The 57671-nt window shown below is 26.8% G+C and carries 61 protein-coding genes, 3 tRNA genes and 2 pseudogenes (2 of these 66 cut by a window edge); 30 read left to right on the forward strand and 36 right to left on the reverse strand.

What is annotated here, in order from left to right:
• A protein-coding gene (locus tag NY022_RS01715; protein WP_239803086.1) for a substrate-binding periplasmic protein crosses the window boundary here: on the reverse strand, window positions 1-549 show its 5' portion. Its footprint begins 159 nt before the window's first position; only the first 549 of its 708 coding nucleotides appear in the window; its start codon is at window positions 547-549; its stop codon lies off the left edge, out of view.
• Window positions 550-782: 233 nt separating this feature from the next.
• Between NY022_RS01715 and argF the strand changes: the two genes are divergently transcribed.
• The 11 genes from argF to NY022_RS01770 all read left to right on the forward strand — a co-directional run bounded on the left by argF (window position 783) and on the right by NY022_RS01770 (window position 11568).
• On the forward strand, window positions 783-1718 hold the full coding sequence (argF, locus tag NY022_RS01720) for an ornithine carbamoyltransferase (RefSeq protein ID WP_214117790.1): 936 nt from the start codon (window positions 783-785) through the stop codon (window positions 1716-1718).
• Between the two features lie 74 nt (window positions 1719-1792).
• Window positions 1793-3124 carry a signal recognition particle protein gene (locus NY022_RS01725; protein ID WP_214117791.1) on the forward strand — a complete coding sequence of 444 codons (1332 nt, stop codon included), beginning with the start codon at window positions 1793-1795 and terminating at the stop codon, window positions 3122-3124.
• A 92-nt stretch (window positions 3125-3216) separates the two neighbouring features.
• A complete protein-coding gene (gene rpsP, locus NY022_RS01730) occupies window positions 3217-3441 on the forward strand; it encodes a 30S ribosomal protein S16 (protein WP_214117792.1) in 225 nt (74 codons plus the stop codon).
• Entirely contained in the window at window positions 3441-3686 is a 246-nt protein-coding gene (locus NY022_RS01735) for a KH domain-containing protein (protein ID WP_214117793.1), read from the forward strand. Before rpsP ends, NY022_RS01735 begins: the two co-directional genes overlap by 1 nt.
• A complete protein-coding gene (gene rimM, locus NY022_RS01740; RefSeq protein ID WP_267523288.1) occupies window positions 3679-4197 on the forward strand; it encodes a ribosome maturation factor RimM in 519 nt (172 codons plus the stop codon). Before NY022_RS01735 ends, rimM begins: the two co-directional genes overlap by 8 nt.
• Complete coding sequence (gene trmD, locus NY022_RS01745; protein ID WP_214119529.1) at window positions 4197-4913, forward strand: tRNA (guanosine(37)-N1)-methyltransferase TrmD; 717 nt, start codon at window positions 4197-4199, stop codon at window positions 4911-4913. Before rimM ends, trmD begins: the two co-directional genes overlap by 1 nt.
• On the forward strand, window positions 4903-5259 hold the full coding sequence (rplS, locus tag NY022_RS01750; protein ID WP_214117796.1) for a 50S ribosomal protein L19: 357 nt from the start codon (window positions 4903-4905) through the stop codon (window positions 5257-5259). Before trmD ends, rplS begins: the two co-directional genes overlap by 11 nt.
• A gap of 43 nt (window positions 5260-5302) precedes the next feature.
• Window positions 5303-5779 (forward strand): GNAT family N-acetyltransferase, encoded by a 477-nt coding sequence (locus NY022_RS01755; RefSeq protein ID WP_267523289.1) that lies wholly within the window; start codon window positions 5303-5305, stop codon window positions 5777-5779.
• Between the two features lie 371 nt (window positions 5780-6150).
• On the forward strand, window positions 6151-9600 hold the full coding sequence (locus NY022_RS01760) for an acyl-[ACP]--phospholipid O-acyltransferase (protein WP_267523290.1): 3450 nt from the start codon (window positions 6151-6153) through the stop codon (window positions 9598-9600).
• 17 nt (window positions 9601-9617) lie between these two features.
• A complete protein-coding gene (locus NY022_RS01765) occupies window positions 9618-10166 on the forward strand; it encodes a hypothetical protein (RefSeq protein ID WP_267523291.1) in 549 nt (182 codons plus the stop codon).
• A 346-nt stretch (window positions 10167-10512) separates the two neighbouring features.
• Window positions 10513-11568 (forward strand): SLC13 family permease, encoded by a 1056-nt coding sequence (locus NY022_RS01770; protein ID WP_267523292.1) that lies wholly within the window; start codon window positions 10513-10515, stop codon window positions 11566-11568.
• A gap of 62 nt (window positions 11569-11630) precedes the next feature.
• Here the strand turns inward: NY022_RS01770 and NY022_RS01775 are convergent, their stop codons facing one another.
• From NY022_RS01775 to NY022_RS01790, 4 genes are all read right to left on the reverse strand, one after another.
• Window positions 11631-12044, reverse strand: a complete 414-nt coding sequence (locus NY022_RS01775) for a MarR family winged helix-turn-helix transcriptional regulator (protein ID WP_267523293.1) — start codon at window positions 12042-12044, stop codon at window positions 11631-11633.
• A 30-nt stretch (window positions 12045-12074) separates the two neighbouring features.
• Window positions 12075-12932 carry an MBL fold metallo-hydrolase gene (locus NY022_RS01780; protein ID WP_267523294.1) on the reverse strand — a complete coding sequence of 286 codons (858 nt, stop codon included), beginning with the start codon at window positions 12930-12932 and terminating at the stop codon, window positions 12075-12077.
• A 157-nt stretch (window positions 12933-13089) separates the two neighbouring features.
• Window positions 13090-13446 carry a cupin domain-containing protein gene (locus tag NY022_RS01785; RefSeq protein ID WP_267523295.1) on the reverse strand — a complete coding sequence of 119 codons (357 nt, stop codon included), beginning with the start codon at window positions 13444-13446 and terminating at the stop codon, window positions 13090-13092.
• A 58-nt stretch (window positions 13447-13504) separates the two neighbouring features.
• On the reverse strand, window positions 13505-13927 hold the full coding sequence (locus NY022_RS01790; protein WP_267523296.1) for a MarR family winged helix-turn-helix transcriptional regulator: 423 nt from the start codon (window positions 13925-13927) through the stop codon (window positions 13505-13507).
• 389 nt (window positions 13928-14316) lie between these two features.
• On the opposite strand from NY022_RS01790, the gene NY022_RS01795 reads away from it, so the two are divergent.
• Window positions 14317-14907, forward strand: a complete 591-nt coding sequence (locus NY022_RS01795) for a DedA family protein (RefSeq protein ID WP_267523297.1) — start codon at window positions 14317-14319, stop codon at window positions 14905-14907.
• A gap of 30 nt (window positions 14908-14937) precedes the next feature.
• On the opposite strand, the gene NY022_RS01800 is transcribed toward NY022_RS01795, so the two are convergent.
• A complete protein-coding gene (locus NY022_RS01800) occupies window positions 14938-15798 on the reverse strand; it encodes a LysR family transcriptional regulator (RefSeq protein WP_267523298.1) in 861 nt (286 codons plus the stop codon).
• 111 nt (window positions 15799-15909) lie between these two features.
• Between NY022_RS01800 and NY022_RS01805 the strand changes: the two genes are divergently transcribed.
• The 3 genes from NY022_RS01805 (at window position 15910) to NY022_RS01815 (ending at window position 18515) form a co-directional block, all read left to right on the forward strand.
• Window positions 15910-17073, forward strand: a complete 1164-nt coding sequence (locus NY022_RS01805; protein WP_267523299.1) for an iron-containing alcohol dehydrogenase — start codon at window positions 15910-15912, stop codon at window positions 17071-17073.
• Entirely contained in the window at window positions 17039-17485 is a 447-nt protein-coding gene (locus NY022_RS01810) for a cyclophilin-like fold protein (RefSeq protein ID WP_214150203.1), read from the forward strand. Before NY022_RS01805 ends, NY022_RS01810 begins: the two co-directional genes overlap by 35 nt.
• Before the next feature lie 394 nt (window positions 17486-17879).
• Complete coding sequence (locus NY022_RS01815) at window positions 17880-18515, forward strand: hypothetical protein (protein WP_267523300.1); 636 nt, start codon at window positions 17880-17882, stop codon at window positions 18513-18515.
• A gap of 89 nt (window positions 18516-18604) precedes the next feature.
• On the opposite strand, the gene NY022_RS01820 is transcribed toward NY022_RS01815, so the two are convergent.
• The 24 genes from NY022_RS01820 to NY022_RS01935 form a co-directional block, all read right to left on the reverse strand.
• Window positions 18605-18982, reverse strand: a complete 378-nt coding sequence (locus NY022_RS01820) for a hypothetical protein (protein WP_267523301.1) — start codon at window positions 18980-18982, stop codon at window positions 18605-18607.
• 6 nt (window positions 18983-18988) lie between these two features.
• Window positions 18989-19348: a hypothetical protein gene (locus NY022_RS01825; protein WP_267523302.1), complete on the reverse strand. Its 360-nt coding sequence runs from the start codon at window positions 19346-19348 to the stop codon at window positions 18989-18991.
• Window positions 19349-20119, reverse strand: a complete 771-nt coding sequence (locus NY022_RS01830; protein ID WP_267523303.1) for a hypothetical protein — start codon at window positions 20117-20119, stop codon at window positions 19349-19351.
• Between the two features lie 18 nt (window positions 20120-20137).
• Window positions 20138-20608, reverse strand: a complete 471-nt coding sequence (locus NY022_RS01835) for a hypothetical protein (RefSeq protein WP_267523304.1) — start codon at window positions 20606-20608, stop codon at window positions 20138-20140.
• Between the two features lie 65 nt (window positions 20609-20673).
• Entirely contained in the window at window positions 20674-21141 is a 468-nt protein-coding gene (locus NY022_RS01840; RefSeq protein ID WP_267523305.1) for a hypothetical protein, read from the reverse strand.
• Between the two features lie 114 nt (window positions 21142-21255).
• Window positions 21256-21861 carry an orotate phosphoribosyltransferase gene (gene pyrE / locus NY022_RS01845; protein WP_214116805.1) on the reverse strand — a complete coding sequence of 202 codons (606 nt, stop codon included), beginning with the start codon at window positions 21859-21861 and terminating at the stop codon, window positions 21256-21258.
• Window positions 21854-22579, reverse strand: a complete 726-nt coding sequence (pyrF, locus tag NY022_RS01850; protein WP_267523306.1) for an orotidine-5'-phosphate decarboxylase — start codon at window positions 22577-22579, stop codon at window positions 21854-21856. The genes pyrE and pyrF overlap by 8 nt, the downstream gene beginning before the upstream one ends.
• Window positions 22576-23769, reverse strand: a complete 1194-nt coding sequence (locus tag NY022_RS01855; protein ID WP_267523307.1) for an MFS transporter — start codon at window positions 23767-23769, stop codon at window positions 22576-22578. Before NY022_RS01855 ends, pyrF begins: the two co-directional genes overlap by 4 nt.
• Before the next feature lie 111 nt (window positions 23770-23880).
• Window positions 23881-23957 (reverse strand) — tRNA-Arg (locus NY022_RS01860).
• A 22-nt stretch (window positions 23958-23979) separates the two neighbouring features.
• Window positions 23980-24070, reverse strand: a tRNA-Ser gene (locus NY022_RS01865).
• Window positions 24071-24129: 59 nt separating this feature from the next.
• Window positions 24130-25446 (reverse strand): NADH-quinone oxidoreductase subunit N, encoded by a 1317-nt coding sequence (locus NY022_RS01870; RefSeq protein WP_267523308.1) that lies wholly within the window; start codon window positions 25444-25446, stop codon window positions 24130-24132.
• Window positions 25447-25455: 9 nt separating this feature from the next.
• A complete protein-coding gene (locus NY022_RS01875; protein ID WP_214117474.1) occupies window positions 25456-26832 on the reverse strand; it encodes a complex I subunit 4 family protein in 1377 nt (458 codons plus the stop codon).
• The gene (gene nuoL / locus NY022_RS01880) at window positions 26825-28630 is read right to left on the reverse strand and encodes an NADH-quinone oxidoreductase subunit L (protein ID WP_420707972.1); all 1806 of its coding nucleotides are present in this window, start codon (window positions 28628-28630) and stop codon (window positions 26825-26827) included. Before nuoL ends, NY022_RS01875 begins: the two co-directional genes overlap by 8 nt.
• The gene (gene nuoK / locus NY022_RS01885) at window positions 28621-28899 is read right to left on the reverse strand and encodes an NADH-quinone oxidoreductase subunit NuoK (protein ID WP_267523310.1); all 279 of its coding nucleotides are present in this window, start codon (window positions 28897-28899) and stop codon (window positions 28621-28623) included. The genes nuoL and nuoK overlap by 10 nt, the downstream gene beginning before the upstream one ends.
• A gap of 1 nt (window position 28900) precedes the next feature.
• Window positions 28901-29401, reverse strand: a complete 501-nt coding sequence (locus NY022_RS01890; RefSeq protein WP_267523311.1) for an NADH-quinone oxidoreductase subunit J — start codon at window positions 29399-29401, stop codon at window positions 28901-28903.
• On the reverse strand, window positions 29394-30017 hold the full coding sequence (gene nuoI, locus NY022_RS01895) for an NADH-quinone oxidoreductase subunit NuoI (RefSeq protein ID WP_267523312.1): 624 nt from the start codon (window positions 30015-30017) through the stop codon (window positions 29394-29396). Before nuoI ends, NY022_RS01890 begins: the two co-directional genes overlap by 8 nt.
• Before the next feature lie 8 nt (window positions 30018-30025).
• Window positions 30026-31018, reverse strand: a complete 993-nt coding sequence (nuoH, locus tag NY022_RS01900) for an NADH-quinone oxidoreductase subunit NuoH (protein ID WP_267523313.1) — start codon at window positions 31016-31018, stop codon at window positions 30026-30028.
• Window positions 31011-33416, reverse strand: coding sequence for an NADH-quinone oxidoreductase subunit G (locus NY022_RS01905; protein ID WP_214117480.1), 2406 nt, complete (start codon window positions 33414-33416; stop codon window positions 31011-31013). The genes nuoH and NY022_RS01905 overlap by 8 nt, the downstream gene beginning before the upstream one ends.
• The gene (locus NY022_RS01910) at window positions 33406-34053 is read right to left on the reverse strand and encodes a hypothetical protein (protein ID WP_267523314.1); all 648 of its coding nucleotides are present in this window, start codon (window positions 34051-34053) and stop codon (window positions 33406-33408) included. The genes NY022_RS01905 and NY022_RS01910 overlap by 11 nt, the downstream gene beginning before the upstream one ends.
• On the reverse strand, window positions 34050-34277 hold the full coding sequence (locus NY022_RS01915; RefSeq protein ID WP_267523315.1) for an NADH-ubiquinone oxidoreductase subunit E family protein: 228 nt from the start codon (window positions 34275-34277) through the stop codon (window positions 34050-34052). Before NY022_RS01915 ends, NY022_RS01910 begins: the two co-directional genes overlap by 4 nt.
• Window positions 34274-35500, reverse strand: coding sequence for an NADH dehydrogenase (quinone) subunit D (gene nuoD / locus NY022_RS01920; protein ID WP_267523316.1), 1227 nt, complete (start codon window positions 35498-35500; stop codon window positions 34274-34276). Before nuoD ends, NY022_RS01915 begins: the two co-directional genes overlap by 4 nt.
• A complete protein-coding gene (locus tag NY022_RS01925; RefSeq protein ID WP_267523317.1) occupies window positions 35500-36291 on the reverse strand; it encodes an NADH-quinone oxidoreductase subunit C in 792 nt (263 codons plus the stop codon). Before NY022_RS01925 ends, nuoD begins: the two co-directional genes overlap by 1 nt.
• Window positions 36291-36791, reverse strand: coding sequence for a NuoB/complex I 20 kDa subunit family protein (locus NY022_RS01930; RefSeq protein ID WP_267523318.1), 501 nt, complete (start codon window positions 36789-36791; stop codon window positions 36291-36293). The genes NY022_RS01925 and NY022_RS01930 overlap by 1 nt, the downstream gene beginning before the upstream one ends.
• On the reverse strand, window positions 36773-37162 hold the full coding sequence (locus NY022_RS01935) for an NAD(P)H-quinone oxidoreductase subunit 3 (RefSeq protein ID WP_267523319.1): 390 nt from the start codon (window positions 37160-37162) through the stop codon (window positions 36773-36775). The genes NY022_RS01930 and NY022_RS01935 overlap by 19 nt, the downstream gene beginning before the upstream one ends.
• Before the next feature lie 172 nt (window positions 37163-37334).
• Between NY022_RS01935 and rpsL the strand changes: the two genes are divergently transcribed.
• The 10 genes from rpsL to NY022_RS01985 all read left to right on the forward strand — a co-directional run bounded on the left by rpsL (window position 37335) and on the right by NY022_RS01985 (window position 47054).
• Complete coding sequence (gene rpsL, locus NY022_RS01940) at window positions 37335-37742, forward strand: 30S ribosomal protein S12 (protein ID WP_214117487.1); 408 nt, start codon at window positions 37335-37337, stop codon at window positions 37740-37742.
• A gap of 78 nt (window positions 37743-37820) precedes the next feature.
• The gene (rpsG, locus tag NY022_RS01945; protein WP_214119742.1) at window positions 37821-38291 is read left to right on the forward strand and encodes a 30S ribosomal protein S7; all 471 of its coding nucleotides are present in this window, start codon (window positions 37821-37823) and stop codon (window positions 38289-38291) included.
• Window positions 38292-38303: 12 nt separating this feature from the next.
• Window positions 38304-40379: an elongation factor G gene (fusA, locus tag NY022_RS01950; RefSeq protein ID WP_267523320.1), complete on the forward strand. Its 2076-nt coding sequence runs from the start codon at window positions 38304-38306 to the stop codon at window positions 40377-40379.
• A 45-nt stretch (window positions 40380-40424) separates the two neighbouring features.
• Window positions 40425-40501 (forward strand) — tRNA-Arg (locus NY022_RS01955).
• A 749-nt stretch (window positions 40502-41250) separates the two neighbouring features.
• Window positions 41251-42399, forward strand: coding sequence for an MFS transporter (locus NY022_RS01960; RefSeq protein ID WP_267523321.1), 1149 nt, complete (start codon window positions 41251-41253; stop codon window positions 42397-42399).
• 438 nt (window positions 42400-42837) lie between these two features.
• A complete protein-coding gene (locus NY022_RS01965; protein WP_267523322.1) occupies window positions 42838-43983 on the forward strand; it encodes an MFS transporter in 1146 nt (381 codons plus the stop codon).
• A gap of 286 nt (window positions 43984-44269) precedes the next feature.
• The gene (locus NY022_RS01970; protein WP_267523323.1) at window positions 44270-45610 is read left to right on the forward strand and encodes a phosphoethanolamine transferase; all 1341 of its coding nucleotides are present in this window, start codon (window positions 44270-44272) and stop codon (window positions 45608-45610) included.
• A 68-nt stretch (window positions 45611-45678) separates the two neighbouring features.
• Window positions 45679-45873 carry a 50S ribosomal protein L35 gene (gene rpmI, locus NY022_RS01975; protein WP_267523324.1) on the forward strand — a complete coding sequence of 65 codons (195 nt, stop codon included), beginning with the start codon at window positions 45679-45681 and terminating at the stop codon, window positions 45871-45873.
• A gap of 78 nt (window positions 45874-45951) precedes the next feature.
• Window positions 45952-46305: a 50S ribosomal protein L20 gene (gene rplT, locus NY022_RS01980; protein ID WP_267523325.1), complete on the forward strand. Its 354-nt coding sequence runs from the start codon at window positions 45952-45954 to the stop codon at window positions 46303-46305.
• A 116-nt stretch (window positions 46306-46421) separates the two neighbouring features.
• Window positions 46422-47054: a tetratricopeptide repeat protein gene (locus tag NY022_RS01985; protein ID WP_267523326.1), complete on the forward strand. Its 633-nt coding sequence runs from the start codon at window positions 46422-46424 to the stop codon at window positions 47052-47054.
• 35 nt (window positions 47055-47089) lie between these two features.
• Here the strand turns inward: NY022_RS01985 and NY022_RS01990 are convergent.
• The 6 genes and pseudogenes from NY022_RS01990 to NY022_RS02015 all read right to left on the reverse strand — a co-directional run.
• Window positions 47090-48340, reverse strand: a pseudogene (locus NY022_RS01990) (hydroxylamine reductase); the annotation flags it as partial.
• Between the two features lie 149 nt (window positions 48341-48489).
• Window positions 48490-48720 carry a tautomerase family protein gene (locus NY022_RS01995; RefSeq protein WP_267523327.1) on the reverse strand — a complete coding sequence of 77 codons (231 nt, stop codon included), beginning with the start codon at window positions 48718-48720 and terminating at the stop codon, window positions 48490-48492.
• Entirely contained in the window at window positions 48721-49902 is a 1182-nt protein-coding gene (aroC, locus tag NY022_RS02000; protein ID WP_267523328.1) for a chorismate synthase, read from the reverse strand.
• Window positions 49895-50563, reverse strand: coding sequence for a ribonuclease III (gene rnc / locus NY022_RS02005; RefSeq protein WP_267523473.1), 669 nt, complete (start codon window positions 50561-50563; stop codon window positions 49895-49897). Before rnc ends, aroC begins: the two co-directional genes overlap by 8 nt.
• A 54-nt stretch (window positions 50564-50617) precedes the next feature.
• Window positions 50618-51010, reverse strand: a pseudogene (rnhA, locus tag NY022_RS02010) (ribonuclease HI); the annotation flags it as partial.
• Window positions 51007-51714: a tetratricopeptide repeat protein gene (locus NY022_RS02015; protein WP_267523329.1), complete on the reverse strand. Its 708-nt coding sequence runs from the start codon at window positions 51712-51714 to the stop codon at window positions 51007-51009. The gene NY022_RS02015 and the pseudogene rnhA, both read right to left, overlap by 4 nt.
• Window positions 51715-51763: 49 nt before the next feature.
• Between NY022_RS02015 and dnaG the strand changes: the two genes are divergently transcribed.
• From dnaG to NY022_RS02040, 5 genes are all read left to right on the forward strand, one after another.
• Window positions 51764-53485 (forward strand): DNA primase, encoded by a 1722-nt coding sequence (gene dnaG / locus NY022_RS02020; protein WP_267523330.1) that lies wholly within the window; start codon window positions 51764-51766, stop codon window positions 53483-53485.
• A complete protein-coding gene (locus NY022_RS02025; protein WP_267523331.1) occupies window positions 53486-54457 on the forward strand; it encodes an ATP-binding protein in 972 nt (323 codons plus the stop codon).
• Between the two features lie 77 nt (window positions 54458-54534).
• Entirely contained in the window at window positions 54535-55704 is a 1170-nt protein-coding gene (locus tag NY022_RS02030) for a glutathionylspermidine synthase family protein (RefSeq protein ID WP_267523332.1), read from the forward strand.
• Between the two features lie 2 nt (window positions 55705-55706).
• Entirely contained in the window at window positions 55707-56771 is a 1065-nt protein-coding gene (locus NY022_RS02035; protein WP_267523333.1) for an iron-containing alcohol dehydrogenase, read from the forward strand.
• 1 nt (window position 56772) lies between these two features.
• A protein-coding gene (locus NY022_RS02040; protein WP_267523334.1) for a D-2-hydroxyacid dehydrogenase crosses the window boundary here: on the forward strand, window positions 56773-57671 show its 5' portion. The gene runs 34 nt beyond the window's last position; 899 of the gene's 933 nt are visible here — the first part of the coding sequence; the start codon lies at window positions 56773-56775; the stop codon falls past the right edge of the window.

Here is a 57671-nt window from a genome sequence, read left to right on the forward strand (position 1 = left end):
ATACTTTTTCATATAACTTTTAGCGACTGGTTCTTCCATTACAAAACCATCAATTTTACCATTTAAAGTAGAATTAATAAGCACTATATATTCTTCGTTTAAATACGGCTTAACACCTTTTAAATTAGTTATTTCGTCAGCTTGAAGAGTGCCTATTTTTGCCCCAATTATTGCACCATTTGATAAATCATCTAAAGAATTTATTTTATCATTTCCTTTTAACTTCAAATAATAATTTTTGCTATCAAATATGCTTTTTGTAAATTCAGCATTTTTAGCTCTTTGTGAAGTATAACTCATACCTGCTGAAATAATATCAATTTTACCCACTTTTAAAGCCGCAATAAGCCCATCAAATGGCATTGTAACAGGCTCAACCTGAATACCCAACTCCTTTGCTACTGCTCTTACTAAATCAATCTCAAATCCTACAATTTCACCATTTTCTATATAATCAAATGGTGGATAATCATATCCTGTGCCAACCTTATAAATCTCTTGTGCAAAAAGCCCTAAAGCTAGCAATGTAGCTATAAAAATTTGTTTCATAATAATCTCCTAAAAATTAATAAAAATAAAAAATGTAAAAAATAAAAAAAATAGAATAAAAGAAGTGATAAGTTTTAACGCAGATTTAATTTATTTATTTGTAATTTTTCCATTTGTCCTCCTTAAAAAAATTGATAGGATTATACTTAAAAAATCAATTATTTAATATAATATATTTTAAAAATTTAAAATCATTTAAAAAATAGTATAAAAATGTAACAAAAGGAGAAAAAATGAAACTAACAAACAGAGATTTTCTGACTTTAAAAGATTTTAGTAAAGATGAAATCCTAGCACTTATTAAATTTGCAAAAGAGCTAAAAGAAAAGAAAAAGCAAGGTATAACAGGCAATCATTTGCAAGGAAAAAATATAGCTTTAATATTTGAAAAACCATCAACTAGAACAAGATGTGCATTTGTAGTAGCTTGTAACGATGAAAAAGCTTATCCTGAATATTTAGGTGCTAACGATATACAATTAGGCAAAAAAGAAAGCATACAAGATACCGCTAGGGTATTAAGTAGAATGTTTGATGGCATTGAGTTTCGCGGCTTTAATCAAAGTGATTTAGAAACCTTAGCAAAATATAGTGATGTTCCTGTTTGGAATGGTTTAACAAACGAATTTCATCCAACTCAAATTCTAGCCGATATGCTAACTATTTACGAGCATTTTAACAAACTAGAAGGGCTTAATTTTGCATATATTGGAGATGGTAGAAACAATATGGCAAATTCTCTTATGATAGGTTGTGCTAAATTAGGATTAAATTATATAAATATTAGCCCTAAAGAACTTCATCCTGATAATGAATTAATAAATCTTTGCAAAAGTTTTGCGAATAACTCAAGTATAAAAATCAGCGATAATATTGAAGATATTAAGGGTGCTGATATTATATATACTGATGTTTGGTGCTCTATGGGAGAAGAAGAAAAAGCAAAAGATAGAATAAATATTTTAAAACCTTATCAAGTAAATGATGAATTGCTTTTAAAAACTGGAAAAAATACAATAATAATGCACTGCTTACCTGCAGTAAAAGGTAATGAAATTACAGAAAATGTATTTGAGAATAATGCTGATATAATTTTTAATCAAGCAGAAAATAGAATGCACACTATAAAAGCTGTTATGATTGCTACTATTTGTGATATAGATATATAATTTATTAAACAAATATAAAGCATTTGGGGTTATAATTACCCCTTTTTTAAAATTTAAATTAAAGGATATTTTTAATGTTTGAGTTGATTAGTGATTCTTTTAAGCAAGCGGTAAATAAATTAAAAACAATAGATGATGAAAAAGCGTTAAAAAACGCTATGGAAACTCTTAAAAAGTCTTTATTAAAGGCTGATGTTCATTTTAAGGTAACGAAAGAATTATTAGTTAATGTAGAAAATGAAGTAAAAGCAAAAGGAATCGGTCAAAAGCATTTTTTAGATGCAATTAAAAATAACCTTACAAACATACTAACACCAGAAAATAAAATAAGCGAATTTAGATTTTCTCCAAGTGGTTTAACATCTGTAATGATGATAGGCTTACAAGGTGGTGGAAAGACAACTAGCACGATAAAATTAGCAAATTATTTAAAACTTAGAAAGAAAAAAGTTCTAGTAGCAGCGTGTGATTTACAAAGACTTGCTGCGGTAGAGCAATTAAGACAATTATGTGAAGCTAATGAAATTGATTTATTTTCAATGGATAGCAAAGACCCTTGCGAAGTAGCGAAAAATGCTCTTAACAAAGCTAAAGATGGCTTATATGATGTATTATTAGTGGATACTGCAGGTCGTTTAGCGATTGATGAGCCTTTAATGAATGAATTAGCTCGTGTAAAAGATATAATAAATCCTTATGAGAGTTTTTATGTAGCTGATGCTATGAGCGGTCAAGAAGGTGTAAAAACTGCAGAAACATTTAATGAAAAAATAGGCATTAGTGGTGTTATTTTAAGTAAATTTGATGCAGATACTAAAGGCGGGGTTGCTTTAGGTATAGCAAAATTATTAAATCTACCTTTAAAATTCGTAGGTATTGGTGAGAAGGTAGGAGATTTTGAGAGTTTTGTTCCAGAAAGAATTGTTGGTCGTATTATGGGAGAAGGCGATTTAGCAACTTTAATGGAAAAAACTTCAGCAGTTTTTGATGAAAAAGAAGCAAAAATCTTAAGCAAAAAAATCAAAAAAGGTGAATTTAATTTCAATGATTTTATAAACCAACTTGAAAGTGTAAAAAAATTAGGGAATTTAGGTTCATTAGTTGGAATGATACCAGGTCTTGGTGGCATTGCTAATAAAGTAAAAGATATAGATTTAGAAAGTTCTAAAGAAATGATACATATAAAGGCAATGATTAGCTCAATGACACCAAAAGAAAGAGAAACTCCAAGCCTATTAAACAATGCTAGAAAAGCAAGAATTGCAAAAGGTGCAGGTCTATCTCAAATGGAAGTTAATAGATTTTTAAAACAATTTGAAAATGCATCAAAAATCGCTAAAAAACTTTCAAAAGGTGGTATGAAAGGGTTAGGTTCTATGCTAAATCAAGGAAATTTTCCAAAATAATTAAAAATTTTTAAAGCTTTAAACTTATTTAAAGCTTTTTTATAGACAATTTTTGTTTATAAAAAATCTTTAAATCAATCAAGGAGAAAATAATGACAGTTGTAAGACTAACAAGAATGGGTAGAAAAAAGCGTCCTTTTTATCGTATCGTAGTAACAGATAGCAGAAAAAGAAGAGATGGCGGTTGGATTGAGAGTATAGGATATTACAATCCTATGAGCGAGCCTGAAACAATCAAATTTGATGCTGAAAGACTAGCTTACTGGAAAAGCGTAGGCGCTAAATTAAGCGATCGTGTAGCAAGAATTACAAAATAATGGTAAAAGAATTTATTTTTACATATGCAAAAACAATAGCCGCAAATCCTGAGCGGCTAGAAATTTTTGTAGAAGAAAAAGAAAATAACCTAATAGATATTGTTATTATGGCTACTAAAATAGATGCCGGAAGACTTATTGGAAAATCAGGAAAAATCATAACCGCAATTAAAACAATAGCAGTTAATCACAAAAATACTCAAAAATTAAATTATAAAATCACGGTAAAAACTTTTGATGAATAATCTAGTTTATGTTGCTAAAATTGGTAAAACTCACGGATTACTTGGTTTTTTAAAATTTCATAATAAAAGTGATTTTTACGAACAATTTAAACCTAAAGCTGAATTTTTTGATAAAAATGGTAAAAAATTCATAATTAAATCTTTTGATTTTTCAAATTCTTTAGTGCAATTTGTAGGATATGAAGATGTAAATAAGGCTAAAGAACTTGTAAATATGGAGCTTTACTCTAATATTGAAAATACTAGAAAAAATATTAAGCTTAAAAAAGATGAATATTTTTATTTTGATATTATTGGGTTAAAAGTATATCAAGATGATGAGTTTTTAGGTAGCGTTGTTGATATTTTAGAAACAGGAGCTAATGATTTATTAGAGATAAAAACTAGCGATGAATTAGTAAATTTAGGCTTATCTAAGAGTTTTTATATACCTTTTCACAATAATTTTATAATTTCAGTAAGTGATATTATCAAGGTAAATAATTCTAAAAGTATTTTAGAAAATTCGTAATGAAATTTAATTTTATAAGTTTATTTCCAAATCTAATTGAAAACTATTTTAATGAAAGCATTTTAAAAATTGCAAGAGAAAAAGAGCTTATAAAACTACATTTTGACAATCCTAGAAATTATTCTACAAACAAACATAATAAAGTAGATGATACGAAAATCAGCGGCGGAGCAGGTATGCTTATGGCTTGCCAGCCTTTATTTGATTGTTTAGAAAATTATAAAAATTCTCATATTATATTTTTAAGCCCTACAGGAAAACCTTTTAAACAAATTGATGCCAAAAGACTTGCTTTAAAAAGCGAAATTACTTTTGTATGCGGAAGATATGAAGGTATTGACGAAAGAGTGTATGAAAATTATGCTAATGAGGTTTTTAGCATAGGTGATTTTGTCCTAACGGGTGGGGAATTAGGAGCTCTTTGTATGTGTGATGCAATTGCTAGAAATATAAATGGAGTAATAAAACAAGAAAGCTTAGTAGAAGAAAGTTTTGAAAATTATTTATTAGAAGCTCCATCTTTTACTAAACCTTTTATATTTGAATATAAAAAAAATAATATTTTTAAGAAATTTTATTCAATTTCAAGTTTTGTTAAGGGTAATCACGCTAATATTAGCCTTTTAAAAAATCATCTATCGTTTTGCAAGACCAAATTCCACCGCCCGGATTTACTTGCTAAGCACAATAATTTAAGGAAAAACTATGAGAAATAAATATATTGAGCAGTTTGAAGCTAAACAAATTGAAGGAAAAAATATTCCTGATTTTAGAGCTGGCGATACATTAAAACTTGCTATTCATATTAAAGAAGGTGATAAGTCAAGGGTTCAAAATTTTGAAGGTATTTGTATAGCTCGTCGTGGTCAAGGCACAGGTGAAACTTTTATGGTTCGCAAAATTGGTGCAAATGGTGTTGGAGTAGAAAGAATATTCCCAATTTATTCTGATAGTCTAGAAAGTATTACGGTAGTTCGCCATGGTAAAGTAAGACGCTCAAGACTATTCTATCTACGCAGATTACGCGGTAAAGCTGCAAGAATTAAAGAACTTAAACGCTAATATTACGGAGATTTTTCTCCGTTTGTAGAATTTCGTTTATAGAATGATTACAATACAAAAAGCTTCAGAAAAAGATTTAGATTTAATCTTAGAATTTATTAAAAAATTAGCTGATTATGAAAACTTATCAAGTAGCGTTGTAGCTACTAAAGAACTTTTAAAAGAAAACTTATTTATAAAACAAAAAGCTTATGTTTTAATAGCTTATTATGATTTAAAGCCTGTTGGATTTGCTTTGTATTTTAATAATTTCTCTACATTTTTAGGAAAATGTGGAATTTACTTAGAAGATTTATTCGTTGATGTTGAATACAGAAATAAAGGAATAGGAAAAGCACTCATAAAAGAGCTAGCTAAAATAGCTAAACAAAATGATTACGAAAGAATTGATTGGGTTTGTCTTAAAGACAACTATCCAAGTCTTGAAGTTTATAAAAAAATAGGAGCTAACACAAAAGATGAATGGCTACTACATAGACTTGAAAAATCAGATATAAACAACCTTTTAAATAATAAATAAGTTATCTTAACTATGTATAAAAATCACTTAAAATATAAATAATAAGAAATTAAATCATACATTTAAAATTCTTAAATTAATACCTTAGCTAAATCAATAATTTAATAACTTTTAAAATCACTAATTATTGTTTAATTTTAGATTTTTAAACAATTCTAGCTAAATTACTTTTAGCATTATAAGCTTTTATTACCTATAAATATTTTAAGCGTTTAATAAAACTAAAAATACTCATAAATACATTTATTTTTCAAATTCCAAAACAATTAATAATCAAACCAATCATATTTATAACCACCTTATAAAGCGTTATAACTAATTTACAATAAAATAAAAAAATAGTTAAATAAATTATTTCTTAGGGGTTATAAATGAGAAACGATTTTTTAAAAATCAATGGAATAATCGCATTTTTATTAGTTGGGTTTTTGAATGCTTTTGTTGATTTAGGACATAAAATCATCATTCAAAACACGGTTTATAAGATTTATGATGGCAGTACGCAATTATTTTTAACCGCAATTATTAATGCTTTAATTTTATTACCTTATATTTTTAGCTTTTCAATATCAGGATTTTTAGCTGATAAATATCCTAAAAATAAAGTTATGAAAATAACTGCTTTAGCAAATATATTTTTAGTATCAATCATTTGTTTTAGTTATTACAATGGTTATTTTTATCTAGCCTTTATAATGACGCTTATTATGGGTATTCAATCAGCCTTATATTCTCCTGCTAAATATGGTTATATTAAAGAGCTAGTTGGTATCAAACAACTTGCTATGGGAAATGGTGCTATAAATGCAGTTAGTATTGTGGCTATTTTGTGCGGAATGCTTGTATTTTCTTTAGGTTTTGAATTATTATTAAACGAGTTTAGCACGAGTAAGGATATATTAACTCAAGTAGCTCCACTAGGCTTATTACTAGTAGCTTTTAGTGTTTTAGAATTTATTTTAGCGTCTAAATTACCGCAGGTTAAAAGCGAAAATTCTAATTTAGCATTCAATAAAAACGATTATTTAAAAGGAGTTTTGCTTAAAAACAACCTTAGCTTAATATTTCAAAATAAAGTAATTTGGCTATGTATAATAGGAATTGCCTTCTTTTGGGCTATTTCTCAATTATATTTAGTATCTTTTCCTGTATTTGCTAAGTTTCATCTAAATGAATTAAACACCTTTTATGTGCAAGGCGTAATGGCAGCTAGTGCAATAGGCGTTATTGTAGGCTCAATAATTGCAGGTAGATTTTCTAAAAACTACATTGAATTAGGGCTTATCCCGCTTGGTGCTTTAGGATTATTTTTAAGCTCATTATTAATAAGCTTTCTTAATAATTTATTTGCCTTTGCACTTGTATTTTTTATATTTGGCATATCTGGGGCAATATTCACAATCGCTCTTAATTCTTTAATACAATTTAATGCTAAAGAAAATGAATTAGGTATAGTCTTAGCAGGAAATAATTTTATTCAAAATATTTTTATGCTAAGTTTTGTCATACTTGCTACTTTTTTTGCTTATTTAGAAATTGATGTTTTATATTTGTTTTATTTCATTGTAGTTGTGAGTTTTTTAGGCTCTTTTTATGTATTAATAAAACTGCCTTTTTCTTTAGTAAGAATAATAGTAAGCCTTGCTTTTTATCAAAAATATAGATTATTAGTAGCAGGGTTTGAAAATATTCCACAAAATAAAGGAGTGCTATTATTAGGCAATCATATTTCCTTTATTGACTGGGCTATCATACAAATGGCAATCCCTAAAAAAGTGCATTTTGTAATGGAGAGAAAATACTATCAAAAATGGTATATTAGAATGTTTATAAAGCATTTTGGAGTAATCCCTGTAAGCTCTGCTGCAAGTAAAGAAGCCTTAGAATTAATTGCAACTTATATCAAAAAAGGCGAAATTGTTTGTATTTTCCCTGAAGGAACTCTATCAAGACACGGACATTTAAATGAATTTAAAAGCGGATTTGAATTAGCGTGCAAGGATTTAAGCGAAGATGATGGGATTATAATTCCTTTTTATATCCACGGGCTTTGGGGTAGTTCGTTTTCAAGAAGTGATGAAGAATACAATCTAAGAAATAAAAAAATCGGTAAAAGAGAAATAGCAATAGCATTCGGAACAGCCCTTAGCATACATTCAAGTAAAGAATTAGTAAAAGCTAAAGTATTTGAACTATCATTCTTAGCTACAAAAACTCAAAGCGATAATCTAAAAACAATAGAAAAAGCCTTTATCCTAAGTGCTAAAAAATACTCACAAAATATAGCGATAAACGACCCTTTAGCAGGAGATATAAGCTACAAAAAACTCCTAGCATTAAGCCTAGTGCTTAGTAAAAAAATCCCTAACGATGAAAATATAGGCATATTATTACCTGCTTCATTTGCTTCAACGCTTGTAAATCTAGCTAGTTTATTTGCTGGAAAAACCATAGTAAATCTAAACTACACCGCAGGAATAAAAGCAATCAATCAAGCAAAAGAAAGTGCAAATATAAAGCATATTTATACATCATCTAAATTCTTAGAAAAGCTAGAAAATAAAGGCTTTAAATTAGAATTAGAAAATGTAAATATCATTTATTTAGAAGATTTAATAAAAGCTATAAAAAAAGAAAAGCTAGATATTATCTTTAAACTCTTTTTAATAAGTATCTTACCTAGCTTTATGTTACAAGCCTTATTTACTAAGAATTTAAGCAATGAAAAAACAGCTGCGATTTTATTTAGTAGTGGTAGCGAAGGAATGCCTAAAGGAGTTATGCTAAGCCATAAAAATATTTTAAGCAATATTGCTTCAATTTCTAGCATAATTTGTGCAAAAGATGATGATGTAATACTCTCATCTTTACCACCATTTCACGCATTTGGACTAACCGTTACTACCTTTATGCCTTTAATAGAAGGGATAAAAAGTGCAACTTGTGCTGACCCTACCGATGCTTTAGGCGTTGCAAAAACTATAGTAAAAAATAATGTTAGCATTATGTGTGCAACTTCTACATTTTTAGGAATTTATGCAAGAAATAAAAAAATAGATGAAATTATGTTTGATAGCCTTAGAATTGTAGTTGCAGGTGCTGAAAAATTAAAGCCCGAGATTAAATCAGCTTTTGAACTAAAGTTCAAAAAAAATATTTACGAAGGTTACGGAGCTACCGAGACAACACCTGTTGCAAGTGTGAATTTACCTAATAAATTTGATAGCACATATTGGCAACTACATAGAGCAAATAAAGACAAAAGCGTAGGTATGCCTTTACCTGGCACTGCTATTAGAATAGTTGATCCACTAAGCTATGAAGAATTAAAAGCAAACGAAGATGGACTTATTTTAATAGGCGGACACCAAGTAATGCAAGGATATTTAAATAATCCTGAAAAAACTGCCGAAGTTATAAAAGAAATAGATGGCATTAGATGGTATAACACAGGAGATAAGGGACATTTAGATGAAGATGGATTTTTATACATTGTAGATAGATATTCAAGGTTTGCAAAAATTGGTGGAGAGATGATTTCTTTAGGACTTGTTGAAAGTGAAGTTGCTAAAGTGATTAATAATGATGAAGTAAAACTCTGCTCTACTTCTTTAGAAGATGATAAAAAAGGCGAGATGGTAGTTTTATTAATTGAATGTAGTGAAGAAAAATTTGATTATTTTGTAGATTTAATAAAACAAAGCGAAATACTAGCAATTTATAAACCTAGTAAATATATTTTGATAAAAGAAATTCCATTATTAGGCAGTGGAAAGGTAGATTATAAAGAAGCAAAAGCCCTAGCTAAAATGATGATATAAAAAAATAAGGGAGCGATATGAAAATTTTAACAAGTAATTTATTAATTATTTTTTTACTTATATTATTTTCAGGATGTGCAAAAACACAAAAAACGCTTATACCTGTTGCTGGTAATTATAATTTTAATAAGATTGAATTTGAATTTTATCAGCAACATTTTCCAAAAGATGAGAGCAAATACATTACAAAAGATTTTATAGAAGATAAATTTAATTCTGAAATAATTAAAAATTTAACCGAAAATAATATGTTAAATAAAAATTCAACTGATAAACTTGTAATAAGTATTTATTTTAGGCGTATTTTTAAAGGAGAAGATTTTCCAATCAAAAAATTAAGAAGCGATAGCATTGCCTTTCCTAGATTAAGCTATAGTTTTAAAATTATTCGCAATGAAAAAGTTTTAAGGTATAAAGAACGCTTAAATTTAATATATAACCCAGGTTTTATTAAAAATATTCAACATATATTATGTTTAGATGAAACCAAAGAAAGAGAAGTTAATGCTATAAATGCTTTGTCTAAAGAAATTGTAGAAGATATTAAACAACAAAATAATTATTAAAACTATTTGAATTTTTAGAAAATATAAATGGCATAAAAAATTGATAAATTGAGAAAAATTCAATTTATCAAATAATAAATAAAAACAAAAATATTTATTAATAAATAAAGCCTTAAAAAAATGTAAATATTAACAATGATAATTTGCATTGTAAATTTAAAATATATTTTAAAACTAATCATAAAACAAGCTCTAAAATAGAATACATATTTTTACTATAAACCATTTGCTATTTATTATCAAAATAATTTGCAAAATATCTAAATTTTTATGTAAAAATCCTTAAAATATAATCCTTGAAATATTGATAAAATTATTATATGTTATAATCATACAGGAATTATTTATGTTGATAAAAAAAATAGATTTTGTATTAATTATTAGTTTTGTCTTAGCATTGTTTAGTTTAATTTTAAATTTTAATTTAAATTTAGCATATGAAAGTATAAACTTTAAAACCATTATTTTACTTTTTATATTTATGTTGAGTTTAAAAACCTTAGAATTAAATAATACTTTTATTTATTTAGCTAATAAAATTACTTCAATTTTTAAGTCAAATTTATCAATAACTTTTGCTATCACAAATACAACATTTTTTTTATCAATGTTTATCACAAATGATGTTGCACTAATAATTTTAATTCCATTTACTTTATACATGCTACAAAATATTAATATTAATAAAATATTAATATTATCTTTACAAACAATAGCTGCAAATTTAGGCTCATCTTTAAGCCCTTTTGGTAATCCGCAAAATATTTTTATATATACTTTTTATAGTTTAAATTTATTAGAATTTATTAAAATTATTTATCCATATGTTTTATTATCTTTTTTGTTATTAAATATAATAATTTTTATATTTTTTAAACCAAAAAAAATAAATATAAAAAATCAAAAAATAAAATTAAAAAATTCATATATTGATTACATAGTATTTTTAATATGTATTCTAGCTGTTTTAAATATAGTAAATATAAATTTCGCTTTTATTATAGTATGCTTTGCAATTATTTTTAAAAATTATAAAATATTTTTTATGATTGATTATACCCTACTTTTTACATTTATTTTTTTATTTATTTTTGTTGGTTTAAATATTGAAAACTTATCTAAATTCTTATTATTTAAGGATATGGTATTTAATGCTATATTGTTATCAAATTTTATTTCAAATGTCCCTGCTACACTACTCTTACATAACTTTATGAACTATCAAGAACTACTAATAGGTGTAAATATAGGTGGACTTGGGACATTAATTTCATCTATGGCAAATTTAATAACTTTTAGACTTATAAAAAATCAAATAAATAGAATAAAATTTTTAATAATTTTTAGTATTTTAAACATAATATTTTTAATAATATTAATAGTATTTTATACAATAAATTAAATTTAAATATCATTTTATCCATAAAACTAATTATTATATGATAAATAATAATTCATTTTTAATTATTTACTAACAACTTTATTAATCGTATCAAGCTTATTTAAAAAGTCCTTTAATTCTTTTTCATCTTTAAAAACACTTAGAATTTTATCTAACATAATATTGTCTATTTTGGTGCAAATTAGTGCTAATTCTTTGGCTTTTTTTGTAGGACTTAAAATAAAGGCTCTTTTATCATTTTGATTAGTTTTTCTAATTACTAAATCTTTTACAACAAGCTTATCAACTATTGCTTTTATTGTGTTTTGGTCTTTTTGGGTAAGTTCTGAAAGCTCTTTTTGTGAGATTTTTGGGCTTTTACATAAAGCATTTAATACTATCCATTGTTCAGGTGTAATGTCTAAGTCTAAAAATGATTTATGTAAATGCTGATAAATAATTCTAGCAGTCGCACAGATTTTGATACCTATATTCATATTTTCTCCTTGCAACTGCTATTTTAACTATTAATTGTTATTTAATTTTGCTTTTATATGTCCTTTGTATTCTTTATACCAAGCATCTATGCCTTCTTTTCCTATGATATATGGATGAGTTTTGAAATTATTATTATAAATATTTTCTAATTTTTCATATCCATTATCCTGAAACAAATGTGATTCTAACTTTGCTACTACATTGTTTTTATCAAGCTCTTTTTTAAACTCATCTAAAGATTTATCATAAGCAATTTGTAGATTTTTATCTTTTGAAATTCCATTTCCACCCCATAAAAATACATTAAATTTCTTACCATTAAACGAGCTTTCAAAGATAATTGAAGTAGTTCCTATGGTATGTCCTGGGGTTAAGAAAGTTTTGATTTCTTTATTGCCAAGCTTTATTATTTCTTTATCTTTTAGTAAATGATTAATCGTTGGCTTAGGGTATTTTGGGTCATTTGGGCCTTCGTTATATGAATACATAAAATCCTTATCAATAGCACTCATCATAACTTTTGCGTTATATTTATCTTGAAAATACTTAGCCCCACCATAATGATCACCATGCCCGTGAGTAATTAAGATAATTTTTACATCTTTTGGGTCTAAATTATAAGCTTTTAACCCATCTTCAATCACTTTTGCATCATCATTATCCCACATAGCATCAATTAAAATTATTCCTCCGCTAGTTGTTATTGCGTATGCTACAACGCTTTTTGTCCCAAGACAATAAACATCATCAAAAACCTTAGTAGGCTTTAGCGGAGTATGGTCGTGTAATAATTGTAAAAGCTCCTTAGGGGGCGTGTCATCATTAGCTAATAAATTAGCACCTAAAATACTAAATGCACAAAAGAAAATCGTTGCAAATCTTTTCATACTAGACCTTTCTTTAAAAATTAATATGTATGCGTATTAAATTTACACCATAAAAATTAACACGCTAATAACATAAAATAAAAAACCAGACTAGTTAAATTTAACTTTATAATAATTGATATTATTTTAAAAAACTAAAACAATATCAATACAAAAATTATTCTATAATCCCATCAGTCATAGTATAATTTTTAAGAGAATTTTCTTTTGTTTGAATGCAAATATAATTTAAATCACTATTAGCAAAAATTTGTCTTTTAGTTCTAGGTGATATTCTTATTATATCTCCTTTTTTTATATTAATTAGTTCGTTATCTAATTTTATACTACCATCACCGCTTAATATAATATAAATTTCTTCATTTTCTTTGTGATAATGAATAAAAGGTACATTTGTGTTTGCATTAAGTGTATTTATACTTATTTCACAGCCAGTAAATCCAAGCTTATCCTTAAGCTCAACTCTTTGCAATTTAGAAAAATCTCCTAAAGTTTCAATACTAAAATTTGACATTTTATCTCCTTAATAATTAGATATCTAACTATTTTAAAATAAAAAACTTAAAATTTTATTATTTTTCTATATTGTTTAACATTTTTTGAAGCAATTCTTCTATAAAAAGTTTTTCTGCATTTGAAAAATTAGCAAATAATCTATCAAAAACTATACCTGAAATTTCAGCAAAAATTTCTTTAAGTTCCATAGTTTTAGTCGTTGCTTTAATAAGTGTCATTCTGCTATCATTTTTGCTTTGACGCTTTGATATATAGCCTTTAGATTCTAATTTATCTATCAAAACACTAACTGTTGCCTTGCTTCTATGAATTTTTTGTGCTATTTGCACCATACAATATTCATTGCCATCAAAAAGTATATTTAAAATATCAGCATGAGAAAATGATAGCTCAAATTCAATTCTTTTACTAAGCTCTTGAAGTATCATTTCATTTGCTAATTCTTTAATTCTCCCCATTAAAAATAAACTTGAATTCATTATTATCCTTTACTTTTTCACATTATACTTTTAATAAATATACATAATTATTATTTAAGAATTTTATATGAAAATTTTAATGATTTTTTTCATATTTATAAATTTATATGGATTCCAAGTTGATTGTTCTAAAAAATAATATTGTTCCCAGATGCAAAACTATGAAGTAGCTAAAGCACATCTTAAACAATGCAATAATCAAAAGACAGATGGTATTCCTTGTGAAAAACAACATTATAAATAATATTTTAAATAAAATTTATTAAATATAAATAAATTATTAATAAATTTTATATTTATTGAATATTAATAAAATTATTTTTTAATTTTCTTTGATGATTATTTTTACTTTTAAATGATATTATCCACGATTTATTTAAAGGATTTTTATGAATGAAATAATTAATTTTATACTTGATACTGCTAGTACTTGGGGCTATCTTGGAATTATTTTTTTAATGACACTTGAAAGTTGTTTTATCCCATTTCCTAGTGAAGTAGTTATGATTCCAGCTGGGTATTTATCGCAAAAAAATGAATTAAATTTATGGCTTTGTATTTTTTGTGGAGTTTTAGGGAGTGTTTTTGGCGCCTTAATAAATTATTATATTTGTTATTTTTGGGGTAAAAAATTAATAATAAAATACGGTAAATTTTTTGGCATAAATGATGAAAAATTTCAAAAATTTGAAAATTTCTTTAACAAACACGGTGAATTTTCTACACTTACTTGTAGATTAATTCCTGGGATTAGACAATATATTTCAATGCCAGCAGGACTTTCTAAAATGAAACTAAAAAATTTCATATTTTTTACAGCTTTAGGAAGTTTTATTTGGGTTAGCATACTAGTTTTTTTAGGATATTTTTTAGGGCAAAATGAAGAGTTAATTAAAATATATTTAAATAAAATTTTAATAATATGTTTCATAATAATAGGACTTAGTAGTATTTTATATATTAAATTTCGTAAAAAATAAATATAATTTGAAATTCTTAGGAATTTCAAATTAGTTTTTTAAGTCTTTTCGCAATTCTTTTAAAAAAATCTGTGCTGATTTTGATAAATTATCATTTTTATAAATTAGTTTTATATTTGAGCTAGTTTTTGGTTTTAATGGTATAAAGCATATTTCATCATCAGTTATAATATTATTTATACACAAAGCATAGCCTAAATTTTGCTTTACAAATAATGCCGCATTAAATAATAAATTATAAGTAGCCACTACATTTAACCTATCTTTATTTAGCCTTAAAATTTCTGGTAATTCTTGTGAAAAACCTTGGTTTGAAATAATTAGTGGTATTTTAAATAAATCACTAGCCTCTATAAAATCTCTTTTTGCTAATTTAGAATTCTTTTTTGCTAAAATTCCCCAATCATCACTATGTTTTAGATCTAAAACATTAAAATTATCCACATTAAAATTTTGAATTATCACAGCAAAATCAATCAAAGAATTATTTAATTTTTCTAAAACGCTTTCATAGTTTCCACTAAATATATGAAACTTAAAATTTTTATTTTGTAGTTTTTTAGCAGTTTTTGCTATTTTTGCTATTCCGATCGATTCAGCACAGCCTATATAAACATCTCCACCATTAAAATCTTTTAAATTTTTAAATTCTTGCTCGGTTTTATCAACTAAATCTAAAATATCACAAGCTCTTTTATAAAGCATTTCTCCTTCTTTTGTGAGAATGATTTTATAATTTGTCCTAATAAAAAGTTTTTGCCCTAATTTTACTTCTAAATCTTTTAATTGTCTTGATAGATTTGGTTGAGTAAGATTTAATTTATTAGCTGCTTTAGTTATGTTTTGTAATTTTGCAGATTCTATAAAGTATTTTAAAACTCTAATTTCCATAATATTCCTTAGAAATAATTAATTTTTATAATTAATTATATATTATAAGTATTTGATATTTCTTTTAAAAATAAATAAAATTATTTTACTTTTAAAACAAGGAGATTTTTTATGAATAATTTTATTTTTCACAATCCAACTAAGATTTATTTTACTGATGAAGTAGAGCAATCTTTAGAATTTGAACTAAGTAAATATGGTAAAAACATTGTTTTGGTTTATGGTTGCGGCTCGGTGCATAAAAATGGTATTTTTAACCAAATTGTAAAAATACTAGATAAATTAGGCAAAAATGTAGCATATATTGATGGTGTTATGCCAAATCCTACTTTAGAAAAATTAAACTCAGGTGTAAAGATAGCAAGAGAGCATAAAGCTGATTTTTTATTAGCTTTAGGTGGCGGTTCTGTTTGTGATTATACAAAAGCTTTAGCAGTTAGTATAAACTCAAGCGATGATTATTGGGATAGGTATTTTATAAATCAACTTGAGCCAAATTGTGATGTAGTTTCGCTAGGTTGTATTTTGACAATGTGTGGGACAGGCTCTGAAATGAATGGTGGTAGTGTAATTACAAATGAAAAAACTCATCAAAAAATAGGAAAAGTTTTTAATGATAAAAGAGTATTTCCTAAGTTTTCTATATTAAATCCTAAATACACTTTAAGTCTTAGCAAATACCAAATGATAAATGGAATTTATGATGCGTTTAATCATATTTTAGAGCAATATTTTTCAAAAGAAGATGATAATGTGAGTGATTATTTAGCAGAAGGGCTTATGCGTTCAATAATCTCATCAAGCAAAATTGCAAATAAAAATCCTAATGATTATAAGGCTAGAAGTGATATTATGTGGGCAAGTACTCTAGCATTAAATACTATGCTTCATTGTGGTAAAAATGGAGATTGGATGGTTCATATGATAGGTCAGGCAATTGGTGGCTTTACCAATGCAACGCACGGAGCTACTTTAAGTGCTATTAGCTTGGCGTATTATGAATATATAATGCCTTATAATATTGATAAATTTAAAAGGTTTGCTATTAATGTCTGGGGTATAAAAGATAATAAAAGCGATGAAGAAATAGCTAAATTAGGACTATTTGCTATGAGAGATTGGATGAGTGAGCTAGGTCTTTGTATGAATATAAAAGATTTATTAGTAGATGAAAGCTTGATTGAAGATATTGCTAATAATGTATTCATCTTAAATGGTGGTTATAAGGAGCTTAATAAAGATGAAATTATTCATATACTTAAGAAAAGTTTTTAGTATTTTTATTGGTTTAGGAGCTTTTTGTATGTTAAATGGATTTAGCAATGATGAAATATATGTTGAAATAAATAATCAAGAATTAAAAATAAAATTAGAAAGCAATTCATCATCAACTGCTCTTTATGAAGTATTACAAAAGTCTGATTTAAATATTTTAATGAATGATTATGGTGGGTTTGAAAAGGTAGGAAGAATTGATAAAAATCTTCCTACTAATGATAAATATTTTCAAGCTAAAGCACTTGATTTGATTTTATATAATGCTAATAATATAGTAATTTATTATGATAATAATTCTTGGAGTTTTACTAAATTAGGAACAATTTATGGCATTAGTAAAGATGAGTTAAAAAAGCTTTTAGGTAATGGCAAAATTAATGCTAGGTTTTATGTTAAAAATAAGGATTAATTATTATAAAAATAAAATTTATGCTTAAGATTTATGAAAATAGTTTTTATAAAATCTAAATTAATTGGCAAGGAAGTAGATGAAAATTTGCTTTATTTTCATTATTTAATATATTTCAGTAGGTAAAATGTATTTATAAATAGGCAAAATTAGGATTATATTAAAACAATGTTTTAATAGAGCATAATGTGGTATCGACTACTATAAGTTATGATATAAATTCAGATAGTAGTTAGTATGGTGATTACTAAAAGATATTGAAGAATTTCAAATAAAAATAGAAATTCCATTAAAATGTATCAAAAAAATAGCTAAATTATTAAAATTTAGCTACAAATACAAATTCATAAATTTTATTATAATAAAAATAATTAACAAAAAAAGGCTTTTTAAAATGTTTAATATTTTTTTAAATACTATTCTAAATATGCTTTTACTAAACTATAAAGCTAGTTTAAACAGAAGTGATTTTTTTAAATTTTGGGCGATTTTACTTGTGTTTTATAGTTGTTATTTGCTTTGTGGTTATTTAATGCTTTTGCTTGATATGTTTGAATATAAATTTACTTTTCATACATATTTTATAGAGATTTTTATAGTGCCATTTTTTAGCGTATTGTTTTTAAGCCTTATTTATAAAGCAAAAGCTAATAAATTAGCTTTATTTTGCTTAATCTTAGCGATGCCTGTGATTATTTTTGAGGGCTTAGTTAGACTAAATGATTTATTTGCCATGATAATTACTATATTTTTAGTTTTTATCGCTATATATTTTATGAAACTTATAATGCTTAAAAATACCACAAATCTTAAAATAAATTTAAGCAAAAAAGCTTTAATTTTAAGGCTTTTAGCTCTTTGTTTTTTAGCTTTTATTGTATTAACATTTCCACCTGATTTAAAATTTAATAAATATGGTTTTGGGATTAATTATATAAGTATTTTAAGCTTTTTTAACTTTATATTTTTAATCCCTAGTTTTATAACTATTTTGATATACCTAATCAAAAATTATAAAAGATTAAAATAAAAATTATTTATAAAATTTACTTATCATATAGTATTTAAAACTAACTAATAAATTTACAAAAAAAGTATTTAAAATAAGCTCTAATACTTTTAACCACATAATGATTTTCTTTGTTTATTTTCATTTTTATTGATTAATTCTTCTAATTTTTCTAAATCGCTTTTATTAAATTTATTAAAGGAAAGCTCATAAGAAATATAAAAAATCTTAAATCTTTTTCGCTTTAAAAAAATTCTTATAGTATTTTTAAAATTTGTTTTAAAAAAATAATACCCTTTAATATCATCATATTTTATTTTGCTAACTCCTAAGCCTTTTACAAACACCAAGCAATCTTCATAGCAAATCACTCTTTTAACACCACAAAATATAATTAAAGTGCATAATATAATTACTACGCCGATTATTTTATAAATAATTAATTCATCTTTTAAAAAGCTTACAATACTAATAAATGAAAGCAGCATTAAAAATCAAAAAGTTATATGGACTAAATCAAATCTTTTTGGATTAATCACATAAATCGCATTACTTGTATCAACTTCTCTTAATATATAAATTACAAGGATATAAATAGCGATAAAAATCATAAAATATAGCCAATTTTCTACCATAAAAATAAGTGAAATTAAACTAAATAAAACAATGGCAAAAAATTTTGATTTATCATAAAAATACTTCATTGATAAAACAAAATAATGAACAAACATATAAACAAACATTAAAAACAAATAATTTTCAATAAAACAAGATTTAATTGCAAGATATATAAAAACAGCATTTATAAGAGTTAAAGCAAATATAATTATGAATTTTAAAATTTCTTTAATCATTTAATATTTTTTATCTAATAATGTGTATTTTACTTGTTTATCTTGATTATAAATATCTAAGATTTCTTTTAATAAATAAATCACTTCTTCTTTGCTAAGTAAATTATTACCCTCAATATCTATGATTACAAATATAGCAGTATCAGTTGATAAACGCTTTTCATGCACAAGAAGTATTTTAATAATATCTGTTTTATATTTTAAAATCCAAAATATTCTATTTGAATTTAAATCACAATCAATAAAAAAGCAATCAAGCTCTTTATTAAATAGTATTGTTTTTGTGTTGAATATGGTATCTTGTGTATTATATTTAGTAAGTGCTTCATTTATTTTATATTTTTCATAAATTTCGTTATCAATTTGTATAGTTTTAAAATCTACTCTAAGCTGTGTATTGCCTATAAAACTTGATTTACTTTTAAAGAATTTCTTATATAACATTACTAATAAATAATAATACATAAATGGCAAAATCAAAGCTATTATTCCGCCTATTGATAAGGTCAAAACAGGAATAAAAGAAAGACAAAATACAATAGATAAAAACGCTTTACATAATTCTTTTGATACAACGCTATATATTATATGAGTTAAAAAACATAAAGGTATAATAAATATTGAGCCAATCAAACTTCCATAAGGTGCTTGTAAAATTGATAAATTATACATATCATTAGCAGAATATCCAAAAATAACCATCATAAACAAAAAACAATAAATAGGCGATATTGCAATTAAAATTACAATTTTTATCACAATTTTTTCCATTATAAAATCTCCTTTTGTTTATATGTATTCTCCTAGCACTTCATCTCTTACATAAATTGTGCATTCTTCTTTTTCAGTCCAAAATCCATTAACTCCATAGACTTTTAAAATATCTTTTAGCAATTCTATGATTTCTTTTTCATTTAATATTTTATTGTTTTTTATAGATAGTATTTTCCAAACTATATCATATAAAGTTCCATTTATTTTTATACGAAAATCTCGGTCTAAAATAATTTTTATTACTTCACCTTTGTAATACAATACCCACAATGACTTATCAAGTTTAGCATAGTCTAGCTCAGGGTCATCAAAATACATACAATTCATAAACCAGCAGTCTAATTCTTCATCTATTACAATATCCCAATCATAAGGAAATTTATGATATTGTCTGCCATACCAATCATCAGTATGTTCTGCGTAAATATAAGAAAGTGAGTATTTCTTCTCTAATCTATCATCAATAATTGCGTTTTTAAAAGCCATTTGCTTACCTTTTTTTAAACCAAATTCCACAATTTTTAAAGAATTTGAATTAGGATTTAAAATATTTATTCTTTTATCAATTCATCTCTTACATACACTTTATAATCTTCTTCAATTTCGCCCCAGGCACCAGCCACATTATAAACATCTAATATTTCTTTAAGAAGATTTATAACTTCTTTTTCACTTAATAATTCATTGTTTTTAATATCAAAAATACTCCAAACTTTATCGTATAAAACACCATCTATTGTTATATCAAAATCATAATCAAGTATAACTTCAATCAAATTACCTTTATAATACAAAATCCACAAGCCTTTGCTAAGTCTTGCATGCTCTAATTCAGGGTCTAAAAAATTATAAGCTTGTATTATAAAACAATCTAATTCTTCATCTATCACTAAACGATATCTATTTGGCATCATATGATTTTGTTTATAGTATAAGCTATCTGTATAATTGCAAAAAATATCTGTCATTTTGTATTTTTCATCAAATTCTTTTGTAACTACTGCGTTCTTAAAAGCCATTATTTCTCCTTAATTTTAACTATTAAGTAAATATTATAAAAATTATTTTTTGTAAAGTAAAGAAGGTCTGAAGATATTCAAATTCCAAAATCGGAATTTGAAATTAAAATTATTTTATTCTTGAGCGTCACGCCATTCGTTTAGAACTTTTACTTCTTCATCGCTTAAAAATCCACTAAATGCAGAAAATCCACTAAGCGAATAAGCAGGGCAATCAATACTCTCATAATTTTTCTTAGCTTGATTTAATTCATAGCTAAATATTGAAAACACACCTTTTACATCTAATCCGTGAGACCTAGCAGCACCAACAGCAGCAATACTTGAACCGCCACTTGAGATTAAATCTTCTAGCACAACGCAAGTGCTTCCGTGCTTAAAGCTTCCTTCAATCATCTTTGCTCTTCCGTGGGTTTTGTTTTTTGATAATATATATACTAATGGTTTGTTTAATATATCAGCCACCCAAGCTCCGTGAGCAATAGCTCCAGTAGCAGTTGCTGCTATGTAATCAACATCTCCTGCTTTTTCTTTAATCAAATTCGCTAAATGATTTGCTATGATTTTACGCTCTTTTGGATAGCTAATTAACACACGATTATCACAATATATAGGGCTTTTAATACCACTTGAATATGTGAAAAATTCTTTAGTATTAATAAATATTGCTTCACAATCTTTTAATATTTTTACAACTTCACTTGCAACTTCTTTATTCATTTTTTTCTCCTTTTATACATTGAAAATAAGCTCTAATAGGATTAGAACTCTTTGTAATCATTCTACCAGCTACAATATAATCAATATTGTTTTCTATAGCAAATTTTGGCGTAGCAACCCTTGCTTGGTCATTTGCATCATTGCCTAAAAATCTAATGCCAGGCGTAAGAGCCTTAAGTCCTAAATCTTTAGCAAATTTTGCTTCATAAGCACTACTTACTATACCATCAAGACCTGCTTTTTTGCTAATTAAACAGCGTTGTTTTACGCAATCATTAATGCTTCCATTAAAGCCTAAATCATTTTTAAATTCTTCTTCTTCAAACGAAGTTAATACAGAAATTCCAAATAATTCACACTTGCTACCTAATTCATTTTTAGCATTAACAGCAGCCTTTAAAGCTTGCTCGCCTGCAAAAGAATGAAGGCTTAAAATATCAATATCATTTTTTAAAAGTGTCTTAGTAGCATTATAAATAGTATTTGGAATATCAATTAATTTTAAATCTAAAAATATATTAAAACCTAAGTCTTTTAGCTCTTTTAAAAAGTCATTTCCAGCTGTGTAGTATTGCCACATACCGACTTTTAAATAAGGCATAATTAATTTTAAATTATGCTCTTTTGCATAGTTTTCAAGATTTTTTGCTGATAGTTTTGATACAAATTCACGGCTTTGCTCTAAGGTGTCAAAATCTAATGCGATTATGGTTTTCAAATTCTCTCCTTTGATTTAATAAAATTATCTCTTTTTAACTCTTTACGACTTAGCATTATGCAAAAACTTGTTAAATAAAGCATACTTAAAAATGCCATAACTACAAATGTATTATTATATAAATCAAGCAAAATCCCTATAATGACTGAACTAAATCCACCTATTGCACGACCTATATTTATTATTAGATTATTCACACTAGCACTAATATTTGATGGGTAAATAATATTTACTAAAGCTCCATATCCAGCGAACATTCCATTGCTAAAAAAACCTATAACAAAACCTATTATTAAAAGCTGTGTGTAATTAGTAACTAAAGTAAAAGCATAAACTAAGATAGCCGAGCCTATTAAAAATACTCCATAACTAATTCGTGGTCCAAATTTATCAAATATTCTACCAAATATAATCATACCCACACACATTCCAAAAATAGTGCTAATCATCCAATAACTAGAATTAGAAGATGATAAATTTAAAGCTTTTTGTGCCATAGACGGAAGCCAATTAATCATTCCAAAATATCCAGCAACTTGCACAATAACCATAATTGATAAAGCAATAGTCAAATAAAAATTATCTTGAAACACTTTTGCGTAATCTAATTTGACAAAATTATTACTTTTAACATCTTTTAAACATACTCTTATATAAAATGCTAATGCAACTGGAATTAAACCTACTAAAAATAAATATCGCCAACCATACGAAAGTAAAATTCCAGCTAAAATAGCTACAAATGCAGCTGTAATTTGTCCAAAAATAGTAATCATACTTGAATATTTTCCCATTTTTGTTTTGCCAAATTCATCTTTTATCAAGCTCATTCCAACACCATACTCTCCACCTACACCAAGTCCTGATAAAACTCTAAAAAATATAAGCCAATAATATGTATTTGCAAAATATATAAAACTAGTACCGATTGCAAATAATAAAATTGAATAAGTAAAAACTTTAATTCTACCATACTTATCAGCCAAATAACTTAGAATAAACCCACCTATAAGCATAGATAAATTTGTAATCGTAGGAATAGCACCCGCTTCTTTATTACTTAGTGAAAACTCCTGTATAATAAAATTAAGAGAATATGCAATAAACATAATATCCATCATCTCAAGACACATTCCAAGAGATGATGAAGCTATAATTAATTTTTGTCTTTTTGTGTAATTACTAAACATTTTTAAGCTTTCTAATATTTTATTTAAAAAAACAAAATATTATATACTTGTAAAATAAAAATATAAAAAAGCATTATTGAATGAAATAAATTTAAAATAAAAATTAAAAAATGGTGCGCCCGAAGGAATTCGAATCCCTGACCTTTTGAACCGCAATCAAATGCTCTATCCAGCTGAGCTACGAGCGCATAAAAATAAGTCTTTGAAAAGTGGCGGACAGAGAGGGATTTGAACCCTCGAGCCCCGATTAAGAGCTGCACCCTTAGCAGGGGTGTGGTTTCAGCCACTCACCCATCTGTCCTTTTGCAATGAAAAGATGAATTATACAAATTTAAAATTAGTTTTAGCTTAAATTAATTTTTAAGCTAAAAAATCTAATCCAACGCTTGCAACAAAAGAAGCAATAATTGCTAAAATTAAAACTATTTTTTGAGCGTTATTAAAATATAAAAATCCTATTTCTTTATCTGCAAAAATTGCTTTTATAAATCTTAAATAAGCAAATAGCATAATAATTGAGCTAAGTGCCATACAAATTGCTGCATAAATATTAGCATTTAAAGCTATATTAATTACACCAACCTTAGCAAAAAATACGCCAAATGGTGGCAATGCTGCAAGATTTAACAATAATACAACAATACAAATTCCTAATAAAGGATATTTCTTAAACACCCCTTTTAAATTCTCATAATTTGTGTCTTTAAACGCACCTAAAAACATAAATAATGCGATATTTACAAATGCAAATGTTAAAAAATAATATAAAAACATTTGGCTTGATAAATGAAAAAATGCAAGGGTTGAATAAGCAAACGATGAATGTGAAACAGAGCTATATACTAACATTGATTTTGCATTATCTTGCTTTAATGACATAACACTAGCAAAAAGCATAGAAGCACAAGCAATAATTAAAATAATCTCACTTACATTGAAGAAATTTTCAAATGAAATCATAAATCTATATGCAAATACCATCATAGCTATTTTTGGAACTATTGAAATAAATCCAGCTAAACTTGAATCAGCCTTTAAATACACATCTTTAAGCCACATATGAAGCGGTGCTACTGATAATTTAAATAATATTGTAATTCCTATCATAACAAAGGCTAAAATACTAGCCGTGCTAATTGTAGCTAGTGAGTTTAGTTCTAAACTTGCACTATCAAAATAATACATTGCAGAACCCATAGCAAAAAATGCTGAGCCTAGCATTCCGTAATTAAAGTATTTAATAGCACCTTCAATTGCTTTTTTCTTAAACGCTATTAAGCTATAAAGTGCTAAAGAAGAGCCTTCAAGAGTTATAAAAGCTACTATTAAATTATTAGTGCTTACCATAAAATTTAAACAAGCTATCATCATTAAAAATAATGCAAAAAACTCACCTTCATCAGCTCTTTTATTAGCAAGTAGAAAATAAATAGCTGATAGATTGATTAATATACTTGAATATTTTGCTAAATTATCAAATATAAATAAATCAAAAAAACTCTCATCATAAGGGCAATTAAATTGGCAAATAATAGCAATTATTAAAGCCACAATACTAAGCCCTTTTAAAGCTTTTAAATCAAATTTATAAAATAAATTAGCAACCAATATAAAACAAGCAAAAACTATCAAAGCAAGTTCAGGTAAAATAAGTAATACATTTAAATCAAGTTGCATTCTATCTCCTTATACCGCAAAGTTGATATAATCTAAAATTATATTAGGATTTACTCCAAATACAATTATAATCAAAGCTATGAAAGATAAAATTATTATCTTAGATAAACTAACCTTTATGTCTTTAGCTTCATTTTCTTTACTTAAAAAGCTATTTCTAAACATATTGAGCATATAAACAGCTCCAAGTATCACAACTAAAGTAGCAAAAACTCCAGCCATCTTACTAGCTGCAAATACTCCATAAAGAACCAAAAACTCACCTGCAAAGCTTATAGTAAGTGGTAAAGAAATTGATGAAAATAATAAAACTCCAAAAATAAATGTCAAATAAGGCATATGTTTAGCTAAGCCCTTTAACTCACTTAGATTATAAGTTTTGTAATTATCTTTTAAAATTTCAGCGTAAAAAAACATTGCCCCACTTACAATAGCATGAGCTACCATATAAACAACAGCTCCACTTAAAGCAATTGGATGCATAGAAAAAATACCTAAACAAATAATTCCTAAGTGTGATATTGAACTCATTGCACTTAATTCTTTGTAATTTTTCGCATTGCTTGCTAGAAGCGCTGCATAAATTGCTGAAATTATACATAATGTATAAATTATCCCACTAAATTCATTAATACTAACAGCAAATAAAGGAAGGCAAAACTTAATCATTCCAAAAGGCGCCATTTTAAAACTTGCAAGCATTACAGAAACAAAATTAGGTGCTTTTGAATAAGTTTTAATAGCCCAACTATGAAATGGAAAAATAGGAGCTTTTATAGCAAATGCTAGGAAAAATCCTATAAATAATAAAGTATTTTCAATAGGACTTAAATTTGTAGTTGAGAAATAACTAATATCAAAATTTAAAATCGCATCATTAACTCTTGCATTATAAGCTAGATAAATCATAGCAAGTAGCATAAAAATTGAGCCTAAAAATGCAAATACAAAAAATGACCTAGCTAGTTTTGCTTCATTGTTTTTAACCATTAAATATAAAAGTGGAAATAATGAAACTTCCCAAAAAATATAAAATAATAAAGCATCATTTGCTAAAAATAAACCATTCATACAAGCACTTAAAATCATAGCACTTATTAAAAAGTCTTTTGTTTGTTTAGAAAAAAAGCACATTGACAAAAATAGCATTAAATTTGCCACAAAAGCTAAAGTAAATGCTATCTCATCAGCTTTTAAATTAATCCCAAAATTAAAAGCTTTTATTAAAGTATAGTTAAATGTATGAATTTCATCAATTATCACATAATAATTAAGGCATAAAATTATAAAAGAAAATAAAATTCCGCTAATTTTAGAAGCCTTATCATTTATAAAATATGCACTAACCCCAAAAATTAAAGGTAAAAATATCAATAAACTAAGCATATATCACCACCATTGTTAAAAGTAAAAACACACAAAATGCACAAATAAACACAATGTGAAGAGTTAAGTTATTGTTTTTGTTCTCACAAGAAACAAGACTTAAAAGCTTTTTAGGACATTCAAAAATAAATGAATATAGACCTTCTTCAAATCCTGTTAATACTTTAGCTAAACATTTATAAGGTTGTATGAAAATAATCTCATATAATTTAGGTATATAATATTCATTTTCTAAAAGCTTTTTATATTTACAATTGCAAGTTTCTTTTGCACCATTTTTATAAACTACTATAGCTAAAACAATTCCTGCTATAGCAACCACTAAAGAAATAGCAATTAATACATAATTATGGTGTAATTCTTGCATAGGAATTCTAATAAAATCAAAGAATTTACTATCCCAAAAACCTGCAATAATTGCTAATATTGCTAAAGGTAGCATTGCAATTAATGCTATAGGTTTTGCTTCGTGTGGATGGATTGTGTGATTTTTTGGAGCAAAAAATACCATCATTAATAGTCTAAAACTATAAAACGCTGTTAAAAACGCTGTAAATAATAAAACAGAATATAAGCCAAAATGCTCTGTTACAAATGCAAAATCTAAAATCTTATCTTTTGAGAAAAATCCTGCGAATGGATAAATACCACTTAAAGCTAAACTTGCAATTATCATTAAAACTGCTGTAACTTTCATAGGTTTATATAATTTACCCATTTTATAAATGTTTAATTCATCGTGCATTGCGTGCATAATATTTCCAGCACCTAAGAATAATAATGCTTTAAAAAATGCGTGAGTTACTAAATGAAATAATGCTATTTTATAAGCTCCTAAACCACAAGCTACGAACATATATCCAAGTTGAGAAAGTGTAGAAAATGCCACAATTCTTTTTAAATCTTTTGCAGCAATTGCCATTGAAGCAGCAAATAAAGCTACAAAAGCACCTAAACAAGCTATAAAATAACTTACATTTGGAACCTGCGAAAATAAATCGTGAGAGCGAATTACCAAATACACACCAGCAGTTACCATCGTAGCAGCGTGGATTAATGCTGAAACTGGTGTTGGACCTGCCATCGCATTTGCTAGCCAAGTATGGAATGGAAATTGAGCTGATTTACCCATAGCACCAACAAATAATAAAGCAGCAATTAAAGTTAATAAATTAGGATTTAACATTTCGTGAAAGCTTAATATAGCAAATACTTCTTTATAGCTTAAAGTTCCGAAATTAAAATATATTAAAAATATTCCTAAAAGCATTGCAAAATCGCTTATTCTATTCATAATAAAAGCTTCATTTGCTGCTAATGAGAATTTTTCATTTTGATACCAAAAGCCGATTAATAACCAAGAGCATAGACCAACGCCTTCCCATCCAACAAATAATAATAAGAAATTATCGCTCATTACTAAAATTAACATACAAAATACGAATAAGCCTAAAAATGCAAAGAATTTATTAAAGCCTTCATCGTGTTCCATATAATAAATACTATAAAAATGCACACAAGTAGCGACTAATGTTACAACGCACATCATAGTAAGGCTAACAGAATCTATTAAAAAGCCGAAATTAACATTTAAAATTCCTATCCAATGACCCAAACTAATATACAAATTCTTATCTGCTAAATAATATAAAGATATAAAAGCAAAAATACAAGCTAAAAGCATTAAATAAGAACAAAAATAACCTATTACTTTATTTTTTGGAGAAAAAGAATAAATTCCTGCAAAAATTGCACTTAATAATGGTAAAAATAAAACACATAATAAACTCATTTGCACTCTCCAAAATCTAGACTTTTATCGCGTCTATATTTAATCACACAAAAGCTAAGCCCAATAGCTACTTCGCAAGCTGCTATTGCCATAATAAAAATAGCAAAAACTTGCCCACTAAAATCTCTATGAATATTTGAAATAGCTACAAAGGATAAATTTGCGGCATTTAACATAATTTCAGTAGATATAAAAAACATTATTAAATTCTGTCTTTTTAAGACACCTATTAAACCTATTATGAAAAGTATAAAAGAAAGTATCAAATAATTCATTTTAGTCCTTTATCTTTTTTGAAACTAAAGCTATTGCAGCTATTATCGCTATTAATAACACTAAGGCTATTAATTCAAAAGCTAATATATATTTTGTAAATAAAATAATACCTATACTTTGAGTATCTTCCCAATCATTAAAAGGCAGACTAGCCTTGATATTTTGAAATTTAAAACCTAACGCCATAACTATTATAAGAACACTTGCTAGAATACTTAAAGTAAAAAATGTTTTTTTATGTTTTAAATTTTCTTTTAATTCTTTGCTTAAATCAAAAAACATCATAGCAAAACTATAAAGTCCTAAAACAGCCCCACTATATACTATAATTTGAGCAGCACCTAAAAACTCTGCTCCTAATAAAAAATAATGAGCACTTAAAAATATCATACCACAAGCAAGAGAACTAAGAGAATGAAGTATATTTTTAGAATATATAGCTATTATAAAAAAACCTATTACTAAAGCTGCAAAAAAATAAAAAACTAATAATTCAAGCATTTTTAACCTCTTCGTTATTTGTAGAAATTGAAATTTCATAATAATTTGGCGTAGCTTTTACAAAATCATCAGCATCAGCTCTTAAACTTCCAGCACCTTCAAATTCAACTTGATTAATTAGATTATCAATTGGAGTTAATATATCTTTTTTATGTGCGAAATATGACCTTTGCTCTGCTGCGTTTTCATATTCAACCCCATGCACGATAGCAAGTTCAGGACAAACCTCAGCACAAAATCCACAATAAATACAACGACCAAGATTAATAGAATAATTACTTACTAATTTTCTACCATCATCGCCTAATTTTGTCTCCATTCTAATACAATTTGAAATACAAATTTTTTCACACAACCCACAACCAATACAGCGTTCATTTTCGCTTTCAATAAATCTTTGTAATCTATGCACAGCACGATAACGATTATCTAGTTTCATTTTTTCCATTGGATATTTAATAGTTGCACTATTATTAGGCTTAAAAACTTCTTTTGCTATTAAAAATATTCCTGAAAATAATTCAGTATTCAAACATCTTTTAACGCTTTTTATAAATTTTTCATAAGGGCTTAAAATAAGCTTTCTTTCTTTATCAACATAATAATATTTTTTCATTTTCATCCTTATAAGGCTAATAAAGCCGTAACGATTAAATTAATACAAGCAAGTGGCAACAAAATTAAATAACAAGTTCTCATAACCTGATCAGCTCTTAAATGTGGAAATGCACCTCTAGCCCAAAAATAACCTGAAAAAATCAAACAAACTTTTAAAAACATAGCTATAGCACCTGGAATAAAGTAAAAATCGTTATATCCACCTAAAAATAATAAATTTATTAAAATAGCACCTAACATCATACTAGCATATTCACCTATAAAAAACATTCCCCAGCGAAGACCGCTATATTCAGTGCCATAACCTGCAACTAATTCAGGATCGTTTTCTGCTAGACATAAAGGAGTTCTGTTCGTTTCAATAAAAATTGCTATTGTAAATAAAACAAATGCGATAGGTTGTTTAAATACTAACCAAGATAAAATTCCACCATGTTGATAATTATTTACATCTACTAAACTCATAGACCCAGTTAATAATACTATGGCTAATAAACAAAGACCACTAATGCTCTCATAAGATATTATGCTAACTAAAGCCCTAGCTCCACCTAATAATGCATATTTATTATAACTAGCCATACCACCTAAAAATATAGCATAAGTACAAATTGATGAACATCCAGCGATATATAAAACCGCTATATTTACATCAGCAATAATTGGTTTTATAACATAGCCAAATAATTTAAATTCAGGAAATAACGGAACTGCTGCAAATGCCATAAATACGCATATCGTGGATATTAATGGTGCAAATTTAAATACTTTACTATTCGCAAGATACGGCGTTATATCTTCTTTTGTAAATAATTTAATCATATCAGGAACAATTTGTAAAACCCCACTAGGTCCTACCATATCAGGCCCTACTCTTCTATGAATTCTAGCTAAAGCCTTTCTTTCTAAAAATGTAGCAAAACCTGGTAAGGCAGCAAAAACTGCTAAAACTAATATACATTTTATTATTGTAGTAGTAAAAAATATAAAATCACTCATAGCTAATTTCCTTTATATTTAACGCATAGTAGCGTCTTGTTTTAAAGAATTTATAAGGATTAATCTTATCATCAAAAGTAGGTAAATAAGCACCATTTTCAATATTCTTATCTAAAACTACTTTTATAATAATTTCATCTTTATCATCATAAATCTTAACCATAGAATTTTCTTTTAAATTATGTTTAGCTAGATAATCTTTACTTGCGTAAAGTGAAGCACATTCGTTAAAAAAGCTTGATTTATTGGTGTATTTTGATAGATTTCCAATTGGGTTTGCAAGTATTACAATATCATCTTTTTTACATTCGCAAGTTGATTTTATATTTTGTGGAATTTGATTATCTTGTTTTAAATTCTTTACAAACTCACAAGTATCAATTAAATACCCACGATGATTATTTCCTGCATTATCATAATGATTTGTCAAATCATCAAAAGCAATATTTAAAAAGCCTTTATCTTTAGGTAATTGCTCTGTATATTCAATCGTATAAAGTGCATCTAATCCAAGAGCATTTGCTAAATCATTTAAATAATATCCTTTAAATTTAAGTGCAGCATTCGTAGGAACAAGCCTTTTATCATAATTTACAAATGTTCCTTCTTGCTCAAGTAGATTTGAACTAGCAAGATTATTATGCTCATCATTTGAGAATGAGAAATCTCCACGCTCATTATATCCTAGCGTAAAACCATCACTAGCTTTACTTAATTTACACAATAAACTTACACCTAAAGTATTAGTGCGTGGTGGGATTAACATAACTTTAAAATCAGTTAATTTTTGGATATTTGCAAGTAAATACGCTAAATATTTTGCATTTTCATGGTAAAAATAATCATTTCCGATAATTAAAGTAAAATTAGCTTTTTTAAGTAATAAATCTTTTAATTTATCTTCATCAAATCCTAATTCTTTAGCTAGACTTGATTTTTTGATTGTTTCTTGCTTTTTCTCTTTAATCTCATTGCCTTCAGCATCTTTACTTTTAACTTCTACTTCAATTTGTTCTTCATAAAAAGCGTCTTTGATATATGCTAAATCCTGCGGCAAGTCTTTTGCAAAATATTGTAAAATAAATTCTAAAACTTGAGCTTCTTTACCATAATCACAATTTACACTTACGAAATTCTTAGCAATTTTTGAAAATTTTGTATCTTTAATAGGATGAAAATAAAGCCCAGCACCCTTATTCATAACAATTGCATTATTTACTTTATAAGATAAAGTAGGATTATCGTGTCTTAAAAAACTTCCTGCAATTACAATAAAATCAGATTTTTTAACATCATCACTACTTGCATTATAAAAACTACCTGAATGAGCGCAAAAAGTCTTTAAGAAATCTTGAAAACATAAAGCTTCATTATTTACTAAATTAAAGCCATATTTTTGTCTAAGTAATTCTAAAATATATGCTTCTTCATTTGTTATATAGCTGTTAAATTTCACATTTTTAATTTTATTATCTTTAAACAACGATACTAAGCGATTAAACTCTACTTCATCTTTACCTTTACAATCACTTGCTATATCATAAGCAAATCTTGCAGCCTTATTTAAAGTAGTAAAATGAAAATCATTTGAAACTCTATAAACCATCTTAGTATTATCTTTAATACTTTTTTGTTTAACATCATAATACATAAGCTCACAATCACTACTATGTGGATTACTAGCAGGTATGCGAGTAAGTTCCCAAGCATTTGAGCGATATTGAAAATTCTTATTAATAATTGCACCAGTCGGACAAACACTAACACACTCAGCACATTCTTGACAATCTAAAGTTGTTCCATTTTGTGGAGCTATTAGTGATTTTTGAAATTTTGTCCAAACTGCATAAGCATCTTTACTCATAGTATCTTTAAAATCTTTATCAGGTGCATCTCCACCACGAGCTATAGTTTTTAACTCACTATCTCCGATTTTGTCCTTACATACGGTAATACATCTTTCACAAACTATACAAAGACTTGGGTCATATTGTAAAGCACCCCAATCTTGATGTCTTCTATCTATTTCTTTTATCCAATGATTTTGAGTATCCACTTGTGCTTTATGCGTGAAATTCTGTAATTCACATTCTCCACTTTTATCACAAACTCCACATTGTAATGGGTGATTTATGCAATAAGTTTGCATAATAGCATTTCTTTCGTCCCATAATTCTTTAGTATTGCTTAATACCTGCATTCCATCTTTTACTTTAGTATTACAAGCGTATGAGCGTTTGCCATCAATTTCAACCATACACATTCTACAAGCTAAAGTTGGGCTGCAATCATTTAAATAGCAAATTGCAGGTATGAAAATATCATTAGCACGAGCAACTTGTAAAACATAATCGCCATCATTAGCTAAGCATTCTTTACCATTAATGTTAATTTTCATCAAAAAACTCCTCTATAACACAAGGTGAAAAAGCATAACCACTTGTTTTTTGACTTAAAACCCAAAGACCTTTTAAATTATTATCAATTTTTACTTTCTTTGTTAATGTTTTAAATTTTGTTTTTATAATAACCTTGCTATTGTCTTTAATTTTTGCAAAATTAGCAACAACAGGACTAATAACAACCTCATCATTTTCTAAACATTCATATAAAATAATTCCATTATTATCATCTAATTCTTGAAGTTTTATTTCTTCTAACTCATAAGTAAATAATAATTTAGAATTAAATTTATCAGCTAATTTTTTAGCTAAATAATAAATACTTTTATCTTTATGATAAAGCAAATTTGAATCTAATAATATCATATCTAAATCACTACAAAAATCTAAAATTTCACCAACTTCCTCTTCGCCCAAACAACTCTCAGCACTAAGCTCTCCTATATCAAAATCACAAAGTCCTGACATAGTGCAAATCAAAGCTAAAACATAGCTTTCAGTTCCAAGCTCACATTTATAAAATTTTTGCCTTAATCTTTCATCATAAAAACTACCTATATTTACTATATCATCATTTTTAAATTTCTCTAATACTTTACTACTTGCATAATTAATAAAACTCAATATTTTCATAACGTATCCTTTTTAATTACAATAGTCCAATCACTTTGATTAAATTTAAGTGAATTTAAAAGTTTGCATTCATTATCATATACAAATTTATATGATTTTTCTACATTAGAAAAATCACCTATTTCAAATAAAATAACTAAAACTTCGCCAATCTTAGCATCATCAATATGTGTTTTTAAATCAGCAAATAAATCTTTACTTTTTCTAAGGTCAATTCGCTTCATCTATCAATCTCCCCTAAAAGAATATTTGTTGAACCCATGATAGCTATCACATCGGCTAAATAAGTTCCAACTAAAAGCTCTTCATAAAAAGCACAATGCCAAAAACTAGGAGTTCTAGCTTTAAGACGATAAGGTCTAGTTGAACCATCACTTTTAATAAAAAATCCAAGCTCTCCTTTAGGACTTTCTGTTGGCACATATACATCTCCAACAGGTGGACGAAGACCTTGAGTTATCAATACAAAATGCTGCATTAAAGAATAATTTTGAGTCATAATTTGTTCTTTACTTGCACTTACAAATTCTTTATTATTACATACTAATTCAGGTGAACTCTCTCTATACATAGGCACTAGTTGTCTAAGTATTTTTACACTCTCACGAAACTCTTGCATATAGCATTTATATCTTGCATAACTATCGCCTTGAGTTGCAACAGGGACACCAAATTGAACTTCATTGTAAAGTAAATATGGCTCTTCTTTTCTAATATCCCATTCAATTCCACTTCCACGAAGCATTACGCCACTACAACCCCAGCTTAATGCTTGTTCTTTTGTAACAACTCCAACGCCTTCTGTTCTAAGACGCCAAATTCTATTATCATCAAGTAAGGTTTCATAATCTTTTACATCGTTTAAGAATTTATCGCAAAATACTAATAATTCTTGAGTAAAATTAGCTGGTAAATCAAGCATAGCATAGCCTATTCTCATAGATGAATGAGTAAGTCTTGCACCACAATATTTTTCTATTAAATCAAGCACATATTCACGCTCTCTAAAACAATATAAAAATATAGTCATAGCACCAATATCAAGTGCGTGAGTTGCAAGCCAACTAAGATGAGATTCAATTCTAGCTAGTTCTAATAAAATCATTCTAATTATTTGAGCTCGTCTAGGAATTTCTAAACCACAAAGCTTTTCAACAGCTGCAACATAAGCATAGTTATTTGCACTTGCAGCAAAATAATCCATTCTATCAGTAGTTGGAATAAATTCTTGATAAATCATATTTTCAGCCATTTTTTCCATACCACGATGCATATAACCAATCATTGGAGTGCATTTAACTACTTTTTCCCCATCAAGTTCTAAGACTAATCTTAAATTTCCATGTGCTGATGGGTGCTGAGGACCAAGGTTTATAATCATTCTACCATCTTGTTTTTCATAGGCTACATTTTCATAATATGGTTGTAATTTTGAAGGTATTTGCATTATTTTCTCCCTTCTATGAATTTTGAATCAGCACGCTTAACTTTTGTAACAAACATTACGCCTTCATCTTCTTGATATTCTTGTTTATAAGCAATACTAATAGGTTCAGCTCCTTTTGAAACTTCATGATAAATTCTAGAAAAATTATTAGTATCATCACAATCAACTCTTCCTGAATCACGATTTTCAGGTCCTACAACTTCACGATATTCCTTACCAAAAATTCTATCTATTTCATACCATTGTGCAAATTCATCACCTTGCAATGGATATGATTTTTTAAGTGGATAATCAAACCAATCATCAGGCATTAATAGTCTTTTTAAATTAGGGTGATTAATAAAATTTACACCTAACATATCATAAGCTTCTCTTTCAGACCAATTTAAACCCTTAAATACACAAACTCCACTCTCAATAGTTTCATCTGCCTTACAGGTTATAACTATTCTAAGCCTTTGTTTTTTATTCATATTTAATAAAAGATATTGAACTTCATAAGAATTATCTTTAGCTAAATAATCAGAACAAATCAATTCAGTAAAAGTTGTAAAACCTAAATCTTTAGCCTTTCTTAAAGCCTTTAAATTATCTTCTTTATTTATTATACAAACTGCAATATCAAGCTCAATAAAAGAATTTAAAACAGAAAAATTATTATTAAACTCATCAAATAAATATTCAAATTCACTACCTTTTATATCAATTTTGGTAGTTTGTGGTGCGTGATAAAATCTATCTTTGTAGTAGTCTTGCTTTTGCGCATTAATCTTGTCTTTATATTCTCTCATTATACCAACCTTTTTGCTGCTATTTTTTTACTAGCTTGTTCTTTTCTAATTTTCTTTTGAAGTATCATTAAAGCAAACTGAAAAGTTTCAGGGCGTGGAGCACAACCAGGAACATAAATGTCAACAGGTATTATTCTATCAACGCCTTGCACAGTTGAATAAGTATTAAACATACCACCGGTATTTGCACAACTACCTAATGATATTACCCACTTTGGATCAGGCATCATATCGTATAATCTTCTTGTAAATTCTGCGTGTTTTTTGCTAAGAGTTCCAGCCACAAGCATTACATCACTTTGTCTTGGACTTGCTCTAAAAATCGTTCCAAATCTATCAAAATCATATCTTGAACCACCAGCAGCCATCATCTCAATAGCACAACAAGCAAGACCATAAGAAAATGCCCATAAAGAGTTACTTTGACCCCAACCAACTAACTTATCTACCGAAGTTAAAGCTATTGGCATTCCATTTGTATTTAATTGATGCTTTGCCATTGTAAAGCTCCTTTCTTATAAGCATAAATAAAAGCTACAAGTAAAAATAAAAAGAAAAAAATCATTTCTACTAAGGCAAAAAGACCTAAATGTTTATACATTAAAGCCCAAGGATACATAAATACTATTTCTATATCAAAAAGTATAAAAATTAATGCAAATATAAAAAACTGTGAATTTATTTTATTTGCCTGTTTTATAGGCAATGGGCCACATTCATAAGGTCCTAAACCTAATCTTTTTCTATTTTTTCTAGCAAATGCATCGCCACATATTTTCGCTATATACACTAAACCAAAAAATAAACAAGTAGCGAGTATTAGCATAGCAAAAATACCAAAATATTGATTTTTTAATACTAAATTTGTCATATCATTCCTTTTTAAATGAAGATAAAATAACATTATCGTGTGAATTTGTTATCATAATAAAAAAAGTTTAAAATTGTCTTATTTAACGCAAAACATTATCATCATTAACATTTTTTTAAGTTTAAATATTATAAAATCATAGCTTTTAATAAATTTTTTGAAAGGATGAAACGTGCCTACCATAAATCAATTGGTTAGAAAAGAACGCAAAAAAGTGATTGTTAAATCAAAATCACCAGCGTTAAAAGATTGCCCACAAAGACGTGGCGTTTGTACAAGAGTTTATACTACAACTCCTAAAAAACCTAACTCAGCGTTAAGAAAAGTTGCAAAAGTTAGATTAACAACAGGATTTGAAGTTATTAGTTATATTGGTGGTGAAGGACACAACCTACAAGAACATAGCATCGTTTTAGTGCGTGGCGGAAGGGTTAAAGACTTACCAGGTGTTAAGTATCACATCGTTCGTGGTGCTTTAGATACTGCAGGTGTTGCAAAGAGAACAGTTTCAAGATCAAAATATGGAACAAAAAGACCAAAGCCAGGTCAAGCAGCAGCTCCTACAAAAGGCAAAAAATAAAAACGAGTTTCACAGATTTGCAGCTTAGATATGCGGCATAATTTGAGTAAATTATAATTTAAAGTTGAAGAGGAAAAAATGAGAAGAAGAAGAGCACAAGTTAGAGAAGTTCTAGCTGATCCTATTTATGGTAGTAAAGTAATTACAAAATTTATTAATTCATTAATGTATGATGGTAAAAAATCTGTTGCTACTGAAATTTTATATGGTGCGATTGATTTAATATCGTCTAAAAATAGCGAAGTTAAAGGTATAGATGTATTTAATGATGCTATTGAAAATGTAAAACCTGTTTTAGAAATTAAAGCACGCCGTGTTGGTGGTGCAACTTATCAAGTTCCTGTTGAAGTTCGCCCTGTTCGCCAACAAGCACTAGCAATTCGCTGGATTATTCTAAACGCTAGAAAAAGAAGCGAAAGAACAATGATTGAAAAATTAGCAGGTGAGTTAATGGATGCAGCAAATAGCAAAGGTGCAGCATTCAAGAAAAAAGAAGATACTTACAAAATGGCAGAAGCGAACAAAGCATTTGCACATTATAGATGGTAAAAAGGAGTTAAAATGGCAAGACAAACTCCTTTATCTCGTGTTAGAAATATTGGTATTGCTGCGCATATTGACGCAGGAAAAACTACAACAACAGAAAGAATTTTATTCTTCACTGGAATTAGCCATAAAATCGGTGAAACTCATGAAGGTACAGCTACAATGGACTGGATGGAGCAAGAAAAAGAGCGTGGTATTACAATTACTTCAGCTGCTACAACTTGCTTTTGGAAAAATCATCAAGTAAATATTATTGACACCCCAGGCCACGTTGACTTTACTATTGAAGTTGAGCGTTCAATGAGGGTTTTAGATGGTGCTGTATCAGTATTTTGCTCTGTTGGTGGAGTTCAACCACAAAGCGAAACCGTATGGAGACAAGCAAATAAATATCATGTTCCAAGAATAGTATTCGTAAATAAAATGGATAGGGTTGGAGCAAATTTTTATAATGTTGAAGCGCAAATTAAAAATCGTTTAAAAGCTAATCCAGTTCCAATTCAAATTCCAATCGGTGCTGAAGACACATTCCGTGGTGTAGTTGATTTAGTAAAAATGGTTGCTTATGTTTGGGATGATGATAAAAAACCAACAGATTATACAGAAATTGAAATTCCAGCTGATTTAAAAGATAAAGCAGAAGAATATAGAGCAAAATTAGTTGAGGCTGTTGCGGAAACTGATGATACACTTATGGATAAATACTTTAATGGAGAAGAATTAACTATTGATGAAATAAAAAAAGGTATTAAAAAAGGTTGCCTTGATTTATCAATTATTCCTATGTGCTGTGGAACTGCATTTAAGAATAAGGGTGTTCAACCATTACTTGATGCTGTAGTTGATTATCTTCCAGCACCTGATGAAGTTCCTGATATCCGTGGTCAATATGAAGATGGAACAGAAGCAAATGTTAGATCAACTGATGATGGTGAATTTGCAGGACTTGCATTTAAAATTATGACCGACCCATTTGTTGGACAACTTACATTCATTCGTGTTTATCGTGGAAAACTTGAAAGTGGTAGTTATGTATATAATGCTACAAAAGATAAAAAAGAAAGAATTGGTCGTTTATTAAAAATGCACTCAAACAAGCGTGAAGAAATTAAAGAACTTTATGCTGGAGAAATTGGTGCTATCGTAGGTCTAAAAGATACACTAACTGGTGATACTTTAGCAAGCGAAAAAGATAAAGTTATCCTTGAAAGAATGGAATTCCCTGATCCTGTTATTAGTGTTGCAGTTGAGCCAAAAACTAAAGCTGACCAAGAAAAAATGGGTATTGCACTTAACAAACTTGCACAAGAAGACCCAAGCTTTAGAGTTTCAACTGATGAAGAAAGCGGACAAACTATTATTTCAGGTATGGGTGAATTACACCTTGAAATCATCGTAGATAGAATGCTTAGAGAATTTAAAGTTGATGCTGAAGTAGGTAAGCCACAAGTTGCTTATCGTGAAACAATCCGCCAAACAGTTGAGCAAGAATACAAGTATGCAAAACAATCTGGTGGTCGTGGTCAATATGGACATGTATTCTTACGCCTTGAGCCACTTGAGCCAGGTAAAGGATACGAATTCGTTAATGATATTAAAGGTGGGGTTGTTCCAAAAGAATATATTCCTGCAGTTGATAAAGGTATTCAAGAAGCATTACAAAATGGTGTTTTAGCTGGATATCCTGTAGAAGACGTAAAAGTCACACTATTTGATGGAAGTTATCACGAAGTTGACTCAAGCGAAATGGCATTTAAATTAGCTGCTTCAATGGGCTTTAAAGAAGGTGCCAGAAAAGCTGGTGCTGTAATACTTGAACCTATTATGAAAGTTGAAGTTGAAACACCTGAAGATTATATGGGTGATGTAATTGGAGATTTAAATAAACGCCGTGGTCAAGTAAATGCTATGGATGAGCGTGGTGGAAATAAAATTATTGCAGCATTCTGCCCACTTGCTGAAATGTTTGGATATTCAACTGATTTAAGAAGTCAAACACAAGGTCGTGCTACATATTCAATGGAATTTGACCATTATAGTGAAGTTCCAAGAAATGTATCTGATGAAATCATCAAAAAAAGAAATATGTAATACAAAGCTAGGGTCAAATTCCCTAGCTATATTTTAATATATAAAGTCCTCATAGCTCAGCTGGATAGAGCGTAGAATTCCTAATTCTAAGGCCACAGGTTCAAATCCTGTTGGGGACACCAGCCCCATTTTTTTCCTTTTTTTCTTACAAAATACGCTTTAAACAATTAAAACAATTATTTTCTTTAATTTATGATTTTTTATATTTAAGTTAGCTTATATATTTGTTTATTTTTGTTGTATTTTTTAGTAACATATATATAATAACTATAATTTTATCGTAATATTATAATCTTGCTGTATACCTTTTTATTTAATTATATTTATTATAAAAAAATCGTTTGAACTCTTAAAATACAATGTTTTAGCTTTATAACTTACCAATCTTATTATTAAAAAATTTTTGAAAATATTTTGGAATAAATGTTGTAATTTTGTTACTAACTAAGTCCTTAACATTCTATAATTAGTATAATTAAAGTAACTATTAATTATAAATGACTAATTTTTTAAAATTACTTGAGGGCAAATTAAAAATAAAATATAAATAGTTTAATTAATCAATAAAAATATTAAAACATAAATATTAAAAAAATATAAAATAAAAATTTATAATAATCTTTACGTTTACTTTAAACAAATTATAAATAATTAACCTACTTGTTTATTTATAAAAAACCTATTTATGTACCAATAATATTTTAAATTAATGAAAGATATTTTTATTTATAAAATATTATATTTTTTAAAAAATACTTTTATAAATAATTTTTTTATTATAAATACTAATAAATTTATTTAATTTTTAAGAATTATTTATTAGTTTTTTTAATAAAATAATTTAAATTTAAAATTACTTAAAAGTTATATTATGAGAAAACAATATTTTTTAATCAGCATATTTTGTGTTATTTTTATTTCACTAAACCTAAGAGCACCTATAACTATGATAGGTGGAGTATCTAATGATATTATCAACCACTTTAATTTAAATGACATAAACTATGGAATTTTAAATGCTTTACCATTGTTTTGCTTTTTTATATTCTCATTATTAAGCCCAATAATTCCTAAAAATAAAAGTATATTTATAGGCTTAATCTTACTTATGATAGGTCTTTTTTTACGCTCATATTTTGATGTAAATTTATTATTTTTAGGCACTTTTATAACTGGAATTGCTATGGCTATTTTAAATGTTTTAATACCAAGTTTTATTAAAAATAACTTTAAAAACAACACAGGAAGTATAATGGCACTTTACAGTATGTTCCTTACAATATCAGGTTTAATTGGAATTTGTACTTATAAAATTGTGCCTTTCGTTGGTCTTAATAACTCATTATTTATATGGATAATTTTTGCAATTATTGGTCTTATTTGTTATGTGCCATTTTTAAAAAATGGACGTTTTTTTAGAAAATTCAAAAATAGCAATATTAAAGATTATATAAAAATGTTTAAAAATAAAAATGCATGGTATATAACAGCTTTTATGGGGCTTCAATGCTGCCTTTATTATACAATAGTAGCATGGTATCCTATATTTTTAATGCAAAATATGAGCAAACTATACGCCAACAATGCACTTGTAATATTTCAAATCACAGCTATTATATCCGGATATTTTCTACCATTTATAATCACTAAAATTAAATTTAAAGCGACTTTTTTATTTATTAGCTTTTTTCTAAATATTATCGCATCTATTTTTATGATTTTTAGTTCAAATTTTTATATATTAATATCACTTGCTATTCTTTTTGCCATTCCTTGTGGTGGTGCTACTGGGGTAATTTTAGTTATGATAGCTCAAAAATCAAAAAACATTCAAAATACAATATATATAACATCAATGTCACAAGGTTTTGGGTATTTTTTGGCTTCACTCGGACCAGTAATTTTTGGATTTTTAAAAAATATATTTAATAACTTTTTATTTTCAAGTATTTTTGTTCTCATTTTAAGCATTTTATTACTAATTTTCACATTATTATCAAATAAAATTAAAGAAATTTAACTTTTATAATTATTTATAACTCTTTGATAATTCAAATCAACATATTCATAAAATAATTCTAAATTTATCAATATAAACATAAATCAAATAAAAAAAATACTTCATATAAAATACTAAAACTTTTTTGAACCTTTTAGCAAATATTTAAAAAAAATTATATGATAACCACAACTAAATCTAAAAATATAATTTTTAAAAATTTGATATTTTACCATCTTGTATAATGCAAAAATAAACTCTATTTCTTCATAAATTATTATGGTTATCAATAGAATAAATTTTTATAAAAGTTAGCAATACACAAACATATCTACTTAATAATATAGTTTAAAAATTTAATTAACCATAGCTTTCTTAATTTAATTTTAATTTTTTATGTATTTATTTTTATCAAAATAATCTTAATAAAAATAGTTTAAAATAATACTAGGAGATAAAATGAAAAAAGAATATTTTATAATGAGTATTTTATGTGTTATTTTCATATCATTAAATTTAAGAGCACCTATGAGTGTGATAGGTCCTATTGTTGATAATTTAATGTTTGAATTTAAATTAAATTCAACTCAAATAGGAATTTTAAGTTCATTGCCACTATTTTGTTTTTTTATATTTTCTTTAATAGCACCAATTTTACCTAGCACTAAAACTATGTTTTTTGGCTTAATTTTAATAATACTAGGACTTTTTACAAGATCATTTTTTAATTCATTTTTTTTATTTTTTGGTAGCATTTTAATAGGTATAGGAATTGCTGTTTTAAATGTTTTAATGCCTAGTTTTATCAAAAATAACTTTAAAAATATTAGTAAAATTATGGCTATTTATAGTGCTATTTTAGCATTATCAAGCCTTATAGGATTATTTGGGCATTATTTAATAGATTATATAAATTTAAGTGGAACATTGTTTTGCTGGGTAATTTTTAGTGTAATTGCTTTAATTTGCTACATACCTTTCATTAAAAATAAAAGATTTTTTAGAAAGCAAAACAAAAAAGATTTAAGAGATTTTTTAAAAATATTTAAAAACAAAAAAGCATGGGTTATAACTATTTTTATGGGGCTTCAAAGTTGTATATTTTACACAACAATTACTTGGTATCCTAGTGTTTTAGCGACTAGTATGAAAGAAAACACAGCTACAAATATAGTAATTTTATTTCAAGCCCTAGCACTAATTACGGCTTATTTAGTTCCTTATTACATGTATAAGTTAAAACATCAAAATATTTTCTTAGCTATAATTTGTGCATGTAATATAGTAGGATTTTTTATATGTTTAATGTATGAAAATTTTTATTTATTAATAATATCAGCAATTTTATTTTCTATTCCAATAGGTGGAATTTTTGGCATAGTTTTAACTATGATAGCTACAAAGTCAAAAGATACTAAAACTACTATATATCTTAGTTCAATGGCACAAAGCATAGGATATCTAATCGCTACATTTGGCCCAATAATTTTTGGATTTTTCAAAGATATATCAAATAACTTTAATTTTTCTATAATTTTTATGATATTTATTAGCTTTTTAATGCTAATTTTCTCCATATTTTCTAATAAAATAAAATATATTTAAAAGGATGTTTTTATGATAAATAAAAAAATAATTTTTATTTGTATAACTACATTTTGTGTTTTTATAATACCGGGGGGGGGTATTTACATTAATACAAGATGATTATAAATTTAGATTTGAATTAACTTTTTTAGCAGCTTTTATTCCAGCGTCAATAATACTTCCATTAGTAAAACCAAAACTTTTAGCTATTGTAATTTTGATATTTTTTTATGTTATAGAAACAATACAATTTTGCCACTATTTTTACTATAACGCTCCTTTAAATGTATTTTCATTGCATTTAATGTTTTATGAAGTTAAAGAAATTTTTGAAAGTGCTAGTGCGATGATTAGTAAAGGTGGAATTTTAGTATTGTTAATGGTATTTATTCCATATTTTACATTAATTATTTTATATATAAAAATAAAGCGTAAAACCACTTATATAGCAAGTTTTCTTATAATTTTAATACTTTTAATATTACCTTATAAAGCTATTTTTAAAACTCCTAGATTAGGAAATTTTATGCCAAGAAATGACAGCGTTAGTTTATTAAATTCACTTAGAACATTTACTGCGTATTTTTGTCTATACTTGCCAAAAAATAATAAAAATATAAAAGAATACAAAGAATATGAGATTATTTATTCTAAAGATGACAATCCTAAAAATATAGTTTTAATATTAGGAGAAAGTGTTAATGCTAATCATATAGGCTTATTAGGATATCATCGTAACACTACACCAAAATTACAAGATTTAGCATCAAATGATAAAAATTTTATAGCAAAAAAAGGATTTTCTAGCTCGGTTTTAACTAAGGTATCATTACCAATGTTTATGAATATTGCATATAATCACGACAATATAAAACATATCTTAAATGAAAATACACATCTTTTTAAATTAGCTAAAAAAGCTGGGTTTAAAACTTTTTATATATCAAATCAAACAGAAGCAGAAGCTAGTGCAATGGCACCAAATTATATTGATATAATTTTTACGAAAGAAAATTATTTATTAGAATCAGAAAAAATTGGTGATATGGTTTTATTAAAAAAATTTAATGATTTACAAGATGAATTTAAAAATGGTAAGAATTTTATAATAATACATCAAAGAAATGCTCATTCTCCTTATGAAAAAGGATATAGAGGATACAATCAAGCACAAGAATTTGACATAAATGACATAAAAAATTATAAAATTAATAGCTATGATAATGCAATGATATTTAATGATTACCTAATATCTAATATTTTTAAATTTTTTAAAGACAGAGTTAAGATACCTAGTTTTATAATATTTACACCAGATCACGGCGAAGCTATGGGTGAACTAGGTAAAAACAATAATCAAGAATATGGTCATGCGTTTTTAAGTGAAAATGTAGCAAATATTCCTATTTTTGCTAGTATTTATAATAGCGATGATTTAAATTTCATAAATAATATTAAAAATATCTCATATCCAACACATTATGAATTAGGATTAGAAATAGCAAAACTTTTAGGCTATGATATTAAAAATCCAAATTATATTAAGGATACATTTTATATAAATGGTGTAGATATTACGGGCAACGCTGGTTATATTGAGATTAAAAGAAATTCAAACAGCATCTCGTTTAATTACAAAGAATAAGCTATATATAAACTTTTTATGTTAGAATAGCCATTCTTTTTAACAAATTTCAACGAAAGGATAAGCTTATGCCAAAAATGAAAAGTGTAAAAAGTGCTTCTAAGCGCTTTAAAGTAGGTAAAAATAAAATTAAGCGTGGTTCAGCTTTTAGAAGCCACATCTTAACTAAAAAACCTGCAAAAAGAATGCGTGATTTAAGAACAGCTAAATTTGTTCATGCAACAAATGAAAACCGTGTTCTTAAAATGCTTTGTATGAAATAAGTTTTTGATTTTTAATCATTCATTACCCCCATTAAGGGAAAGATTTGCTAAGGCAAACGCCATTTAAAAGGAGATATTATGGCAAGAGTAAAAACAGGCGTAGTAAGACGCAGAAGACATAAAAAGGTATTAAAACTAGCTAGAGGCTTTTATAGTGCTCGTAGAAAACACTTCAGAAAAGCTAAAGAACAATTAGAAAGAAGTTTGGTATATGCTTACCGTGATAGACGTCGCAAAAAAAGAGATTTCCGTCGTTTATGGATTATTAGAATTAATGCAGCTTGTCGCTTAAATGATTTAAGTTATTCAAGATTTATGAATGGTCTTAAAAAAGCTGGTATTGAACTAGATAGAAAAGTTCTAGCTGATATGGCTATGAATGACGCAGCAGCTTTTGCTAAAGTTGCAGCAGCAGCTAAAAAAGCTTTATAATTTTTCCTAGCTTAGGCTAGGGATTTCTTAAAAATTAAAAATAAATTTAATTATTAAAATAGTCCTACTATTTAAAAAAAATTGTTAAAATTACTAACTTTTAAAAAGGAGTTAGTATGAAAAAATTATTATTTTTAATACCTACAATTATGCTTTTTGCTAATAATTGTAATACATTAAAAGAGTGTACAGATAAGGCAAATTTTTATCATTTTGATAAAGAAGATGACAAAAACGCAGCTAATTATTACAAAGTAGCGTGTGATAAATTTAGCGATTATATATCTTGTAAATCGTTAAGTGATATCTATAAATATTCTCAAAATAACCGCAATGAAAAATTAGCTGGAATTTATCAAAATCAAACAATAAAGTTAGTAAAAGAACAATGTGAAAATAATAATGCAAGTGCGTGTTATGATTATGCAAATTTTTCTGAAGTAAAATACGCAAGCACAAAAAATTATAAAGAATTATATAAAAAAGCCTTTAATTTATATAAAAAAGAATGTGATAATAAAAACTATTCATCTTGCTATTTTTTAGCAAATATGTATTTTAATGGAACTGGCACCGAGATTGATGAAAATAAAGCATTTGAAATTTATGAAAATGCGTGTTTAAATAAAGATGGTAAAAGTTGCTATGAGATAGCGCAAAATCATAAAAATAAATATTTAGAAAATTTAAGAAATTCTTGTCAAAATAGCTTTGAAGAAGCTTGTAAAGAATTAGATAATATTAAATAATTAGTGATTTTATCCCTATTATAGGGATAAAATTTATTTGATAAATAAAATTCTAAATCTTTTTTGTAATCTTCGCTAATTAATCTTAAATTAAAATTATCTATCAAAATTTTTAAAATTTCATCATTGAAAAATTCAATGAAACTAGGTCTTACATTTATATTTTTGATACCCAAACTAAACAACGCTAATAAATTACCACAGCTTTTTACTCCATCCATATAAGAACAATATAAGTGGTAGTTCATTAAAAAGAATTTTTGTAGCCTCACTTAATGCTAAAACTATTTTTACAGCACCATTACTATCGTTATATTGCCCTAAATCTATGTATCTTGGAATATTTGCACCGTTAATATTACCAAAATCTACATCATTAAATTTACCACAACTTGAGGTTAAAATTACACAATCTTTAGACAAATTAATAGCTAAATTCCTGTAATAATCCCTACCATTTCAAAGTGTATCGTAACCTGTAATTACAAAAAAAATTATGAATTTTACCAACCTTAAGTGTGTCTAAATTTCTCCTGTCATAGGTAAAATCACCTTACAATGTTCTCGGTCGTTAAAACCTCATCGTTATTAAAATTGTAATTTTAGGTAATGTCTTTTTAATAAGTGTCGAAAAATAATTTTCACTAATAATCAACACCATCAATTCCAGCTATATCATAAACAAAAATTCTATCACTATACTCGCAGTTTTTCTTAAGTGAAACAATACAATTTGTTGTCATTAAAATAGCACCCTTAAATTCATTAAATAATTTAGTTTGACATACCAAGCCTTACTAATATTTCCCTTTAAATTCGGGTATTTTTTAGTTCAAGGTAGCCGTCTGAGTGAGTATAAAGATTAATGCCGGTATCTTTTGTTTGATCTAGATAATTTTTAAGTGCAAAAAGATTATGTCCGCTTACTAAAATCGCCTTTTCACTAGCTTTATTTTAGCTAACCTTAGTAATACTAGGAATTCAAAAAATTTTCGTATGAGCTTCACTCAAAATATCCATAATTTTAACACCAGCTAAACTTATTTTTAATAATTAATATATACTCGTATAAATTAAAATTTGAGTTTGTCAGTGTAAAATACAAAGTATCAACAATTACACTATCTACAACACTAGTATCAGCACCTAATTCATTTGCGTGGTAACCTTAAAGCACTCATTCAGTTAAGACCGAAAATCATACAATCTTGCAAATTTGCTAATGTGCTATTTTTCCCACAGGTACCTTGAATTTGTCAATTACTACCACAATCATCAGCACTCATCTTGCACTAATGACAAAACATTAAAATTCTATTTTATTAAATCTTCTCATATTTAAAAATCATAAATAATAAAAGATGATTTGAATTAAGATAAAGTTTATATTTAATTAAGCAATTTTAAATTTTACTAAATTTAAAATTGCAAGTTTTTATTCGTCTTTTAATGTGTAATTATTTATAAACTCAGCATTTTTTATACGCTCAACGCTATTTCCAGCAAATCCTATGTGATTAGGATTAATCTCATCTAGCATTACTACTATTCTCTCACGCTTTTTACCTAATTTTGTTTCAAAATAATCGGTTAAATCAGCGATGATTTCTTGGCATTTTTCATCATCTGGCATAGGTGACGCAAGTCTTACATTAATTATAGGCATTTATTCTCCTTTGTAAATTTTTTTAAGATTTTCTATTTTAGCACATGAATTTAACATTAAAAAATCAGCCAAAATAAAACTTAACATTGATTTTAATATCACACAAGCTCTAACTCCAACGCAAGGATCATGTCTTCCGACTAGTGTATCTTTTACAATTTTTAAATTTTTATTTATCATTGATTGTTCTTTAAAAATTGATGGCGTAGGTTTAAAATGCACCTTAATATAAATAGTCTCGCCAGTGCTAATTCCACCCATAATTCCACCACTAAAATTATTTTTCGTATGCAAAAATAAAGGTTTTTTAGGATTAGCGTTAGCATAAGAAAAATTTGAAATTTGAGTATTTGTTTTAAAAATATTTGAATTTATTTGTTTTTTTTCGCAATTTGTAACGCATAAAAATTCATCATTTGCTACCGAACCATTCATTTTAGCTAAATCTTTTCCAGCACCAATTTCAACGGCTTTTACAGCATTTAACCCCATAAATGCACTAGCGATTTTTGCATCTAATTTATCATATAATGTCTCTCCCAAACCAGCAAAAACACCAAATGCAGCTACACTAATACTAGCCCCAACGCTATCATGCTGTTTTTTTGCTCTAGTAATTTCATCAATAAACATAGATACAAAACCTAAAGCGTTTAAATCCTCACTTAATGCCTTTTGATATTCACTTTCGCTAAATTTAAAACCATCAAGACTAATCCCACCTACAGCACATAAACTTGCATAGGTTCTAATATTAAATTCTTTTAAAATAAAATCAGCAAAAGCACCAGCAATAACCCTTGCTACGCTTTCTCTAGCACTACTCCTGCCGCCACCTCTATAATCAAAATTTTCATATTTTGCAAAATAGCTAAAATCAGCATGAGCTGGGCGAAAAATTTCCTTATAATCCTTACTTCTAGCATTATTGTTTTCAACAATTACGCAAATAGATGCACCTGTACTAACACCATTAAAAACCCCGCTTAAAATATTTATCTCATCAGCTTCTTTTCTAGGCGTTGATAAAGCACCACCACCTTGACGACGCTTAAGTAATAAATTTATATAATCTATATCAATTTTTATACCAGCTGGATAATTATCAATTAACACCCCTATTGCTTTTCCGTGACTTTCACCAAAGGTGCTAAATTTTAAAAATGTTCCAAAACTATTCATCCTCTAACCTTTCAAGTGCTAATTGTGCTGCTAATTGTTCTGCTTCTTTTTTGCTATTGCCAAATGCTTTCGTATAGAGTTCATTATTCAAAAACAACCCTATTTCAAATCTTTTTTTATGATCAGGCCCACTTGTATTAAGAATTTTATATTCTGGAGTCTGTGCCATTATTGATTGAGTTTTTTCTTGTAATTTAGTCTTATAATCTTTAATTAATTCTATATCAATTACAGGAAAGACTTCATTAATAATATTTGTAGCAACTTTACATGCTATTTCATAACCACTTTCTAAATAAATAGCACCCATAATAGCCTCGTATGCATCTGATAATAGACTTGGCTTTTGTCTACCTCCATTATTTTCTTCTGAATTTGATAATAACAAATATTGCCCTATATTTAGATATTTTGCAATTTTTGCAAACGACTTTTCATTAACTAAAGCTGCTCTTAACTTGCTTAAATCACCTTCACTAAAATGTCCAAAATCCATATATAAAATATTTGCTACAACCAAATCAAGTACAGCATCGCCTAAAAATTCAAGTCTTTCATTATGGATTTTACCGTAACTTTTATGTGTTAATGCTTGGGTTAATAAATTTTCATCCTTAAATGTATATCCTAATCTTGTTTCTATTTCTAAATATTTTTTAATTTTTTCTTGTTTTTCAATTTGTATATTATTTTCATGTTTTAAAGCTTGTTCTCTTGCTAATGTATCACAAATCTCATTATATTTATCACCATTATGTGCCTTTATCCATACTGCATTAATTTTATGAATTTTACTAACTTCTAAATATTTTTTCCAAAGTTCCACATTCATTTTACCTTTAAAATCTATTTTAACCCAATTACTAAGCCATTCATTAATGCCACGAACAACATATTGACTATCGCTATATAAGGTAATATCACATGGCTCATTTAAATCTAAAAGTGCATTTATACAAGCACTTAATTCCATAATATTATTTGTAGTATTTTTTTCACCACCACTATTTTTTACAACTTCATTATCATCTAATCTAATCCAAGCCCAACCACCAGCACCTGGATTTTTAAGACAACTCCCATCTGTATAAATAGTAATTTTTTTCATAATTTTATCCTTAAATTTACTTGCATAGTATCACACCTAAAACATTTATGGCAAAATGGCGTATAAAATAAAGAATTAGCCGAACAATTCTTACACAAAAAAAATTGTTGGATATTTTCTTTTATAACAATTTCATCATTTATTTTAATAATTTTATCATTTAAATTTACAATCTTTGTTTGATAATTTTCTATAAATTTCAAATCTTTTTCATAATTTCCCAAAATACAAAGTGATTTATAAACTTCCCTACAATTTTCAAAATCATTAAATTTAAAATACACATAAGCAAGACATAATAATGATTTCTCATCTCTAGCTCTAGATTTTAATATTGTTAATAAAATTTCTTTTGCATCATTTAATAATCCTAATTTTAAATTACACTGTGCTAATAAATATAATAAGTCTTTATTGTTTGGAATTTCTTTTAATATAAAAATTAAAATCTGTTTGCATTCTAAAAACATTGATGCTTTAAAAAATGTATTTGCTAAGTTTATATTTTCTTCTAAATTTAATTTTTTTAAAAATCCATCTTCTTTGTTTTTTAAATTTTCTAAATATTTTTTAATGTTCTTATTAGTTTTATTTTCTTTTAAATTTGAAAAAATTAATTCAGCTAATGCAATTATTAAAACTAAAGAAATTAAAACTAATATTCCAAAAATAGGATTTTTATAATAACTTAAAATTAAATCCACCTATATCCTTTTTTAATGAAAATTAGTAAATTATACATATAATACTTTTATGATTACAAACGAAAATATTCAAAAACTAAAAGAGACTGTTAGTATTATTGATTTAGTGTCAAAATTTGTCCAAATTCATAAACAGGGCAGTAATTATATGTGTGTTTGTCCTTTTCATTCTGATAAAAATCCTAGTATGGTAATAAGAGAAGATGAAGGATATTTTCATTGTTTTGGTTGTGGAGCACATGGAGATGCTATAAGTTTTATACAAAAATACAAAAATATTGATTTTATACAAGCATTAAATGAATTAGCTAGTATGTATAATTTTACACTAGATGATAGTAAAAGAAAACTTATAAGACATAATGAAGCATTAACTGTGTTAAATGAATATTATATAAACGAATTAAATTATAGGCACGATTTATTACAATATTTAGAAAAAAGAAAAATAACAAGAGATTTAAGAATTAAATTCAACATAGGCTATGCTCCTAGTGCAAACGATACAATAAAAATACTACAAAAGAATGAAATTTCAAATGATAACGCATTAATGCAAGGAGTTCTTAAAAAAAATGAAAATGGTCTTTATCCATCATTTATAGATAGAATAACATTCCCTATATACGATAATACAGGATTTTTAGTTGGTTTTGGTGGTAGGACATTAAACCCTAATAACCCTGCTAAATATGTAAATTCTCCGGCATCAAGATTATTTGATAAAAGTAGTTTATTTTATGGTTATCATCTAGCAAAAAATGAAATTAATAAAAATAAAAAAATGATTATTTGTGAAGGTTATATGGATACAATTAGTTTTCATAAAGCTGGTTTTACATACGCTGTAGCTGTGTTAGGAACAGCTCTAACAGCAAATCATTTAAAATTAATTAAAAAAGATTGCTTTGTAATGCTTTGTTTTGATAAAGATAATGCTGGTCAAAATGCTGCTTTTAAAGCTGCTAGTTTACTTAGTGAAAATGGTTATAATGGTGAAGTAATAACACTAAAAAGCTATAAAGACCCAGGCGAATTTATAGAAAATAATGAAATATCAAAATTAAAAGATGAAATGAATAATTCTAAAAATATAATATCATTTTGTATTGAGTATATTTTTAAAAATCAATTAAATTTAGAATATATAGATAAACTTAGCATATCTAAAATCGAACCTTATTTAATAAAAAAAGCTTATGCAAACATCTTAAATTACACAAATAAACTTGATACATTTTTAGCATCTACACATATTAAAATTTTCTGTGATAATCTAGGTATAGATTATAATTTGCTAAATGGTATAAAAATACAAGAAACTAAAACTTATAACAATGATAAAAAAGAACAAAATAAATTCCTTGAAGGGATATTATATTTTTTAGCAAGTTCAAAAGATGATTTTAAAATTTTATTAAAAAAAGAATATTTTGATAGTGAATTATTAAATTTAATTTTAGAAAGAGATTATTCTAATCCTAAAATTATTAAATTTATGAACGAAACCCACATAAATCAAAAAATAACAAATATAATAGGTTTTTTTACAAATTTGGCTAAATATTATGCAAGTTGTAATATTCTAAATTCAGTATTGTTTAAAAATTATGCTATTGAATTAGTAAAAAATCCAAAATTAATATATAGCGAAGAAGGAATAACAAAAGCATATCTTGTATTAATTGATTTGCTTTATTATCGCAATACTAAATTAGATGAAACAACAAAGGAAAATTTAAAAAATAAAATAAAAAATCTCGGAGTATAGATGAAGGCATTAGCACTTTTTAGTGGTGGTCTTGATAGTATGTTATCAATTAGTACCATAGTAAAACAAGGAATAGAAGTAGAAGCAATTTTTATTAGCACTGGATTTGGTCCATTAAACACTGAGCTTTTAAAGCGTCGTGCAAATATGGCTGGAGCTAGTTTTAGAGTAGTTGATATTTGTGATAAATATTTGCAAGATGTGTTATTAAACCCAAAATACGGCTATGGAAAAGCAATTAATCCTTGCATAGATTGTCATGGATATATGTTTAAGGTTGCATTAAGTATGCTTGATGACTTAAATGCTTCTTTTGTAATTAGCGGTGAAGTTTTAGGACAGCGTCCGATGAGTCAAAGAGCACAAGCATTAAAAAGCGTTGAAAAACTTAGTGAAGATAAAGAAAATAAAATTTTAAGACCACTTAGTGCAAAATTACTACCACCTACCCTACCAGAAATTAATGGTTGGGTTGATAGAGAAAAATTACTTGATTTTAGTGGTCGTGGTCGCACTAGACAAATGGAACTTGCAAAAATTTATGGATATAGTGATTATGAAAGTCCAGCTGGCGGGTGTTTACTAACTCTTGAAGCATTTAAAAATAAAATAATTGATTATATAAAATTTAATAAATTAGATAGCTCAAATGCAAAATTATTAAGGCTAGGAAGACACTTAAGATTACCAAATGGTGCAAAAATGATAATATCTCGCAATGAAACTGAAGGCAATGCAATACTTGAAATGTTAGATGATAAAAATATTAAAATGAGTGAAATTATCACAAATAAAATAGGTGCAATATCTTTATTAGACAATAACGCAAGTGATGATGATATAAAACTTGCTTGTTCTTTAGCACTAGCGTATACAAAAAATCCAAATGATGGAGAATGTAAATTTAACAATAAAATTATAAACGCAAAAAGTGTTGATAAAAGCTTGGCACAAAAATATTTTATAGTTTAATTTTAATACTTTTTATGGGTATTAAAATAATTATCATATTTTGTTAAAATCTTAATAATTTAAATTTAAGGATAAAAATGAAATTTTTAAATATTCAAAAACTAAGCACTGAAAAGCTAGAAAATATGGGTTTTACTTGGCATACAAATGAAGATAAAAAATCATATGTAGATGATAAATTAATAATAATTAGCGAAGATGAAGCAAATAATTATTATAACGCTTGCAATGAGCTATATGATATGTTTATAAACGCAGGTTCTTATGTAATTGATAATAATCTTTTAGATAAACTTGGTATTCCTTTTAATTTACACGAAGTTGTGAAATTATCTTGGGAAAATGAAGTTCATTGGCATTTATATGGGCGTTTTGATTTAGCTGGTGGGCTTGATAATTTACCTATTAAATTGCTTGAGTTTAATGCAAATACTCCAACGGCACTTTTTGAAACGGCGATTTTACAATTTGAGCAATTAAGACTAAATAATTTAGATGAAAGCAATCAATTTAATCACACTTACGAAGCAATCGTTGATAATTTTAAACGCTTATCAACTTTAGATGAAGATGTAAGTAATTTTGATGAAGTATATGAAGGCTGGAAAATACTTTTTACAAGTGTAAAAAATACTGAAGAAGAGCTAACTACAAGATTACTTATGCAAATGGCAAAAGACGCTGGATATGAATGCGAGTTTGCTTATGTTGAAGATGTTGAATTTAGCGAAGATGGAGTGTTTTTAGCTGATGAGAATTATGAGTTTTGCTTTATGCTAATTCCTTGGGAAATAATAGCTATTGAAGAAAGCGAATTAGCACATTTACTAACAAAAATAATCAAAAATCAAAAAGCAATTATCCTAAATCCTGCTTATACATTATTATTTCAAAGCAAGGCTATTTTAGAGATTTTATGGCAGCTTTATCCAAATCATAAATATTTATTAAAAACTAGCTTTTTACCACTTGAAAATGCTAAACAAGTTAAAAAGCCGTTTTTTGGTCGTGAAGGTGCAAATGTTACGATTTTGGACAAAAATGGCGAAATAATTACAAAAAATAATGGAGATTATGAAAATAACGGATTTATTTATCAAGAATTTGCAGAACTTAACGAATATAATGGCGAGTTCTATCAAGCTGGGGTATTTTTTGCCTACGAAGCGTGCGGACTTGGATTTAGAAAAGGTGGAACTATTATAGATAATTACGCACAATTCGTAGGACACATCATAAAAGGGTAAAAATGAAAGAAAATTTACTATTTACAAATACTATCGTAGATATTAACATAAGTGAAATTTTACAAAAAGAGTTGAAAAATTATAAGAATATTTTAATCATCGCAGGAAAAACAGCATATGAAAAAGCTAAAAATAGATTAAATTTAGAAAATAAAAATTATTCTATAAATTTTGTAAAAGAATGCTCTTTTAGTGTTTTTGATGAAATTTTTCATGATGAAATAAAAAAAACAACAGAATTTGATATAGTATTAGGAATCGGTGGTGGAAAAGCACTTGATACGGCGAAATTTGTAGCAAATAAATTAAAATTAAATATTTTAACAATTCCAACAATAGCTGCAACTTGTGCTGCTACTTCAGGACTTTCAGTTATTTACGATGACGATTCTAAATTTTTAGATTTTGCAATATATGATGATTTGAATATAAAATGCATAATAGATTTAGAAATCATCAAAAACGCTCCTAAAAGATTTTTAATAGCTGGTATTGGCGATACTATGGCTAAATTTTATGAATTTGATTTAAAATATAAAATGGCATTAAAAAATAATGAAATTATAGATTATACAAATACTTTAGGAAAAATTTGTAGTAATTTATGCAAAGATTTAAATTTAATTTTTGCTGAAAATGCAATAAATTCTAAAGAAATAAATTTAGAATTCAAACAAGTTGTAATGTCAATAATTTTAAACACAGGCATAGTTTCAAGACTTATAAAAATGGATTATAACGGTGCAATAGCACATTCTGTATGTTATGGACTAGGTATTTTTAGTAGTATAGAAAAAAATTTTTTACATGGAGAGTTAGTAGCATTTGGAATTTTAATTCAATTATTATTAGAAAATAATATCAAAGAATACGAACTTTTATGTGAATTTTATAAAAAAATAAATTTACCAACAAAAATCACTGACTTCATAAAAATTGATGATTTTATGTTAAAAATTAAAGAATCGATTGAATTTATCCTAAAAACTCAAGATTCTAAGTATCTAATAAAATCTGGTTTTATATTAAATGAAGAAAATTTAAAACAAGCATTATTAAGGAGTTAAGATGAAAATTGTATTTTTAGACGCAAACACCTTAGGTGGAGAAAACATTGACGCATTTAAAGAATTTGGCGAAGTTGTATTGTATGAAAAATCATCGCCTAATGAAGTAGTAAAAAGATTAGAAAAATGCGAAGTAGCAGTGATTAATAAAATCAAAATGAGCCGTGAAGTTATGCAAGCTTGCCCTGATTTAAAACTAATTTTAATTAGTGCAACGGGTATGAATACGGTTGATTTGGTTGCGGCAAAAGAATTTAATATCGTAGTTAAAAATGTAGCAGGTTATAGCACAAAAAGTGTGGCTCAACATACTTATGCTCTACTTTTATCATTAATGAACGAAACTCTTTATTATAATGACTACACAAAAAAAGGCAATTGGGCTAAGAGCGAATTATTTTGTGATTATTCAAGAAGAATTTACACAATAGAAGGCAAAACTTGGGGAATTATAGGACTTGGAGCTATTGGAAAAGAAGTTGCAAAAATAGCACAAATGTTTGGTGCTAATGTGGTTTATACAAGTCTTAGTGGCAATAATAACAATGCTGATTTTAAAAAAGTTAGCTTAGAAGAATTGCTAAAAAATAGCGATATTATAAGCATTCACGCTCCACTTAACGACAAATCATATAAATTAATCAGCGAAAAAGAACTAGCAATGATGAAAGATAATGCGTATTTGCTAAATCTTGGGCGTGGCGGGATAATTGATGAAGTAGCACTCGCAAAAGCAATTGATAGTAAAAATATCCGCGTTGGGCTTGATGTTGTAGAAGTTGAGCCAATGAGTGCTGATAATCCTTTATTGAACATAAGTAAAAAGCAAAATCTAATAATCACCCCGCACATAGCTTGGACTGCTTGTGAGTGTGTTACAAGGCTAGTGGCAATGATGGT

Source organism: Campylobacter sp. MG1, from assembly GCF_026616895.1.
Classification (GTDB): Bacteria; Campylobacterota; Campylobacteria; order Campylobacterales; family Campylobacteraceae; genus Campylobacter_E.

Bases quoted from the DNA above. Each gene is read 5' to 3' on its own strand.
- argF (WP_214117790.1), top strand. From the start codon at position 783: ATGAAACTAACAAACAGAGATTTTCTGACTTTAAAAGATTTTAGTAAA.
- NY022_RS01725 (WP_214117791.1), top strand. From the start codon at position 1,793: ATGTTTGAGTTGATTAGTGATTCTTTTAAGCAAGCGGTAAATAAATTA.
- rpsP (WP_214117792.1), top strand. From the start codon at position 3,217: ATGACAGTTGTAAGACTAACAAGAATGGGTAGAAAAAAGCGTCCTTTT.
- NY022_RS01735 (WP_214117793.1), top strand. From the start codon at position 3,441: ATGGTAAAAGAATTTATTTTTACATATGCAAAAACAATAGCCGCAAAT.
- rimM (WP_267523288.1), top strand. From the start codon at position 3,679: ATGAATAATCTAGTTTATGTTGCTAAAATTGGTAAAACTCACGGATTA.
- trmD (WP_214119529.1), top strand. From the start codon at position 4,197: ATGAAATTTAATTTTATAAGTTTATTTCCAAATCTAATTGAAAACTAT.
- rplS (WP_214117796.1), top strand. From the start codon at position 4,903: ATGAGAAATAAATATATTGAGCAGTTTGAAGCTAAACAAATTGAAGGA.
- NY022_RS01755 (WP_267523289.1), top strand. From the start codon at position 5,303: ATGATTACAATACAAAAAGCTTCAGAAAAAGATTTAGATTTAATCTTA.
- NY022_RS01760 (WP_267523290.1), top strand. From the start codon at position 6,151: ATGAGAAACGATTTTTTAAAAATCAATGGAATAATCGCATTTTTATTA.
- NY022_RS01765 (WP_267523291.1), top strand. From the start codon at position 9,618: ATGAAAATTTTAACAAGTAATTTATTAATTATTTTTTTACTTATATTA.
- NY022_RS01770 (WP_267523292.1), top strand. From the start codon at position 10,513: ATGTTGATAAAAAAAATAGATTTTGTATTAATTATTAGTTTTGTCTTA.
- NY022_RS01775 (WP_267523293.1), bottom strand. From the start codon at position 12,044: ATGAATATAGGTATCAAAATCTGTGCGACTGCTAGAATTATTTATCAG.
- NY022_RS01780 (WP_267523294.1), bottom strand. From the start codon at position 12,932: ATGAAAAGATTTGCAACGATTTTCTTTTGTGCATTTAGTATTTTAGGT.
- NY022_RS01785 (WP_267523295.1), bottom strand. From the start codon at position 13,446: ATGTCAAATTTTAGTATTGAAACTTTAGGAGATTTTTCTAAATTGCAA.
- NY022_RS01790 (WP_267523296.1), bottom strand. From the start codon at position 13,927: ATGAATTCAAGTTTATTTTTAATGGGGAGAATTAAAGAATTAGCAAAT.
- NY022_RS01795 (WP_267523297.1), top strand. From the start codon at position 14,317: ATGAATGAAATAATTAATTTTATACTTGATACTGCTAGTACTTGGGGC.
- NY022_RS01800 (WP_267523298.1), bottom strand. From the start codon at position 15,798: ATGGAAATTAGAGTTTTAAAATACTTTATAGAATCTGCAAAATTACAA.
- NY022_RS01805 (WP_267523299.1), top strand. From the start codon at position 15,910: ATGAATAATTTTATTTTTCACAATCCAACTAAGATTTATTTTACTGAT.
- NY022_RS01810 (WP_214150203.1), top strand. From the start codon at position 17,039: ATGAAATTATTCATATACTTAAGAAAAGTTTTTAGTATTTTTATTGGT.
- NY022_RS01815 (WP_267523300.1), top strand. From the start codon at position 17,880: ATGTTTAATATTTTTTTAAATACTATTCTAAATATGCTTTTACTAAAC.
- NY022_RS01820 (WP_267523301.1), bottom strand. From the start codon at position 18,982: ATGCTGCTTTCATTTATTAGTATTGTAAGCTTTTTAAAAGATGAATTA.
- NY022_RS01825 (WP_267523302.1), bottom strand. From the start codon at position 19,348: ATGATTAAAGAAATTTTAAAATTCATAATTATATTTGCTTTAACTCTT.
- NY022_RS01830 (WP_267523303.1), bottom strand. From the start codon at position 20,119: ATGGAAAAAATTGTGATAAAAATTGTAATTTTAATTGCAATATCGCCT.
- NY022_RS01835 (WP_267523304.1), bottom strand. From the start codon at position 20,608: ATGGCTTTTAAAAACGCAATTATTGATGATAGATTAGAGAAGAAATAC.
- NY022_RS01840 (WP_267523305.1), bottom strand. From the start codon at position 21,141: ATGGCTTTTAAGAACGCAGTAGTTACAAAAGAATTTGATGAAAAATAC.
- pyrE (WP_214116805.1), bottom strand. From the start codon at position 21,861: ATGAATAAAGAAGTTGCAAGTGAAGTTGTAAAAATATTAAAAGATTGT.
- NY022_RS01855 (WP_267523307.1), bottom strand. From the start codon at position 23,769: ATGTTTAGTAATTACACAAAAAGACAAAAATTAATTATAGCTTCATCA.
- NY022_RS01870 (WP_267523308.1), bottom strand. From the start codon at position 25,446: ATGCAACTTGATTTAAATGTATTACTTATTTTACCTGAACTTGCTTTG.
- NY022_RS01875 (WP_214117474.1), bottom strand. From the start codon at position 26,832: ATGCTTAGTTTATTGATATTTTTACCTTTAATTTTTGGGGTTAGTGCA.
- nuoK (WP_267523310.1), bottom strand. From the start codon at position 28,899: ATGAATTATTTGATACTTTCTTTTATACTTTTCATAATAGGTTTAATA.
- NY022_RS01890 (WP_267523311.1), bottom strand. From the start codon at position 29,401: ATGCTTGAATTATTAGTTTTTTATTTTTTTGCAGCTTTAGTAATAGGT.
- nuoI (WP_267523312.1), bottom strand. From the start codon at position 30,017: ATGAAAAAATATTATTATGTTGATAAAGAAAGAAAGCTTATTTTAAGC.
- nuoH (WP_267523313.1), bottom strand. From the start codon at position 31,018: ATGAGTGATTTTATATTTTTTACTACTACAATAATAAAATGTATATTA.
- NY022_RS01905 (WP_214117480.1), bottom strand. From the start codon at position 33,416: ATGAAAATTAACATTAATGGTAAAGAATGCTTAGCTAATGATGGCGAT.
- NY022_RS01910 (WP_267523314.1), bottom strand. From the start codon at position 34,053: ATGAAAATATTGAGTTTTATTAATTATGCAAGTAGTAAAGTATTAGAG.
- NY022_RS01915 (WP_267523315.1), bottom strand. From the start codon at position 34,277: ATGAAGCGAATTGACCTTAGAAAAAGTAAAGATTTATTTGCTGATTTA.
- nuoD (WP_267523316.1), bottom strand. From the start codon at position 35,500: ATGCAAATACCTTCAAAATTACAACCATATTATGAAAATGTAGCCTAT.
- NY022_RS01925 (WP_267523317.1), bottom strand. From the start codon at position 36,291: ATGAGAGAATATAAAGACAAGATTAATGCGCAAAAGCAAGACTACTAC.
- NY022_RS01930 (WP_267523318.1), bottom strand. From the start codon at position 36,791: ATGGCAAAGCATCAATTAAATACAAATGGAATGCCAATAGCTTTAACT.
- NY022_RS01935 (WP_267523319.1), bottom strand. From the start codon at position 37,162: ATGACAAATTTAGTATTAAAAAATCAATATTTTGGTATTTTTGCTATG.
- rpsG (WP_214119742.1), top strand. From the start codon at position 37,821: ATGAGAAGAAGAAGAGCACAAGTTAGAGAAGTTCTAGCTGATCCTATT.
- fusA (WP_267523320.1), top strand. From the start codon at position 38,304: ATGGCAAGACAAACTCCTTTATCTCGTGTTAGAAATATTGGTATTGCT.
- NY022_RS01960 (WP_267523321.1), top strand. From the start codon at position 41,251: ATGAGAAAACAATATTTTTTAATCAGCATATTTTGTGTTATTTTTATT.
- NY022_RS01965 (WP_267523322.1), top strand. From the start codon at position 42,838: ATGAAAAAAGAATATTTTATAATGAGTATTTTATGTGTTATTTTCATA.
- NY022_RS01970 (WP_267523323.1), top strand. From the start codon at position 44,270: ATGTTTTATGAAGTTAAAGAAATTTTTGAAAGTGCTAGTGCGATGATT.
- rpmI (WP_267523324.1), top strand. From the start codon at position 45,679: ATGCCAAAAATGAAAAGTGTAAAAAGTGCTTCTAAGCGCTTTAAAGTA.
- rplT (WP_267523325.1), top strand. From the start codon at position 45,952: ATGGCAAGAGTAAAAACAGGCGTAGTAAGACGCAGAAGACATAAAAAG.
- NY022_RS01985 (WP_267523326.1), top strand. From the start codon at position 46,422: ATGAAAAAATTATTATTTTTAATACCTACAATTATGCTTTTTGCTAAT.
- NY022_RS01995 (WP_267523327.1), bottom strand. From the start codon at position 48,720: ATGCCTATAATTAATGTAAGACTTGCGTCACCTATGCCAGATGATGAA.
- aroC (WP_267523328.1), bottom strand. From the start codon at position 49,902: ATGAATAGTTTTGGAACATTTTTAAAATTTAGCACCTTTGGTGAAAGT.
- dnaG (WP_267523330.1), top strand. From the start codon at position 51,764: ATGATTACAAACGAAAATATTCAAAAACTAAAAGAGACTGTTAGTATT.
- NY022_RS02025 (WP_267523331.1), top strand. From the start codon at position 53,486: ATGAAGGCATTAGCACTTTTTAGTGGTGGTCTTGATAGTATGTTATCA.
- NY022_RS02030 (WP_267523332.1), top strand. From the start codon at position 54,535: ATGAAATTTTTAAATATTCAAAAACTAAGCACTGAAAAGCTAGAAAAT.
- NY022_RS02035 (WP_267523333.1), top strand. From the start codon at position 55,707: ATGAAAGAAAATTTACTATTTACAAATACTATCGTAGATATTAACATA.